Below are 56,085 nucleotides of genomic sequence, written 5' to 3'. Positions count from 1 at the left end.
CTGCGAAGGCGAGATTGTTTGCGTCGCAGCTTTTATGCTGCGCTGCGCCAAATCGTAACGTTCCCTTAAAAAATATCTTGACCCGGAGAAGGCATTCTCTTATCCATCGCCAGAACCGTACTGTACGGTACTAATCCGTACTTCTGGAGTGAATGCCGTGACCACCGATCCAATCACAACACAGGAATTTTCGCCGCGTCAGAACGCTGTTCTGGAGCAGGCTTTGAAATTGCTTGTCGAGGGTGGGGATAAAGCGCTGACCACATCCGGTCTGGCACGCGCGGCCAACTGTTCCAAGGAAAGCCTCTATAAGTGGTTTGGCGACCGTGATGGTCTGCTGGCTGCAATGATCACCTTTCAGCAGAGCAAGGTCCGCACCATCGAGCGTACCGGCGAACGCCTCAGCGTCGAGCAGTTGAAAGAACATCTTGACGTTTTTGCCCATGATTTGCTGGACGTTCTGGCAGGCGATGTTTCGCTGGCGCTGAACCGTCTGGCGGTCGGGCAGAGCAGCCGTGACGGCTCCAAGCTTGGCACGTTGCTTCTGGAGCGCGGCCGTCGCCAGATCGACCGTCGCGCCAAGGCTCTGCTGGAGACGGGGCGTCGCTCCGGCCTGCTTCGCATCGATGACGTCGAAGAGGCTTATCGCATGTTTTACGGTCTTATCGTCTCGGATCTGCATGTTCGCATGCTGCTGGGCGAGGCACCGGAAAAGGATTTCGCACCACGGGCAAGAAAGGCCGTTACGGCATTTCTGACGCTCTATGGTGTGCAGAAATAATCACGCGGCTGCGGGGCAGGGCTGCCTTCCCGCACCGTCTCAACCTGATTAGCATAGAGAAGGAACTGATATGCGCGTTTATTACGATCGTGATGCCGATCTCAACCTCATCAAGGCGAAGAATGTCGCCATCGTCGGTTACGGCTCGCAGGGCCGCGCCCATGCGCTCAACCTCAAGGATAGCGGCCAGAAGAATATCGTTATCGCGCTGAAGGCCGGTTCGCCGACCATCAAGAAGGCAGAAGCTGACGGCTTCAAGGTCATGACCGTTGCAGAGGCTGCAAAGTGGGCAGACCTGTTGATGATGGCAACGCCGGACGAACTGCAGGCCGACATCTACAAGGCAGAAATTGCTGGCAACATCCGTGACGGCGCAGCGATTGCTTTCGCACACGGCCTCAACGTTCACTTCGGCCTCATCGAGCCAAAGGACACGCTTGACGTTGTCATGATCGCACCAAAGGGCCCAGGCCACACGGTTCGCGGCGAATACCAGAAGGGCGGCGGCGTGCCTTGCCTCGTTGCTGTTCACCAGAATGCTTCCGGCAACGCTCTTGAAGTTGCTCTGTCCTACGCTTGTGGCGTTGGTGGCGGCCGTTCCGGCATCATCGAAACCAACTTCCGCGAAGAGTGCGAAACCGACCTGTTCGGCGAGCAGGTTGTTCTGTGCGGCGGTCTGGTTGAACTGATCCGCGCTGGTTTCGAAACGCTGACCGAAGCCGGTTACGCACCTGAAATGGCTTACTTCGAGTGCTTGCACGAAGTGAAGCTCATCGTAGACCTGATCTACGAAGGTGGCATTGCCAACATGAACTACTCCATCTCCAACACTGCGGAGTGGGGCGAATACGTGACCGGTCCTCGCATCATCACTGCTGAAACAAAGGCTGAAATGAAGCGCGTCCTCAAGGACATCCAAACCGGCAAGTTCACGTCTGATTGGATGCAGGAATACAAGGCTGGTGGCGCACGCTTCAAGGGCATCCGCCGCATGAACGATGTTCACCAGATCGAAGAAGTTGGCGCAAAGCTGCGCGGCATGATGCCATGGATCGGCAAGAACAAGCTGGTCGACAAGGCTGTTAACTAAGCCATTTGCTTAGGTTGAATTGATAAAGGCCGGGGCGAAAGCTCCGGCCTTTTTCGTTGTGTGGCTTACTGTCTTGCGTCAACGTTCACCACTCTTCATTTCTGTACTTGTTACAGGAATCCAGCGTCGCGCGTCTGCGCGACGGAAGAGTCTTTTCATCCCAAAGACTTGGGATGACTGGACCCCTGTGACGAGCACAGGGGTGAGGGAGGTAGTGGCTAGTCACTGCTTCCTTTATTGTGAAACCCGGTAAAAACTGGTCTGATAAACCCCGATAAAACAGACAGGGCAGCCTTATGCGCGACGCAGATGTGTCTCTAACAAAAGAAGATTTGGATGCCATCCGCAGGCTGGAAGAGTGTCTGTGGATCGGTGGGAGCCGTTTTGACAACGCGTTGATGGACAAGGTGTTTGCTGCCGACTTTTTTGAATTCGGCCGCTCAGGCAGGACCTATGCGCGTGCGGAGATGTTTTTTGATCCGCATTCTGCTGAAGTGATTGATGCGACCATTCCGCTACCAGAATTCCATGCGCGTCATCTGTCTGCGGATGTCGTGCAGGTGACTTACGTCAGCGAAGTCAGATATGGTGAGAACATCGAGCGCGCCAACCGATCGTCAATCTGGAGCCGGGAGGGTGCCGGTTGGCAGTTGCGTTTTCATCAGGGCACGCCAATCCCGGATTGAAGGAATGAGCGGGCAGGTGGCCGCTCATCCAGTTTTTCATCTGGTGCAGCGGACCACACTCAGGCCGATGGTGGAATGACACCCTTTGTCAGGATGAAGCAGCCGTAAAAACGGGTTTCACCCGTGGTGATCACGCAATATGCATCTTTGGCTTCTTCGTAGAACTTGAAGCGCTCAATGCCATACATAGGGGCAGATTTGCCTTCGGCGGCATCAACTTCTTTCTGCACTTCGGCCTGCACAGGCTCCAACTGGTCCGGTGCGCCCATCACTTCCATGCGGCCGACGGATGGCTGCAAGGGGGTGTCCAGCGGCAGAACCGAAAGGATTGCCTTCATGGCGCGGGCAGCGGAAATGTTTTCCATGCGCAAGACCTGACCGACTACGGTGTGTTGTGCCACGCTGTCGGACGGGAAGTTGGTGTCGGAAATGACCAGCGTATCGCCATGACCCATGGCGCGCAGCGCGTGCAGTACGTCGGCATTGAGCGCCGGGTCGATATTCTTGAGCATTCTATCCTCCTCGAAAAATGCAAATCAGTTGCCGTGCAATCGACCCGTAAATTACCGTTTCGTCAATGCGTGATTGGCCATTGTTTGGCTGATGGGGGCAGGTAAGTGCACCGTTCAACTGCTGACAGTTGGGAATTGTTAAGTCTTAAAGGGAGTTGTAATGGAGTGTGCGGCTGCATTTGGGAGTGCGTCGTAGAGTCGAAAAATAGTACCAAAATTCGATAAGTCAGCATTGCTGACCTTTCGAGTTTTCTATAAAGATAAAAGCACAAAAAACGAAACAAGAGGAAACGTACCCATGCTTGATTGGGAACATATTTTCGCCACGCGCTCTTCGCGCATGAAGGCGTCGGAAATCCGTGAGCTGCTGAAACTGCTCGAGCAGCCGGATATCATCTCGTTTGCAGGCGGCATTCCCGACCCTGCATTGTTCCCAGATCAGGAATTCAAGCAGGCATATTCCGATATTTTTTCCGGTGCACAGGTAAATTCTGCCCTGCAATATTCCGTCAGCGAAGGCTACAAGCCGCTGCGCGAATGGATCGTTGCCGACATGGCGAAGATCGGCATTGAATGCTCCGTGGACAATGTTTTCATCACCTCCGGTTCGCAGCAGGCGCTCGATTATCTCGGCAAGCTGTTCCTGTCGCCGAAGGATACTGCGCTGGTGACATGGCCAACCTATCTTGGCGCTCTCTCGGCCTTCAACGCCTATGAGCCGACCTATGACCAGTTGAACCCGGGCGGCAACCGCACACCGGAAACCTACCGTGAAAACGCCACCAAGGCCGGTGGTTCGGTGAAATTTGCCTATCTGTCTGCCGACTTCTCCAACCCGACCGGTGAAACCGTCAGCCTTGCAGACCGCAAGAAGCTGCTGGAACTGGCCGATGAGTTGGATATCGCCGTTCTCGAAGACGCTGCCTATCAGAACCTGCGTTTTGACGGCGAAGGAATTGCACCGATCCTGGCACTCGATATTGAGCGCAGCGGCGGCATTGAAAATACCCGTACCATCTACAGCGGCAGCTTCTCCAAGACGCTGGCACCAGGCCTGCGCGTTGGTTTCGTTGTTGCCTCCATGCCGGTCATCCGCAAGCTGGTTCTGATGAAGCAGGCTGCTGACCTGCATTCCTCGACCATCAACCAGATGGCCATTGAACATGTTGCTTCGCGCGGTTTCGACAAGCAGGTCGCCAAGATCAAGGCAACCTACAGCGCCCGTCGTGATGCCATGTTGGCAGCCCTTGAAAAATACATGCCGAAGACCGCTCGCTGGACAAAACCGGAAGGTGGCATGTTCATCTGGGTAACACTGCCAGAAGGCATCGACGGTGCTGAATTGCTGGCCAAGTCGCTGTCGAGCGAGCGCGTTGCTTTCGTGCCGGGCAAGGCATTTTTTGCTGATGGTTCGGGCAGCAACACGCTGCGCATCAGCTTCTCCTGCGCCAACGAGCAGATGATCGACGAGGGCATCAAGCGCCTTGGTCGTCTGGTTGCCGGTGCAGAAGCGACAACCAGCGCGACGATGCCAATCATCTGATTGGTTGTTGATGGGTGAGGGTAGCGGGAACAGTATCCCGCTGCCTTTCATCTGCGGTTTCAAGCCTCATTTTGCCGGATGTCCGCGTTTGCCGGCAATTGTTTTTCTTCGTCATTGTCAGTTTCCGCGGCAGCACCTGCCTGTGCCTGCATGAATGAATGACGGACCATCTGACGCCCGTTTCCCAAGGAAATTCTTCGTGACCCAAACACATGCCTTTCATCAGGTCGATGTCTTTTCCTCACAGCCATTCAAGGGAAATCCGCTGGCGGTGGTCTGCGATGCCGATAATCTCTCGGACGCGCAAATGGCGGCCTTTGCAAACTGGACCAACCTCAGCGAAACGACGTTTCTGCTGAAACCGACAGTTGATGGTGCTGATTACCGCGTGCGGATTTTTACGCCAGTTGGTGAGTTGCCCTTTGCCGGTCATCCAACACTTGGCTCCTGCCATGTCTGGCTTGCCCATCATGGCAAAACCGGAATGGAGGACGTTGTGCAGGAGTGTGGGGCAGGGCTGGTGCGTATCCGCATCAGTGACGGCAGGCCGGCATTTGCCGCACCGCCTTTGCGCAAATCCGGGACTGTCGATGCCGCAACACTTGCGACGGTAGCAGCGGCCCTTGGCGTGGCATCCAGCGCCATTGTCGACGCAAACTGGACGGACAATGGTCCGGGCTGGCTGTCATTGCTGTTGAAAACCAGAGCGGATGTTTTGAATATTCGGCCGGATTACGCGGCACTTGGACATTTTCAAGTCGGTGTGGTCGCGCCATGCACCCATGAGGACGGTGTCGAAACCGATTTTGAGCTGCGGGCATTTTGCGACAACTGCGAAGACCCTGTCACCGGCAGTCTCAATGCCGGTGTTGCCCAGTGGCTGATGGACAAAGGTGTTGCGCCACAACGCTATGTCGCAAGTCAGGGCACGGTGCTTGGTCGTGCCGGGCGCGTCTATGTCGAGAAGCTGGATGACGACATCTGGATCGCTGGTGAGGTGACCGGCGTTATCGAAGGTAGTGTTGTCATATGAGGTATATTGACAGGCCTGAAAAATGGACTGTCACATACATGTTATAGATATGTGTTTTAGCGGGGCCACCTCATAACAGGAATGGACCCATGAAAACCCTTCTTTCCGCTTTCACTGCTCTCGTTTCGTTTGGCATGATTGTTGGCAGCGCCAACGCTGCTGATCTGGTGCTCTACACCAGCCAGCCAAATGAGGATGCGCAGGCTACCGTCGATGGCTTCAAGGCTGCCAATCCCGGCCTCGACGTCGAGTGGGTTCGCGACGGAACGCCAAAGATCATGGCAAAGCTGATGGCGGAAATCGAAGCCGGCAATCCGGTTGCCGACGTTCTGCTGATTGCCGACACGGTAACCCTGGAGCGCATGAAGCAGGCTGGCCAGTTGATGGCCTACAAGTCGCCGGAAGCCGCCAATCTCGACGCTTCGCTGTATGACGCCGATGGTTATTACTACTCCACCAAGCTGATCACCACCGGCATCATGTACAACACTGCCGCTGCGATGAAGCCAACCAGCTGGAAGGATCTCGAAAAGCCGGAAGCCAAGGGCATGGTGACTATGCCAAGCCCGCTGACCTCGGGTGCTGCTCTCATTCACGCGCAGACGCTGGCTGGCGTCGACAGCCTTGGCTGGGACTACTACAAGGCGCTCAAGGAAAATGGTGCGGTTGCCGCTGGTGGTAACGGTGGTGTGCTGAAGTCTGTGGCCTCTGGCGAAAAGGCTTATGGCGTTGTGGTTGACTACATGCCAATCCGTGAAAAGGCCAAGGGCGCACCGATTGAATTCATCTTCCCTGAAGAAGGTGTTTCGGCCGTGACCGAGCCGGTTGGCATTCTGTCCACAACAAAGCATGCTGACGCTGCCAAGAAGTTCGTTGATTACGTTCTGTCCAAGGACGGACAGGAAGGCTTCCTGAAGCTTGGTTACATTCCAGCACGCAACGACGTTGCTCTGCCAGAAGGTTTCCCGGCCCGCGACAAGATCAAGGTTCTGCCAATCAATGCTCCGGAAGCTCTCAAGAACTCCGAGAAAGACCTGAAGACCTTCTCCGACATCTTCGGTTCGAACGGCTAAATCACATTATGTCCGTTTTGAATGCATCAGAAAACAGCCAGCCGCGCTGGCTGTTTCCCTTTGTGATGTGGGTGGTTTTCGTCCTCAGCGCCCTGCCGCTGGGGCGTCTTGCCTATACCGGAATTCTATCGTCACTGAATGGTGACTTATGGCCATTGCTGACTGATCCTGCCCTGTGGCGCGCGGTGTTGAACAGTCTGGTCACCTCATTTCTTGGCATGATCATTTCCGTTGTCATTGGCGGCGGTTTCGCCTTGGCACTGACGCTATGCGACGTGCGCGGCAAGGCTGCCATGAGCTTCCTGTTCATGTTGCCAATGATGATCCCACCACAGGTAACGGCCCTGTCGTGGATTGGCATGACGGGCCCATCGAGCACGTTGTTGAAGGCCATTGGCCTCGCGCCAGCTCTGGGTTCACCACAACCGCTTTATTCGATTGGCGGCATTGCATTGCTGCTTGGCGTACAACACGCCCCACTGGTCTATCTGTCCCTCAGGGCCGGCCTGCTGGCACTGCCACAGGATGGTATCGAGGCTGCCCGCCTGTCGGGCGCCACCTCATGGCGCGTGCTGAAAGACGTTATTCTTCCTTTGTCGACACCGGGGCTGATTGCCGGTGCGGCCATCGCTTTTGTCTCTGGCGTTGGCAATTTCGGCATTCCGGCCATTCTCGGCATCCCGGCCTCGATTTTCACGCTGCCGACGCTGATCTACAGCCGCTTTGCCAGCTTCGGCACCAGCACATTTGGCGACATCGCCATGTTGTCGGGCATGATTGCCATTATTTCGGTGGCCGGTCTTGCGGTGCAGGAAAGAGCCATGAAGGGCCGCGATTACCGTATCATCGGTCTGTCGGGCAAGGTCGCGACCTTCCGGCTACACTCCTGGCGTTTGCCGCTCGAAGTGTTGTTGTGGCTTGCCATCTTCTTCATTCTGGTTGCGCCGCTGGCAGCCCTTGTCGCAAGCTCGCTTGCACCGGCCTATGGTGTGCCACTCAGCTTCAAGACAGCAACCTTGCATGCCTATGAGGAAATCCTGTTCCGGCAGGCCTCGACGCGTACTGCCTTCCTGAATTCGATGTTCCTCGCCAGTGTTACGGCAGCAGGTCTCCTATTGGTGACATTGCTGACCGCATACTTTCTGGTACGGGCAAAAAGCCGCTTCATGTTCATCCTGTCGGCGCTGGTGGATATTCCCTATGCCTTGCCGGGCATCGTTATTGCCGTGGCCTTCATCCTGCTTCTGGCCGCACCGTTGCCCTTTGTTGGCGTGACGCTTTACGGAACGATCTGGATTATTCTGCTGGCCTATTTCTCGTCGTTCTTTGCCGTCAGCCTCAAGCCAATGGTTGGTGCCTTCTCGCAATTCGATCCTGCGTTGGAAGAGGCAGCCCGGTTGGCTGGGGCGGGGTTCTGGCGCCGGTTGAAGGATATCATCCTGCCGCTGGTGGCCCCGGCGGCTGGGGCGTCGATTATTCTGGTCTTTCTGATCGCCTGTAATGAGCTGACGGTGTCTGCGCTGCTGTGGTCCGCCGGCACCCAGACGCTTGGGGTGGTTATCTACAATCTTGATGATAGCGGCAGTTTCGATCTTGCCTCTGCACTGTCCGTTCTTGTTGTGGCCATGGTGATCATTCTCATGCTGCTTCTGGAACTGCTTGGGCGCAAATTGCCGAAGGGAGTTGTACCGTGGCAAAACTGATCCTCAACCGTTTGTCCAAGGACTTCGGCACTGGCAAACCTGCGGTGGACGATGTCTCGCTGACCATTCGTGATGGCGGTTTTCTGGCGCTGCTGGGGCCTTCCGGTTGCGGCAAGACAACGGTGCTGCGCATGATTGCCGGTTTCGAGCAGCCAAGCGATGGTTCCATTCTGCTGGGCGAGCGTGTGTTGGCCGACGCCGGTAGCATGGTGCCACCAGAACGCCGCAACATGGCGATGGTGTTTCAGTCCTACGCGCTGTGGCCGCATATGACGGTGGCTGACAATGCTGGTTATCCGCTAAAGGTGCGCGGCATCTCCGGTGAGCGGTATCGCAGCAAGGTGGCTGCCGCACTGGCGGCGGTGCGACTGGAAAATTACGCCAATCGTCGCCCGTCAGAACTCTCCGGTGGCCAGCGCCAGCGTGTGGCACTGGCACGGTGCCTGGTGACCGAGCCGGATGTGGTGTTGCTGGATGAGCCCTTGGCCAATCTCGACCGGCATCTGCGTCAGGAGATGGAAGAGACCTTCCGTGAGTTCCATATCAGTTCCGGTGCCACGATGATCTACGTCACCCATGACCAGTCCGAGGCCATGGCGCTGGCAACCGATGTGGCGGTGATGTCTCAAGGCAAGCTGTTGCAGGTGGCACCACCAGCGGAGCTTTATGCCCGTCCGGAAGGGCGGTTGGTCGGTTCACTGGTCGGGCAGGGAGCGATCGTCTCACTGGCTTTGCCGGAGCAGGACAGTCGCGAACTGGACTGGGGCGTTCTGGCACCGGCTTTCGCCAGGGAAAAAGGCTCGTCTCCAACCGGTGATATCTTAGTTCGCCCGCAGGATGTGGTGCAGGACGCAGACGGTATCCGTTGCCGTGTTACGTCATCTCTTTATGAAGGGGAGCGTTATGCGCTGCGCCTGAAACTGCCAGATGGCCAGAGCCTGCGTGCTTATAGTCGCGATGCTGCAAATGTTGGTGATTTTATTCCGGTTGCCATCAGAGCCGCCTGGCGGCTGTAGCAGAAAAAAGCCTGACGGCAACAGTCTGTCAGGCTTTAGCTGACCGCCAGATTACGACCCTGACGTTTGGCGCTGTACATGTTGGCATCGGCCACCTGCAACATGCGAGATGGGTCAAAACCGGTTTCGCAATAGGCGACACCGAAGCTGGCGCTCAGCCCGATATCGTGGCCATCTGTGGTCGTGACCTTCAGGTTGGCGATGGCGACGCGGATTTTTTCCGCCGCCTCGGTAATGTCTTGCCGTTTGAGGAAGGGCAGGAACATTGCAAATTCCTCGCCACCGATACGGCCAGCAATGTCGTCATCTGCACTCATGCGCGACACCAACTGGCCTACACGGCGTAGCGCTGCATCGCCAGTGGCATGACCATAGGTATCGTTGAGTGTCTTGAAGTAATCGAGATCGAAAAACAGCAGGCCGCCGCTTTTTTGTCCCAGGCTTGCCTTTTCCAGTTCGCCCATGAAGGTGGCGCGGTTGAGAAGGCCGGTCAGCGGATCAAGACGCGATGACATCCGCAATTGCTCATAGGCAACGGCCAACTCGTCGCGCGCTTCTGCCGCTTCCTTGCGGGCCAGACGCAGTCTTGCAGTATTCCAGTAGTGAAGGGCCGACATGGGGATTGCGCTTGCAAGCGGGCAGATGATCGTCATGATCAGTCCAGCGCCCGCAAGCTTGCCTCCCATCATGGGAACGAATGTCACAGATATCAGCAGGGTCACGCCTAATGCGAATATTCCCGTGGCCAGAGCCTTGAGTGTGATAATCCGAAAATCAATCATTGATCTTTTGGTTCCATTCGATCCGGGACTAACCATGCCGCAGTTTTAAATTGTCTGAACGGAACCGTTAAATTGCGACGTTTTCGTATTTAATTGGTGCATTATCCACTAGCATGGTTTTTGACCCCTCTTCTGACGGCTCAAATCCTCATCGCCAATGGAATGCATGTTCTCTTGCCCGCCGAACAGCTAAGGTTCTAAGTTGCTGTTGTTGCATAAACGGGAATGATTCATGTCGCTCAGGCTTGCCACTTTCAACATCGAAAACCTGCTCACCCGCTTTGATTTTACAGGCTTTCGCAACCAGACCCGCCGCGACAGGGCGATGCAGCTTTTCGAAATCCGTGACGAGGCGACCTATCAGGCCTTGGAAAGCGCGCGTCTGGTATCTTCCACCGACGATACCCGCCAGCTTTCGGCGCTGGCGATAGCTGATGCGGATGCTGACATCCTCTGCCTGCAGGAAGTGGACAACATGGCGGCCTTGCAGGCCTTCGAATATGGCTATCTGTTTCGTATGGTCGGTAACGGCTATCGCCAGAAATATCTGGTGGAGGGCAATGACAGCCGCGGCATCGATGTCGCCGTCATCATGCGCGAAGAAACCCGCGACGGGCAACGCATCGAACTGGTGGATATCAAAAGCCATGCGGCACTGACGTACCGCGACCTGCATCTCTTTAACGCCGATATCGCTGTCACCAACCAGCCAGATGACAAGATCTTCAAACGCGACTGCCTGGAACTCGACCTGCGTATCGGCGGCAAACCCTTCACGCTTTACGTAGTGCATCTGAAATCGATGACCAATTCTCGCGAATCGACGGATGCGCGACTTGGCACCATGGCCATCCGGCAGGCCGAGTTGAAAGCCGTGCGCCATATTATTGAAAGCCGCTTTGGCGCAGGCAAGGCGCGCGACATGAATTTCGCCATTTGTGGCGACATGAACGACTATCAGGAAAAGGTGCTGATCGACGGTGACCGGCGCAAGGGCTACACCTTTACGCCCGTCAACGAGGATGAAAGCGCATTGAATGTGCTGAGTGCCGATGGTTTTGCCATCAATCCGATGCTGCGCCGTGATGTGATGGACCGGTGGACGCTGTATCATTCGCGCGGACCACAGGAACAGCATCTGTGCCAGCTTGATTACATCTGGCTATCACCGCGCCTTGCCAGCCTCAACCCAAACCAGGTGCCGGACATTATTCGCAATGGCCAGCCGTATCGCACCATTTTTCCGCCAGGGCAGGCGGTGGACCGTTATCCGCGCACTGGCTGGGACAGGCCCAAGGCTTCTGACCACTGCCCTGTCGTGATGACCCTGGATCTGGAGTGATGAACCAGCGCGGCGTGCGGGTTGGTAATCGAGATTATTTGCGGACGAGCGTGGCTGAGGCGGTGCCGTTGCCGCTGTAATTGGCTTGCGCGGAGTTTTTGCCGTTCAGAATCATGGTGATGGAGTAACCGGAGCCAAAGCTCAGCTTGTTACCGGAAATCTTCGTGCCGCCGATGCGCTGCGGATTGCCCTGGAAATAATAGGCGACAACCTTGTTATTCTTGATGCGCACCGTGCCGGATGATTTTCCACCCCATTTGCCAGACCATGTGCCGTCAAATGTGGTTTCAGCCGCCGAAACCGGCAGCGCAACAAGTGCAGAGATAAATGCGGTAACAAGAATACGGCGAGATATCATTGAGTGCCTCATTGTGTTGGAAGGGCGAAACCAGCGTTGATGTGCGTGCTGGTAATCCCGACCTAACAGTCGCCGTAGCGGGTAGCGTCACCCAAATGAGGGAGCGGCATAGGTATTTTTAGCAGTCGTGAATTTGGGAGTTTCGCAAAATCAAGGAATTGAACAGCGTCGCCCGCGCACTCGAGGCGCGACGCAATTCTTTGAATTTTAAGAGAAAAACTGGTGCCCCCGACAAGGTTCGAACTCGTGACCCCCTGATTACAAATCAGGTGCTCTACCAACTGAGCTACAAGGGCAATCCAGTGCGTGTGGAATTACCAGATTCTTTTTCTGTGTAAAGCGAAAATTGAAAATAAGCATGCCGAACATGCATTTTTTTGTTCGCAAACCAGAAATGGGGGATTTGTCAGGGTAAAATCTCACTCCTCGTGCAGATAATAAAGCTTGTGGACGATCAACCACTTACCGTCGATTTGTAGCAGTGAGAGATAATTGGTGAAGTTCGCACCTGCAAAACTATCGCGCAGTTTGACGGACGCGGTCTCGCCAGCGGTATCAATGCCCAGAATCTCATAATCCGGCTCTTGGTCCGGTGACGGAGAATCAACTGATTTGATTTGGTCGATGAAATCACTGAGCGACAGCCACTCTATGCCGCCCTGATAATTGCCGACAATAGCGGCTCGCGGATCGAAAATTTCCCGTAACCTGTCCTCATCGGCAAAGGTCATCGCGTTTACGTAATCAACGACAGTCTCAGAAATGGAACCGGGCATCGTTTTGGCCTCGCGTTTATGTTTCTTCCATTCGTATGTCTTGGTCAGTCAACTTGAGTTGGAATGCACCATACACCTGAAAGGATGGTTTCGCCATAACCCGCTGATTTCTGGGCTTTTCACGAGCTGCGTATCTATCACGGTTCGGTTTCCACAGTTTTGTCGGCATTGTTGGCAAGATGGACATGCGCCTGACAAAATTGCGGTTAAAGCGTGTTTTCCGCTTTGAAATGTCATGGCTGATGGTGGGCTTATCACCACGGGCATGGCAGGTTTGTCGTGAAAACTGACATCAAGGACTGCCGTCGGGCGTGAAAATTGCGTATGGTCTGCTTCATGCGGGTGGATCGTCGCCCTTGGTGTGAATGCGTAAAACAGGTGCTGTGTTGATCGATCCCTATGTTTTGCTTGGTGTGGCGCGTGATGCGGATGAGGCAGCGATCAAGGCTGCCTATCGCAAGCTGGCAAAAAACGCGCATCCGGATAGTGGCGGCGATACCGAGCAATTCTCCAGCCTGCAAAAAGCCTATGATCTTTTGAAGGACCCGGTGCGCCGAAAGGTGTTCGATGACACCGGTTATGATCCCCAGCTGGCAGACCCGAAGGATCTCAAAGGTTTGCTGATGCTGGAAACACTGGTCAACGAGTTCATTCTGGATGAGCGCGAGCCGGGCAGTTTCGATCCTGTTGCGGCCATGCGCCGCAAGTTGACGGACGATATTCTCAAAAGCCGTTTCCACATTCTCGAGCTTGAGCGTCATCGCACCCGCGTGCGCAAACATATGGACCGGCTGGGCAAAAAGCCGGAAACCGATGTGCTCGGCTCGATGCTGCGTTCTCGCAGCCAATCCATCGCCGAGGCCATTCGTAATGCCGAAGCGCAGATCGAGGCCATTGAGCAGGCCTATACCATGCTGGAAGGCTATTCCTACGAGATCGAGATGATGGAACGCGTCGTGACGCTGAAGGCAGAGGCGGCGGAATAAACCGCCTGCCGATTGTCTGTCATTGGATTACGGTCCATTGACCAGCGCCAGAATGAGTTGGTGCACCCGGCCACCGGGTGACATTTCCTCCCGGTCGAAATCACTGCTGCGACGACGCTGTTCGTTGGACAGTTCACCGAGCCGCTTTTGCAGCACTTCCCGAACCTTCTGGCATTTGGGGTCGTTTTCGGCTCTCAGGCCTACACTGTAAGCCTCGATTTTCTGGACCATGTCGAGAATGTGTTCGCCATGAACGCGTTCATGCGTCTCGACGCCGCGGATAAAGGTTTGCCAGCTGTCTGCCATTGCCCCAGACAGTTTTGTAGCGGGTTTGGGCCAGCTGTAGATGATGGTGAGATTGGGCCGGGCGGAGGCCAGCACACAGGCACCATCCGGCAGTGGCCGGTAATCCCGGCGCCAGGTCAGTTTGAAGGTGGTATAGGCGATGGCCTGGCCGGAGCCTGCCTCGGGTCCGCGAGCGCCGATCGACTGGTACAGCTCCATGCCGGTTGAACCGCGCACCGTATAGGGTTTGATCTGTTCTGCCGGGCGCCAGTTGTTGGCATGAGCGGCAGCGGGCAAAGCCAGCAATGCCAGAAGGGCAGGGATGGCGGTTTTTTTCATGTCGCGGATCTTGATCACTCGGGGTTCCATATCAGCAACCCACGCACCGACCGCAGGTTTCGTCGAAAGATGTATCGCCAGCCTATCGCGAGGCCGATGTTTGCAAAGCGCGCAGAATATCCATGGCCTCGTTTGCCCTGTCGTGCGGCACGAACACATGGTCATGATGTAAGGCGGCCACCATATTGCAGGCAATGCCTTTGTCAGCCAGTGCAGTGGATACCGCGGCGGTCAAACCGACACCTTCAAGAGACGAATATACCTCAAGAGTAATTCGAGACATTGGCGGCTGGGTCATTGGCAGGTCCAGCGATATAGCTTTGTCGAGCGGCATGATGAGGCTGATCCCCTCAGCTTCACGGAAAGTGGCCAGCGCGTCGACGATAATCTGTTGGTCTGTGCCGGACGGGGGCAGTGCGCAGAAAATATAGGTCTCTGTATCAAGCGTCGGCGTCATGCCCGCAATCATCCCGGCACGATCCTGAACGACTGCTCCTGTCGATGTATCCGGCGGCAAATTTGTAATCTCCAGCAAATCAAGATGAACCGACGATGGCCTGTCTGTTGTTGATTATCAAGCAACATCAAAGTCGCGTCGATTAGCGGGGCGGCATTCTAAACGAAAAAAGCCCCTGCTTTTCAGCAGAGGCTTTTCGCTGGAGCTGACAAGGGGGATCAGTCGTCCAGCTTGTCGTAATCCAGTTTAGGAGCGGCTTCGAGCGCTTCCTTTGTTGTGTCGACATAGGCCTTCCATGTGCCATTGTCGTTTTGGACAGCAACCGAGGCCGGATCGAGCACCACATAGCTCTTGTCGATGCCAAGGAAGCCACCGACGCTGGCGACAAGGCCAATCACCGACTTGCCGTCACCAATCACCACATCTTCAATCTCGCCAATGTCGTCACCGGCTGCGTTGTAGATATCCAGGCCTTCCAGCTGGGAGGCGGTCAGATCGGTTTTCTGCACGTTGACGAATTTCAGCGGACCATTTGGCGTCATGCCCATTGTGATGCCGGGGCCGGCCAGAGTGGCGTCAGCGCCAGCAGCTGCAGGGGCGGCAGCGGACGGTGCAGCCGGGGTTGTCGCTGTCTGTGCAAAGGCAACAGAGGAGGTGAGGACTGCAGCAGCAGCCAGTGCGAAAACCTTGTTTTTCATGATGTTTCTTCCCTTTCAGTATCGAACGCTATGTTCGGGGAAGTAACGGATAGGCATTGTTTTGGTTCCAGCAAAAAATGTAGATTAGAACGTCAGCATGATCTGAAATACGCTATGAGAGGATTGAGATCATGACGCGGTTCCCGAGGGTACAGGTGACAATCATGTCGGATAAAAACAGAACCATGTGCACGACAAGGGTGATCCATCTGCTTTGATCGACGAGAGGATCGAACAGTTGGGTGACTGGCGTGGTGCAAAGCTTGCGAAAATTCGCGCACTGATAAAACAGGCGGTGCCCGAGGTAATCGAAGAATGGAAATGGCGCGGCGTGCCTGTTTGGGAACATGCCGGCATTATCTGCACCGGCGAGACCTACAAAAATGTGGTCAAGATGACCTTTGCCCATGGTGCGTCAGTCGCGGACCCCGCCAGGCTGTTTAATTCCAGCCTTGAGGGCAATACGCGCCGCGCAATCGATTTTCATGAGGATGATGTGATCGATGAAGAGGCTTTGAGGGCGCTCATTCGTGCGGCCGCAGAGAGAAATGTCTCTCATAAATCAAAATCATCCCGCTCTACAAAAAAAGCGGGATCATCATAAGGCGTCCAGAAAAACTTATGTACGCGACGGGAACGTGCCGGAGAGTTTCTGCTGCACCAGATCAACACTGCCACGGACATGCAGCATCAGAGGTTTGCCGCCGGAGATTGCCAGCGCCATGGCGATAATAGACACGTCCTCTTCGAATGCACCGACGTAAAGCACCTGTGCCGGATTGACGTAGACGGTTTGATTGTGGGTGTTTTTAAAACCGATCATCATATGAGGCATGTCTCCTTTTTGCTTTGGGTGGAGATATGCCAGCAAGGGGTTGATGCAGGTTTAACGCATAATAGCAAAATACGACTTATGCGACTGCTGGGCACGTAGGCGCCAAATGCTCGGCAAAATTGGCAAATAGAAGGTGAATATCTGCGGCTAATTCTCGGCAACAGCCTTGTCGCTATCCCATTTGCTGTCGATGAATTTCAGCACATCGATGATTGAGGTCTTCCAGACGGTCCAGACGTGATCGCCGTCAGTGATACGCAATTCCGATGTGCGATTGTCAGCCTGTAATGTTTCATGCAGGGCAACGGCGCCGCGCCAGAAAAAAAAGCCGTCATCGTCGCCAACCGTGAGATAAGTGGCCGGCAAGTCCTGTCCTTCCACGACATGTTGCGCGACCAGAGTGAATAGGTTCTTTTCATTGAACAACCGCGCGTCGAATGGCGTACCAAAAGCGCCGGAGAAATGATCGCCGGTTGATGGCAGGACGATGCCGCTGGTGATCGTCGTGCGGTCAACCCGATGGAAAAAGGCGCTGTCCTGAATGAGTTTCAGTTCGGCGGGCGTTTTATCGAGATCTTCGGCTGGTACGTTTTGCCAGATTGCGCCGGACATGCTGGCGACAGCTGTGAAAAGATCTTCGTGGTCATAGGCTAGACGCAGCGCGCCAAACCCACCCATAGACAGGCCAGCTATGGCGCGACCCTGCTTGTCCTGACGAACAGGAAGCGTCTTTTCCACATGCGAGTGAAGGTCGCCCGTTATGGCTGTCTCGTAATCACCCGGTCCGCCAACTGCTGATGAGTCGACATACCAGCTGTTCTTTGCGCCCGGCATGACCACGACCAGCGGACGGATGGTGCCTGAGGCAATCATGCCATCCAGTGTTTTCTGGATGTTGCCGAGATCGCGCCAGCTGTTCTGGTCTCCATCATGGCCGTGCAACAGATACAGCACCGGCCAGCCGTTTTCCGGTGGTTCGCCGTCCGGTTGGTAGATGTTGACTGAAAGATCGGCGTCGAGTGCCTTGCTGCTGAAGGTGGCGTCTTCGATCTGCCCGGCAAAGGCAGATCCGCAGGACAGGAAAAGGCAAAGGGTTGCCAGATTTTTTCGCGTCATACCGTCTCTCCCTTGCGGGTTCGCGGGTTCCCAACAAAGTTCAGCAACGTTTACGGGTAGGTTGGGTTCCTACGCTGCATGTTTGTGGTTAACGCCCCGGTTTACCGGTCTTGCCTTTTGTGCGGCCCTTGCGCTGTTTTTCGTCCACGGCATCTTCATAGGAACCTACGCCGGGTTTGGCACGAGTGATTGGGCGAGGGTCGTCAGTGCGTTTTTCCGGCTGGCCTTCGAGAAGGGGTGAGAAACGCTTGCCGCCCTCACTTGCCGGTTTTTCGGGAACGTCACCACGCACTGGCTTTTCAGTTCGGCCGACAGTCATTTCGTCGAGCGTGTTCTTGCGGAACAACGGCTTGGCGGTGTCCGTGCCCGGTCCCATGTCATCCAGCGATGGTTTCTGGAACAGGGATTCACGGGTGGCCTGCGCGGCGCGTCTGATGCCTTCCTGCGCCTTGGATTCCTCCTTGGCGATAGGGTCGTCCATTGCCGCCAGTTCGACAGCCTTGAGGCGCTTGATTTCGTCGCGCAGACGGGCGGCCTTTTCGAAGTCGAGATCGGCTGCTGCGTCGCGCATCTGTTTTTCCAGCGCGTTGAGATGTGCCTGCAAGTTGGCGCCAACCAGATGGCCGCCATCGGCAAAGCCTTTGCCGGAAACGCCAGAAATATCAGCCCTTACGTGATCTTTCTCATAAACTGAATCAAGAATATCGGAGATGCGCGCCTTGACCGATTCCGGCGTAATGCCGTGTTCGGTATTGTAGGCCATCTGCTTTTCACGGCGGCGGCTGGTTTCTTCCATCGCGCGTTTCATCGAACCGGTGATGTTATCCGCATAGAGGATAACCTTGCCATCAACGTTACGGGCGGCACGGCCGATGGTCTGAATGAGCGATGTTTCCGAACGCAGGAAACCTTCCTTGTCGGCGTCGAGAATGGCGACAAAACCGCATTCTGGAATGTCGAGACCTTCGCGCAGCAGGTTGATACCAACCAGCACGTCAAAGGCACCAAGACGCAGATCACGGATGATTTCGATACGCTCCAGCGTGTCGATGTCCGAGTGCATGTAGCGCACGCGTACGCCTTGCTCGTGCAGATATTCGGTCAGGTCTTCCGCCATGCGTTTGGTCAAAACCGTCACCAGCGTGCGGTATCCGGCCTGCGCAGTCTCGCGGATTTCACCCAAGACATCGTCAACCTGCGTGCGGGCAGAACGAACCTCGACCGGCGGATCGATAAGGCCGGTGGGGCGAATGACCTGTTCGGCAAAAACGCCGCCGGACTCTTCCATTTCCCAGGAGCCAGGTGTTGCCGACACGGCGATGGTTGGTGGGCGCATGGCGTCCCATTCCTCGAACCGCAGCGGACGGTTGTCCATGCAGGAGGGCAGGCGGAAGCCATATTCCGCCAGCGTTGCCTTGCGACGGAAGTCGCCTCGGTACATGCCGCCGATCTGGCTGACGGAGACGTGGCTTTCGTCGATGAATAGCAGCGCGTTGTCAGGGATATATTCAAACAGCGTCGGTGGTGGCTCACCGGGATTACGGCCGGTGAGGTAACGGGAATAGTTTTCGATACCGGCGCAGGAGCCGGTGGCCTCCAGCATTTCGATATCGTAACGGGTGCGCTGTTCCAGACGCTGCGCTTCGAGCAGACGGCCAGCCTTTTCCAGTTCGGCAAGGCGGCCCTTCAGCTCTTCCTTGATCGACTTGATGGCGCCATTCAGCGTCGGGCGCGGCGTGACATAGTGCGAGTTGGCGTAAATCTTCACCGATTGCAGATCGCCGGTTTTCTGACCGGTCAATGGGTCGAATTCGGTAATGGTTTCGATTTCATCGCCCCACATAGAAATGCGCCAAGCAGCATCTTCCAAGTGGGCCGGGAAGATTTCAATCGTGTCACCGCGCACACGGAAGGAACCACGCACGAAGTTGATGTCCTGCCGTTTATATTGCTGTGCCACGAGGTCGGCCAGAAGCTGACGCTGGTCCAACTTGTCGCCCACCTGCATCTGGAAAGTCATGGCAGTGTAGGTTTCCACCGAGCCAATACCGTAAATGCAGGAGACCGAAGCGACGATGATACAGTCATCACGCTCCAGAATGGCGCGGGTGGCGGAGTGGCGCATACGGTCGATCTGTTCGTTGATCGACGATTCCTTTTCGATGAAGGTATCCGAGCGCGGCACATAGGCTTCCGGCTGGTAATAATCGTAATAGGAAACGAAATATTCCACCGCATTGTCGGGGAAGAAGTTCTTGAACTCGGAATAAAGCTGTGCGGCCAGCGTCTTGTTCGGGGCAAGAATAACCGCAGGGCGCTGGGTTGCCTCAATCACCTTGGCCATGGTGAAGGTTTTGCCCGAACCGGTCACGCCGAGAAGAACCTGCGAGCGTTCTCCCGAATTGATGCCTTCGACCAGATCGGCAATGGCGGTTGGCTGATCACCGGCAGGTTCGAAATCCGATTGCATGCGGATCGTAATGCCGCCTTCGGATTTAGCCGGGCGAGCAGGACGATGCGGGGTCCACAATTTGCCATCCTTGAACAGCGGATTACCGCTTTCAATCAGCTTCGACAGCGCATCCACCGTGGCCGTGACCGCACCGGTGGCGAGGTTTTCTGCTTCTTCAAGGCTGACATCGAGACCGGCAACCGGGTTCAGACCGGCAGCTGCACGGGTCTTGGGGTCGTTGGATGCGCCAATCGACACACCGCGCGATGTCTTTTGAGATGTGGCCTTGTTGCCTTTTGCAGTCTTAGCCGCTTCATCGATTGCAGCCTTGCGGGCTTCGATCTCGATCTTCTTGCGGTGCTTGCCCGCCTTGGAGGCAATCTCACGTTGGGTTTCAACCGAGGATGCTTCGGCTTCGGCTTCAAGCTGCTTTACCCAATCGGCCACGCTGCCGGAAAGCGGTGCACCTTCAAAAGGTGCCTGCGGCATTTCAGCAAAGCCATCGGAGCGCGAGGTCTGGTCGGTGGGTTTTTTCGGAGATTTGGCCATGCCCGGAATATGGAGAGAGTCCGCCCAAAAAGGAAGGGGCGGCAATGAAAAAATGAGTACAAAAAGGAAACGTCGCCCCGCATGGAACCGAACGAATGCTGGCGTGTTTTATCCTCCGTTTTCATTGCCGGGCGGCAGGTGAAAGAATGGAGCCGATACCTTCTACATCAGGGCATCTGCTTCGCAAAAAAGCCCAGTACACTTTTTGGCCAGATGCTGTAAGCAAGTGGCCAAATTCCGAAGATGTTCTGTTTTTCGGTTCCGGTTTCCCTCACAATCTCCAAAGGTCGATCATGCCTTTCTCTATCAGCCCTGCCCACATCTGGCCCGTCCTGATGCTCATTGCCTCAAATGTCTTCATGACCTTTGCCTGGTACGGGCATCTCAAGCACAAGGGCAGCGCCCTGTTTCTGGCGATTATGGCCAGCTGGGGCATCGCGTTTTTTGAATATTGTCTGGCGGTCCCTGCCAATCGTATTGGCTCTGAGGTCTATTCGACAGCGCAGCTCAAGACGATGCAGGAAGTCATCACGCTGATCGTATTTGCCGGCTTCTCGATCTTCTGGCTGAAGGAAAGCCTGACCATCAACCACGTTATCGGTTTTGCACTGATTGCGCTGGGTGCGTCATTTATCTTCAGAACCTGACATCGTGCATTTACGGATCTGGGCTGGCTTAATATCTGGCCCAGATTTTTCGAAGCGGCGCGCCGAGGCGTTCGGCAAGCTGCTGATCCTGCTCGTGCGTTGTGTCATCCATAGTGGGATTGAGCGCCTCGAGCGCAAAACGCCCAAAGCCAGCGGGCCAGACATAGTCCAACCCATTCAAATTCACGGTCGTGCTACAGCAGGGAGCTTCGGCGGAAAGATTTTTGAATTCGCTGGCAAAGGCCGTGTCCATGGCTTCGCCCCACCAGCCCTCGACATCCGCCTTGCAGTTGGGGCATTTTACACCCGACCAGTTCTCGCCGGGATCATAAAAGCGCACATCGTCCTCGAAGTGGCCCGAGACATTCTCGGCCAGCGGCGCCATGGCTTTCAACAGTGACACAGCTTGCCCTGACTGTTCGTCCGATGGCTGCCAGTTGGGATCAAGCGGCACGTAGCGTAAAATTGTTTCGGACATTTTTCCTCCTCCGGTCGGGCGGCGTCGGTCTCCGCAGCAATGGCTAGTTTTCGTGGGAGTCGATCCAGGAAAGTCTGATTCATTATTCACATATTGATTCCGCTGAACCAAATATCACGTTGATAGATAGAGGTAATTTGCCGCGGCATATCAATGTGACTGGCGTTTTTGTTCTATTGCTGCTCATATCCTGGCATTCAGTTATGAAGGCGGTATGATGAAAACCAGACCTGCAATGTCAGATGATGCCGAGGGCATGGCAGCCGTGCAAAACGAAATTTTCGCAGCCGGTTTGCGCAAGACGCCCACCGACAAGACTACTATTCTGGCCGCCTATATCGATCCGGAAGACCGCATCCAGTGCGTAGTGGCGGAAGGGGACGATGGGCGTATTCTCGGGTTTCAATCGCTGCGTCTTGCGAAGGTGGGCAACCCTTGGGACGTGGCTGAAGGTTGGGGCATAATCGGTACCCATGTCAGCCCGCTTGCCGCGCGCAGAGGTGTCGGATCTGCCTTGTTCAGGGATACGCTGCGTGCCGCGAGAGAATTTGGCTTGCGCAGCATCGATGCCAGCATTGGCGCGGACAATATGTTGGGGCAGGCCTATTATGAGGCCATGGGTTTTCAGACATACCGCACGCCGGATGGGCTGGTTTGTAAAGCATTCTATCTCTAGGGGCAGAAGAGGCCGGGATGGCGCCCGGCCACTGTTTTCCTATTCTTCTTCTCAAGCGATTTTGGTTTTACCGACTTTCTGAACTGCGAAATCCAGCACCAGCATCACCAGCAGGCTTAACCCTACTAGCGGGTAAAGAATGCCGCCAATCGCCAGCATCGCAATCAGGCCACGCATGACCCGCTTTTCTTGTGGCATCGGCGGAATGCCAAGCGAACCCTTGGGGCGACGTTTCCACCACATGACACCACCGGAGACCGCCAGCAGCACGGTGGCGAGGCAGGCCAAGGTCAGCACGATCTGGTTTGCCAGACCAAATTGCTGGCCCATATGGGTGTTGATGCTCCATTCGAGAGCCTTGCCCATCGGACCGTAATCCGCATAACCCATGTCGATCAGTGCTTCGCCACTATATTGGTCGAGGTGGATGACACGCTGTTTGGACAGGTCGTCGGGATAGATCGAACCGCTATAGACACCGGATGGATTGGTCGGCAGGGCCACGGCGTAACCCGGTGTCAGGCCAAGCTGCTCGAAACGGGCAATGGCTCCGTTTATGCCAATCGTATCGCTCATTGTTGGCGTCTGTTGCGTGGCAGGCATGGTGGCGTGGCCAGCATGACCTTCATGGCCGCTATCGCCCTGTCCATGGTCATGACCCTGTGAGAGCGGTATCTGTGCCTGCTCCAGCGACCATGAGGTTTTCGAGATATCATCAAGCTTCTGCTTCGACATGGGCACATCAACGCGCACACCGGATGGATAACCGAAATTGCTGCCATTGGCCCATTCATTGACCTTGCCGCCCCACACACCCGACCATGGCATGCCCGTGGCCGCCAGAAACACGATGAAGAAGCCGACAAAAATTCCGGTTACGGCATGGGTGTCGCGCCAGAATACCCGTTTTTTCGGTGTGCCGCGGACAGTGAGTACGCCGCCGGTCTGGTTGCGTGGCCACCACAGATAGATGCCGGTTGCCACCAGCAGCATGGACCAGCCTGCGGCGATTTCAATGAAATAACGGGCGTAGGTGCCGAAGTATTTCAGGCTGTGCAGATACCGCACGGTCCACATGACGGTGCCGCGATCAGGCAGCGAACCCAACACCTCGCCTGTGTAGGTGTTGACGTAAACGGCCCGTTTTCCCTGTGACGTGTTGACGGTAATTTCCGTCGATGCAGCGGGGTTGTCAGGTGTGGTGTATTTTACCGCCGTGCCAGGAACCGCAGCCAGAGCGGCCGCGACAATGTCGGATGGATTGGCTTTTGGCGCATTCTGCGAGATGTCGATGCGCTTGAGATCGGAATGAATGACATTGTCGATCTCGTCCTTGAACAGATAGAGCGCGCCAGTGATGGCAAGCGTGATCATGAAAGGCAGTATGAACAGGCCGGCATAAAAATGCCAGCGCCAGACGGCGCGATAGAGATTGATCGAAGAGGATTGCGCAGGCGCGCGCGGCCTCTCGAAAGAGGTGGTAACGGACATGGATGTCTCCGCAAAATGAAAGGATGACCGGCAGGGCCGGTGTGTTGTTCTTTCAGGCTTGCGTGGAAACGGGTGGTCCGCGAGGCTGCGATTCCCGATTGGGCGGCGTGGCCGGCTGGTCAGCCTGCGGCTGCACATAGGTAATATCCACCTTTGGCAGAAGGGCTGTTGCCAGTTCGTTTGGTGTGACCAGAAGGGCGGCGGCAGAAACCGATGCCAGGCGACAGAGCGTGCCACAGCAATTATTGGCAGTTTTGCCGGCCGGGTCCTGTTTTTCTGCCGTGCCAGCTGGAGAATGGCTGGAGCAGATAATCTCATCTGCGGCCAGCGCCATGGTAGCCATGTTGCCATGGGCAACGCCATTGGCCAGCCCCTGCAGCAAAAACAGCAGCAGCGCCAGCATGGCGACAGCGCCAGCCGAACTGCGATCCTGCATGATTTTGCGAATGAGCTTCATCGCACCTGACTGGCACAGTTTTTTTGACTTGTCACTGTGACGCTCTGTCCCGTGATCTGCCTTCTTAGACAGTTCTGGTGGGGTGCGGCGGCGCAACTCATGCGCCGCCGGTTGCTTGGTCATTGTCTGTTCATACGGATCGTGGGAAAGGGCAGACCCTCGTCATCGACTGGACTGCAGGAAATTTCCCGAAACCCGTTCCTCAGATAGAACTGCCGTGCATTTTGATTGGCGGCGTAAACATCGAGAGAAAGTCCGCCTTTCAATGTGATCGCATGTGAGAGCAATGCCTTGCCTATGCCATTGCCCTGGTGGGACGTAGACACGAACAGGCCGCCAATAAAGTTATCAATAAGCCCGATGAACCCGATAGGTTCATCCTTCATACACGCCACCCATGTATCGGCTTGTGGCAGATAAATTTCCTCGATCAACTTACGCTGCTGTCGCAGCCGTTGTTCCCCCAGAAATGCATGGGCAGTCATCGATGCTTCAAACCAGATGGACGAAAGCAACTGTTGATCCGAAGGCCCGTAAGCTCGGATGGTAATGTCTATGTTCGACATGATTTTTCCGTAGTGAGTATGCGTAAAAACAGGCCGGCTCAGATTTGAACCAGCTGTGAAACCGCCTGAAGCGGTGCTCATCTAGCTTCTGCGCATAAAACTCCTTCTACAGATTGCCCCAAAAACTACCTTGTCTTGATTTCGATGGCAAGCCCATGATGATAAGGACGCCTTGGATTACAAATTATCCATGTCTGAAAAAGGCCGCAGTTTCGCTCGATTGCCGCCCGCTTTGCTTGAGAGCCTGTCACTTCCCGAATGTTGGCAGGAGTGGCAGATATGGTTTCCTACTCTCCGACGATGGCTGCGATCCGTTTTGGTTACGGCCTGTCACCTCACGAAGAACACGGCGAGCGGCTGGATGATCTGCTTGGTCAACTGGCCGATGGCAGTCGGTCAGAACCGATGTTTCCCAGAGGTGGCATAGATGAAGCGCGGCAACGCGCCGATGACCTTGCCGAAGGGTTGAAGGAAATCCGTGCCATCAACAACGGTGGTGAGCGGGATCGTGAAGGGCGAAAGCTTTTGCAACAAAAGGCCAATCAGGCCTTCCAGCGCGATGCCGTGGCTCGGGTGACACAGGCGGTGTTTTCGCCCTACGGTTTTTACGAGCGCCTGTCCGGCTTCTGGTTCGACCATTTTTCCGTCAATGCCTATAAAACCTTGCCAATGCGGTTGCTGACGCCGCTTTATGAGAGCGAAGCCATTCGCCCGCATCTGGCCGGCTCCTTCCGTGATCTGTTGCAGGCGGCAATCCTTCACCCAGCCATGTTGATCTACCTCGATCAAGACCGGTCAGCTGGCCCGGATTCAGCCGCGGCGCAGAACCGCAGACGCGGGCTCAATGAAAATCTCGGTCGAGAATTGCTGGAACTGCACACGATGGGTGCGGGCAGCGGCTACACCCAGACGGATGTCAGATCCGCCGCACTGGTGCTGACCGGTATGACTGTCAATGACCAGTATGAGATGCTGTTTCGCCCGCGTCTGGCAGAGCCGGGGCAGATCGATGTGCTCGGCGTTTCCTATGGTGGCCGCAAACGGTCGGTCGATGATTGCCTGTCGATGCTGGATGATCTCGCCGCGCGACATGAAACTGCTGAACATATCTGTCGCAAACTGGTAGTGCATTTCATCGCCGATGAGCCACCAACCGACATGATCAAGGCCATGGTCGATGCCTGGCGGGCGAGCGATGGCAATCTGGCCAAGGTTTATGAGGTGATGGTGTCGCAGCCACGGGCGTGGAGCGACCCCGGCCGCAAGATGAAGCTGCCGTTCGATTATGTGGTGTCCGGTTTACGCGCGCTTGGCATAGACCGCAAAAGTTGGCGTGATATAATGTCTCCCGACGGTGACTCTGCCGATATGGCTGACAATACCACTGCTCCGGCGATGTCGAATGCTGCGCAAAATCCGGGATCTGCATCTGGGACGGATAGCGGACCGGATATGTCTGGCGACATGGCAAAACCTGCGCCTTTGGCGAAGAGTGAGGCGGTGCCGGGCGCCACCGGCAATGTCCGCAAACCCGGACTTGCCCGTAGCATGACGATTGCTGCCCTGAAGCGTATGGGCCAGCCGGTGTGGCAGCCGCCAAGTCCGGCTGGATTTGAAGAGGGGGTAACGACCTGGCTTTCCCCCAGTCAGATTAGCGAACGCATTTTATGGGCGCGAAAAGCCGCCAACAGTCTTGGCCGCAATATCGAGCCGAAAACTCTTTTGCAAAATGCGCTGGCAGATATGGCGCGAGACGACACGATTAAAGTTGTGCAGCAGGCCCCAAACCGGGCCAGCGGCATAACGCTTGTTCTTTCATCACCGGAATTCAACAGGAGATAGATTATGACTTTCTCTGAAGACATGCTTTTGAGCCGCCGCAGTTTTCTGGCAACGGCCTGCTGTGCCGCTGCCGTGCCGGCTTTTTCGCCGGTCAGTTTTGCAGCCATGCCGGGCGACAACCGTTTCGTGACCATTGTATTGCGTGGTGCGATGGACGGGCTGGACATGGTGCAGCCATTTGGTGATCCGCTGTTTGCCGCCATGCGACCGAGTTTGGCGATGACACCCGATAGCGGACTGCTGGATCTCGATGGATTCTTTGGCCTGAACCCGGCGGCCGAAGCGCTGATGCCGCTGTGGCAGGGCAAGGAACTTGCCTTCGTGCATGCGGTTTCGACGCCATATCGTGATGCGCGTAGCCATTTTGACGGACAGGACATGCTGGAAAGCGGTGGCCAGGCCGTGCATGACGAACGATCCGGCTGGCTGAACCGCGCGCTGTCGACCATTCCGCGCTCTGCCGACCGCAAGGCCATCGACATCAACACTTCAATGGAGCTGATCCTGTCCGGACCCAATGAGGTCGATGTCTGGTCATCGGTGTCCGACATTACCATGCCGGAAGACGAGATCGGTTTTCTGAAGCGGCTTTATGCCAATGATCCCGATTTTTCGCGTGTTCTTGGCGAAGCGCTGAAAACCGACATGTCGGCCGACATGCTGTTTGAAGATGAAAAACGCGGACAGGGTATTCGGGATGTTGCCAATCTGACGGCAGGTCTGCTGCGTGAGGATTATCGCATTGCCAGTTTCTCGATTGATGGCTGGGATACCCATGCGGGACAGAAGGCCCAATTTGCCCGCACGGTGAAAGACCTGATGATTGCCATCAACACGCTGAAAGACCAGTTGGGTGATGATGTCTGGAAAAAGACGGTTGTCCTTGCCGTGACCGAGTTTGGCCGCACGGTGCGTGAAAACGGGACTGGCGGCACCGACCATGGCACTGGCAGTGTGGCGCTGGTGGCTGGCGGCGACATTGCCGGTGGGCAGGTGCTTGGCAAATGGCCGGGCCTTGATGAAAGCAATCTGCTTGATGACCGTGATCTGATGCCAACCGGTGATGTGCGCGAGGTGGCGGCGGCAATGTTGCAGCGACAATTCGGTGTCAACGTGAATGATCTGACCGCGGGCATTTTTCCTGGCCTGAGCTTCGACAGGGCCTCACCGTATCTGCGAATGTGATCGGTCTCCTGTCGACCTATGAAGCAAGGGGCTTTCGCTAGTCGAAGGCCACTTTCGGAACATGCCTTAATCCACTCTGGCGCAAGTTTGGCTGCGTAAAGCACTTGTATTTGCTGGTGTCCAGATGGAGCGTTGATAGGCATGAATATACAGGTGCATGATAGCCTTGCGAATAATCCGGTAGCACCGGCCAAGGGCCGTCTTTTATCTGTTGTGCGCCCTTCGCGGTCGACAAACCTGATCGTCTGTTTCAACGGTTACGGCAACAAGGCCTACTCCAATCCGGGCGTACCATTTGACACCAATCTCGATGGTTACACGGTCATTCCGCAGTACCATGCGCATGTCATTTGGTTCGTTGAGGAAAAGACCTCTTGGTATCTCGAGCATGAAGACGAGATCCTCGATCGGCTGATCAAATATGTTGTCGAGAACGGCATTACCCACGTCAAGTTCGTCGGGTGCAGTGCTGGTGCCTATGCTTCGCTTCGATTCGGTATTCTGCTGGACAAGCGACTGGCGATGATTGGCAACAATGCGATGCTGGTATCATTTGCGGTAAATCCGCAGACCGGTTTCCGTCCTGAGCTTCTTGCCAAGGTCAAACAGTCTATCGCGACGCATAATTGGAACCCGAATTCTTACGGCACCGATCCGATCCTGTTGCCGCAGGCCTATTACGACGCCTATGCCCATCGCAAGATCGATATTTCGCAGCTGTTGGCACTACACAGGCCACGCAACCTTGCGGCCGTTGTTATGCATGATGCGCGCAACCCGATCGAAATGGTGTTCAGTGGCGATATCTTCACCGCCAATTATGTTCTGAACTTCCCGCAGAGCTTTGGTCTTGACCATGGCTCCGGTTGCGCCCGCCTGTGGCGCGAGTTCCTCTGGGAACCGTTTGACAAGGTCGCGCCATTTGGCAAGGCGATGTCAGGCGAAGCAATGCGATTGCTCTGAAAAACAAAACCCTTCCGGTCTGGCTTAGACGGAAGGGTTTTTTCATGCCTGCAACATTCCCTTGGGGGGAATGCGATTATGCTTCGGCAGGGACCGGAGTCGGCTGGCCGTCATCATCAAGCGCAACCATGATGAAGGTTGCCGCAGTGACCTTTTCCAGCTTGTTATAGCGCGAACGGTGTGCCCAGGCCTCAATGCTGAGCGTAATGGATGTGCGGCCGACGCGAACGATGTCGGTATAGATGCTCAGCGTGTCACCGATCTTGACCGGCAGCTCAAAGGCCATTTCCTTCACCGATGCGGTGACGACGCGACAGCGAGCACGTTCAGCAGCGCGAATGCCGCTTGCCAAGTCCATTTGTGACATAACCCAGCCACCGAAAATATCTCCGGCCGGATTGGCATCGGCTGGCATGGCGAGAGTGCGAAGTGTCAACTCTCCGGTTGGCTTGGGGGTGTCGGTCATTGCTTTGCTGTCTCCATTCGGCTGGTTATTTTTGCGATTCCGCAAGTCGGTGAAGTTTATGGGATATGTTGGCCACCTGCAATCAATGCCGCACTGGACAATCCGTATTTGCAACCGTTAAGCCGTGCGTCTGGACAAAGCAATTTACGCGATTGGAATGATGATGGATGTGAGAGATTCGAACGGCGCGATCCTGCAGGACGGCGACAATGTTACGCTGATCAAGGACCTGAAGGTCAAGGGCACCTCTGAAACGCTGAAGCGTGGCACAATGATCAAGGGTATCCAGCTAACCGACAATCCGGACGAGGTGAATTGCCGCCATGCCAAGATCAAGGGGCTGGTGCTGCGCACCGAGTTTTTGAAAAAGGCCTGATTGTCTTTTCTGACGATGGGTTTGAAAACAAAAGTCGCGCATCGGGTTCCGCTGCGCGACTTTTTTTATCAGCTATGCGTTGGCGGGGCAGACGTCAAATCCAGATGTCGTTGACGGCGGTGCGCTCTCCACCGCTTTCACCGGTGTTGAGAACACCACGCGGTTCGATGAGCAACAGTTTCACTTCATTTTCCGCGAAAGGTTTATGTTCGACGCCCTTCGGCACGACATACATCTCGCCAGCCTTCAAAGTGACGGCGCCGTCACGAAAATCGATGCGCAATACACCCTCCATCACGATAAAGGTCTCGTCGGTCTGTGCGTGTTCATGCCAGATGAAGTCACCGAGAATACGCACGATCTTGAACTGGTAATCGTTCATCTCAGCGACAACGCGTGGCTGCCAGTGCTCGGTCAGCAGCGGGAATTTTTCGTCAAAACGCACGGGTGTATAGGTTTTCTGCATGTCAGGCATCCTGTTGGAAAGTCCTGAGCATTAGGCGTGATGAAAACCGACGTCTTGAACGATCGTGCAGCGTTTTAGCCGGTTATCTCGTTGTCACCTGTCGGTGATGTAGCAGGCCCAGCCAGCGGGCCGGGCTGATACCAAAGGCTTTTGAGAACTGCCGTGTCATGTGGCTCTGGTCGGCAAAACCCGAGGAAAAGGCGGTGTCTGCCAATGTCTGTCCGGTGCGTAGTGCGGTTTTGACCGCAACGAGGCGGCGCATCGTCAGGTAACGATAGGGACTTGTGCCAAAGAGGGTGCGGAAATCGCGCGACAGGCTCCAGCGGTCGCGTCCGCACAGTTGCTCCAGATATTCCATCGTCGCTGTTTGCGGTAGCTCATGCAGATATTGCCGTGCCATTTCAGCGGAATGGTAGTCGATCAGTTTTTTTCCGCTGGCCGGTGCCGTGCCCGCTGCGGCCTCCAGGGCGTGCGCAAGATCATAAAGGGCGTCATCATATTCGAAGGTCTCGATACGGTCCTCTACGCTGCGCAGAATACGGTCGGTGGCCGCAAACAGTCGTCGGTCGTCGGAAATGCCACCATGCACATAGGGCAGGGGGCGGCCGCGCAACACAGACTGGATAGCGGCCGGTTCGATATAGGCAATGCGGTAATGAAAACCGTCCTCGGCGCCAGCCTGCCCGTCATGTTTTTCGTCCGGATGCAGGACCATGGTGCCGCCGGGACGACTGTTGCGCAGAGCGCCACGGTAATTGAAGCTTTGGATGCCGGAGAGGGTTCGCCCTATGGCGTATGTATCGTGGCGGTGCATTTCATAACCGCGCGCCGCAAAGAAGGCTTCGATGCGTTCCATGCCGACGGGATCGTTGGCGTGGCTGATCCAGCCGTTTTTCCTCTTTTCACCCTGCGCAAGCACAGAGCCGTGGCCGACATCCTTCATGGCCAGAGGACCTTTCCCGAATGTGTTTTCGGATATTCGGGAAAGGAAGATGTCATGTCGGCGATCTCGAAACGCGTGAGTTACTTACGAGATGTCGCGCCAGCCAGGAACTGCTGCGTTGCGTAAAGTGCGATGGCGGCTGCGTTGGAAACGTTCAGCGACTTGATTTCGCCCGGCATATCCAGTCGTGCCAGTGCGCTGACGGTTTCGCGGGTCTTCTGGCGAAGGCCTTTGCCTTCCGCGCCCAGAACAAGAGCGACCTTTTCGCCGCTGAATGTCTGTTCGATCGGGGCTGGACCTTCCGAATCAAGACCAACCGAGAAAAAGCCGAGCTTGTGCAGTTCACCCAGCGCATCGGCCAGATTGGTGATCTGGATATAGGGGATCATTTCCAGCGCGCCGGAGGCAGATTTCGCCATGACGCCCGATTCTGTGGGGCTGTGACGCATGGTGGTGATGATGGCGCCAGCCTTGAAGGCAACGGCAGAGCGCATGATGGCACCGACATTGTGCGGGTCTGTGACCTGATCCAGCACCAGAATAAGCGGGCTGTCCTTCAGGGCAGACAATTTACGCACTGGCAGCGGCCGGGTTTCCAGCATCACGCCCTGATGGATGGCTTCTGGTCCCAGAACCTTGTCGATATCCTGCGGCGATACCATTTCCACCGGGAACTTCTGTTCTTCGGCGGTGCCGATTTCCAGACGTGCCAGCGCATTTTGCGTGACCGACAGCTTGATAATCTGCCGCTCCGGGTTGGAAAGTGCCGCGCGGACTGTGTGCAGGCCATACAGATAGACCTGATCGGCATTCAGCTGCGGTGGCTTCCAATCATCAGCGCCCTGGCGCTTGCGTTTCTGGAAGGCGGGGGTGGGAATCTCACCCCGTTCGCGTTTTGCATCGCGTACGGCACGACGCAGGTTAGCGTAGTGCGTGTCACGGGTGGATTTGTCATTTTGATCGTCATTGCTCATAGCGCCTTATATCTCCGGCGATCTCATCACACCAGCCCCCGCGCTATCCACAGCCTGTGTAAGGCAATTGAATTTTTTTCGAAAAATTCGTGACAGGGCGTGTTGACAGATGAAGATCGGGCAGTCATATACCCGGCCACAGACGACGAACGGCGACGCGCCGGACACGGAAATCTGGACTAAAGCTTGGTAGCTTGATCCTCGCAGAATACTGGAGGAATGCCCGAGTGGTTAAAGGGGACGGACTGTAAATCCGTTGGCTCAGCCTACGTTGGTTCAAATCCAACTTCCTCCACCATTCTGCACGGATCGAAATCACCGCCGCGGGTATAGCTCAATGGTAGAGCAGCAGCCTTCCAAGCTGAATACGCGGGTTCGATTCCCGCTACCCGCTCCAATCAATTCAATCACTTACATATTTTATTGTTTCGCTCGTGTCACTGCGTGTCAGTCCACGCGGTTCAATTGTGGCTGCGTTTATTTCCGATTCGACGGCGGAAAAATTCGTCACACTTGGCAAGCTCCGTAAAAAAGCAGAGCGATTCAGACCGTTTTTTCAACAAGAAAATCGCCGTTTTTTTGCGAGTAGCGTGGGCCTAAGAAGGTCGCCAATCAGTCGCCGTCCAGATCGGCAATTTCGCCGTGAGACGCGATCAGGATGGGTGACGCCATGTCGCCGCTTTCATCGTCAACCATCACCTTGTAGGCCGCCACGCCAACGTGACGCGGAGCCATCGCGGCAGCGATTTTTTCCGCTGCTACTGGGTTGGACGCTGTCCGCATTTCACCGGGCACGATGCCGCCACGGTTCTTCTTGAACGTCATTACAATGATTTTTTCAGCCTGAGCCATGATGTCCCTCAAATCTGTTCTATAAATGTTCTCATTTGGAGCAAGAGTCAATCTGGCGTTTCGATCGACCGAAACAAAAGAGGCTGGAACCACAGGCGCAGTTGTTTTCACGTTCAAGAGATCAGGCGCTAGCCGCCGTCACCTATTCTTGAGGCGCGCGGGATCGTGATTCCGGGGTAACGGCAGAAGAGGATTTACTGCTGTCGCAACCAAGTTTGCAGGCCGGTTGTCTCGATTTGAGTGGTTACAGATGACGTGAGGTCGGTTCGCTTTGAGTTCAGCTTTGGCTGAGGCGCATTCTGCCTACAAAGACAGAAATGAGTGCCATGACAACCAGTGCCGGCCAGAGGGTGCACAGGCTGATGCCAATCCAGTGAGCGAAACGCGGCTTTGTATTGTCGCGCAGGATTTCAATGCCGGTATAGGCAATGAAAATGGCTGCAATCAGCACATAGGCGGTGATCAGGACTGGTGTGTGCATGAACTCTTTCATGGTTTTTGCAGCCGCGCCAGCACGATACGGGCGCGGAAGCAGGTAGCTTATGGTGAACGAGATGTTAATTCAACACCAGAATGGGCTGTTGTAATGCCCCATTTGGGTGATGTGCATCGCATTCCTACGGTACGGAACCGTAAGAGCAAAAGCCGATCACAAGCTATGAAAGAGAATTTGAAAACCGGGAGGGGCGGAGCGGTTTATCGCCGCGTGCTTTCGGTGCTGCTGTCTTTATCGAAAGGAAGCAGGTCCGTTTGATGTCGGCTTGTCCTGTCTTTCCGAATCCGCCTGAACCCAGCGGAAGAAAAGATAGAGAGGCGCAATAATCAAAGTAAGGGTAACGATAGCGTCGATAAACATATGGTACATCCCATGCAAGGCACCTCATCATGAGGTGTTCTGGGGCCATATTGTCCAAGATCTGTTGAGGCTTGCTGAACAAGTTCAGTTAACGACTTATTCGTTTGCTGTTAAAATGCGGAACAAAAATTGACGAAATGCACGTCGCGCCCCGTTTTGTTTCGAAACCACAGCCATATATGACTGAGACATGTTTCCGGCAAACCAGTTGTTTACTGTTTGGTTTGCCGAAAACGAGGCATTTATTGCTGGTTACTGGCCAAGATATGGCTGGACGTAAGGCCAGACTTCGACGCCGCCATGATAGAGCATGTTGAGGGCAACATAGATAATGACCATCAGGCCGAGATAGGAAATCCAGCGGTAGCGGTGCAAAAGCTTCGCAACGAAGTTTGCGGCCAGACCCATCAGGGCGATGGAAACGACGAGGCCGATCACCAGAACCGTCAGGTGTTCCTGTGCCGCACCAGCCACAGCCAACACATTGTCCAGCGACATGGAAACGTCGGCAATGACGATCTGCATGGCTGCCTGGAAGAACGTCTTGTGTCCCTTGGTCAGGTCGGCTTCATCGTCCGTGACCTCGTCTTCCATCGAACCGTTCTGCTCGCGCAGTTCGACCCACATCTTCCAACATACCCAAGCCAGCAACAGACCGCCGACGAGACGAAGGCCAACAATGTCGAGGAGTTGTACGGTTACGGCGGCAAAACCGATACGCAGCACGGTTGCGGCGATAATGCCGATCAGAATGGCTTTACGGCGCAGATGTGCGGGAAGGCCGGCTGCAGCAAGGCCGATAACGATAGCGTTGTCGCCGGCGAGCACGAGATCGATGGCGATAACCTGAATGAATGCCGTAAATCCGGCGGCGGTGAAAATTTCCATGGATATATCCTGAAGCGGATGATGGGGCGGCGCAGGAGAAAGCGTCTAACAATGTCAGTGAAGGCAGGAAATGTGATTTCGGGCTTGGCCCGTCGCCTTTCTCCCCAAGGCGATTAACAGGCGTCATATGACATCGGAAACTTGCCGTAAACCATATCTTGCATGGCAAATCACAATAAAGTCATTTTGTGGCAGGGAATCATCTGGCCGGTCGGGGGGCACTAAAGTCGCCGCTCCCTTGTGCTTGCACCGCGCACTCTTCTTCTTATATAGGGCCCTTAACGGCACGTAAGCACGCTTATATCGCGCATTGAGGGTCGAACGGTATTTCTGTTTGACAATTAAGTCTTGCGCATTCGCTTACAAAGCCTTAAACGGCGACACCAAACCGGTTCGCCGGGGAAACTACTTCACGTTCACAGGAAGCAATTCACATGGCAAAGAGCAAGTTTGAGCGGAACAAGCCACACGTTAACATTGGCACGATCGGTCACGTTGACCACGGCAAGACATCGTTGACGGCCGCAATCACCAAGTACTTCGGCGAGTTCAAGGCGTATGACCAAATCGACGCTGCTCCTGAAGAAAAGGCTCGTGGTATCACCATTTCGACAGCCCACGTTGAGTATGAGACGCCTAACCGTCACTACGCACACGTTGACTGCCCCGGCCACGCCGACTACGTGAAGAACATGATCACCGGTGCTGCCCAGATGGACGGCGCGATCCTGGTTTGCTCGGCTGCTGACGGCCCAATGCCACAGACCCGCGAGCACATCCTGCTTGCTCGTCAGGTTGGCGTTCCTGCTCTGGTCGTGTTCCTCAACAAGGTTGACCAGGTCGACGACGAAGAACTGCTCGAGCTCGTAGAAATGGAAGTTCGTGAACTTCTTTCTTCCTACGACTTCCCAGGCGACGACGTTCCTGTTGTTAAGGGTTCGGCTCTTGCTGCTCTTAACGATTCTGACAAGAAGATCGGTGAAGACGCTATTCGTGAGCTGATGGCTCAGGTTGACGCCTACATCCCAACACCAGAGCGTCCAATCGACCAGCCGTTCCTGATGCCAATCGAAGACGTGTTCTCGATCTCTGGCCGTGGTACTGTTGTTACCGGTCGCGTTGAGCGCGGTATCGTCAAGGTTGGTGAAGAAGTTGAAATCGTCGGCATCAAGGCGACGTCTAAGACGACTGTTACCGGCGTTGAAATGTTCCGCAAGCTGCTCGATCAGGGCCAGGCTGGCGACAACATCGGTGCACTGGTTCGCGGTGTTACCCGTGACGGTGTTGAGCGTGGTCAGATCCTTTGCAAGCCAGGTTCTGTTAAGCCTCACAAGAAGTTCATGGCAGAAGCCTACATCCTGACAAAGGAAGAAGGCGGCCGTCATACACCGTTCTTCACGAACTACCGTCCTCAGTTCTACTTCCGTACAACTGACGTTACCGGTATCGTTTCGCTGCCAGAAGGCACGGAAATGGTTATGCCAGGCGACAACGTTACCGTTGAAGTCGAACTGATCGTTCCAATCGCGATGGAAGAAAAGCTGCGCTTCGCTATCCGCGAAGGCGGCCGTACCGTCGGCGCTGGTATCGTTGCCTCGATCATCGAATAATTCTTTCCCGTAAGGGATGGATTGAGAGCCCCGCTGGAAACAGCGGGGCTTTTCTGTTTTGGGCATAACAGGGGAGCCGCACGATGCAATTTGTCGAAATCAGCGCATTTGCACCAACGGAGCGTGATGCGGTAACGGCGCTTATCGTCAAGATCCAGCAAGACGAGTTTGGTATTGCGATCACGGCGCAAGACCAGCCTGATCTCAGTGATATCCCTGGCTTCTATCAGTCCGGTGCGGGCGGTTTCTGGGTGGCGAAGCTCGACGGCGACATCGTCGGTACGATTGCCCTCAAGGATATTGGTGAGGGGCAGGGCGCCCTGCGCAAGATGTTCGTGGCGGAGCAGGCGCGCGGCAGGGAATTGGGTGTTGCGGCGAAGCTGCTCGGTCACCTGCTTGAGGAGGCAAGGCGCAGCGGCATTACACAAATCTACCTCGGCACGACGGACAAGTTTCTGGCCGCGCATCGATTCTATGAAAAGAATGGCTTTGCCGAAGTGGAAAAAGAGACGCTGCCAAAGCGCTTCCCTGTGATGGCTGTTGATACAAAGTTCTATTGCATCTCCTTGAAATGATGTGTCTACCCGTGGTGACACGGGGTTTTGGGGTGCGAATCATTTGCTGGGAATGCTGAAGACTGTGATTCTGGCCGGGTTTCTGGTGGGGCCGGCCTTTGCGTCGCCAGTTGGTGCGCAAAGTTGCCCGGATCGACCAGCCTGCAAGGGCTGTGGTTGTAAAGGTGGTCCGGGTTATCGCGGGCCAGACGGCAGATGCGTTGGTTTCAAGGTGCTTCACAAGGTGTGCGGCAATCCACTGGGAACGCGGTGCACATTTGAAAATGCGCCGGGCACTGGAGAGAACCGGGAATGCGCCCTGAAATCGGAACGAAAAAATAAGGGCTAGAGAGTTTTCCCGTTACTCTTTGCAGGAAAAAGAAAAAACACCCTTGCCATTCGTTTCAGGGCGTCTTAAAGAGCCGCATACCGATTACGGAGATGGAAACATCCACGGTTGGTCGGAGTGAAGGGGTATAGCTCAGTTGGTAGAGCGGCGGTCTCCAAAACCGCAGGTCATCGGTTCAAGCCCGGTTGCCCCTGCCATTTTCCAGCAATGACAAGCGCGTTTAATTTGCGGCATGTTGGCTGGAAGGGCCGGATGGGATTTCCGGTGGAGTTCATTGAATGTCGATTTCCTCTTGTTAAATTGAGAATCGGCGTTTATGTAGGGTAAAACAGACACGCGGTGCGTGGGGCTGATTTATCGGCTTTACGTGCCGTAATTGCGTGGGCAGTCAATGGCATCCAAAACCAATCCATTTGCGTTTCTTCAGCAGGTTCGCTCGGAAGCGTCAAAAATTACCTGGCCATCGCGCCGCGAGACCATGATTTCGACGGCCATGGTGCTCGTCATGGTTATTGTGGCTGCGCTTTTCTTTTTCGCAGCTGACCAACTCATCGGCTGGTTGCTTCGCCTTGTGCTGAGCGTCGGTCAGTAACGGATTTCCGGAGATAAAGATGGTAGCGCGCTGGTATATCGTTCACGCATATTCAAATTTTGAAAAGAAGGTCGCTGAGTCGATCGAGGAGAAGGCTCGCCAGAAGGGGCTTGAGCATCTCTTTGAAAAGATTCTCGTTCCGACTGAAAAGGTTGTTGAGGTTCGTCGCGGTCGCAAGGTCGATAGCGAACGCAAGTTCTTCCCAGGTTACGTGATGGTTCGCGCAAACCTGACGGATGAAGCGTACCACCTCATCAAGAATACCCCGAAGGTTACGGGTTTCCTGGGTTCGGACAACAAGCCTGTTCCTATTCCTGATTCTGAAGCTGATCGTATTCTCGGTCAGGTTCAGGAGGGTGTAGAGCGTCCGAAGTCTTCGATCTCTTATGAGATTGGTGAGCAGGTTCGCGTCTCCGACGGTCCGTTCGCATCGTTTAACGGTGTTGTTCAAGATGTCGACGAAGAGCGTTCGCGCCTCAAGGTGGAAGTTTCGATTTTCGGCCGCGCTACGCCGGTCGAGCTGGAATACAGTCAGGTCGAGAAGGTCTGATTGGAAGAGCGAAAGCTCTAATCGCGTGGAAGACCTGCTGGCTCTAGCCGGGTCAGCATCGTACCACGCAACCGCAGCCGCCGGAGTTTCCGGCATATGAGCCGGGCAACCGGTTCGATTTGAAAGGCAGAGAGATATGGCTAAGAAAGTTGCAGGCCAGCTCAAGCTTCAGGTCAAGGCAGGATCGGCTAACCCGTCCCCGCCAATTGGTCCTGCGCTTGGTCAGCGTGGCATTAACATTATGGAATTCTGCAAGGCGTTCAACGCTGCTACGCAGGAAATGGAAAAGGGTATGCCGATTCCGGTCGTCATCACCTACTACCAGGACAAGTCCTTCACATTCGTGATGAAGCAGCCTCCTGTAACTTACTTCCTCAAGAAGGAAGCTAAGATTCAATCCGGTTCCAAGACACCGGGTAAGGGCGCAAAGGCTGGTTCCATCACCAAGGCTCAGGTCAAGACGATCGCAGAAGCCAAGATGAAGGATCTCAATGCTGCCGATATCGAAGGCGCAATGGCAATGGTTGAGGGCTCTGCCCGCGCCATGGGCCTGGAAGTGGTAGGTTGATCATGGCAAAGCTTGCAAAGCGCGTACAGAAGACACGCGAAGGCGTTGATGCTAACAAGCTCTACGTCCTCACCGACGCCATCTCGATGGTTAAGGAACGGGCTGTAGCCAAGTTCGACGAGACCGTTGAAGTTGCGATGAACCTCGGCGTTGACCCACGTCACGCTGACCAGATGGTTCGTGGCGTTGTCAACTTGCCCAACGGCACAGGCCGTGACGTTCGCGTTGCTGTTTTTGCTCGTGGTGCCAAGGCTGATGAAGCCAAGGCTGCTGGCGCTGACATCGTTGGTGCAGAAGACCTGCTCGAAATCGTTCAGGGCGGCAAGATCGACTTCGATCGTTGCATTGCCACTCCGGACATGATGCCGCTGGTCGGTCGCCTCGGTAAGGTTCTCGGCCCACGTGGCATGATGCCTAACCCGAAGGTTGGTACGGTTACGATGGATGTTGCTGGTGCCGTTAAGGCTTCCAAGGGCGGCGCTGTCGAGTTCCGTGTTGAGAAGGCTGGTATCGTCCATGCTGGTATCGGCAAGGCTTCCTTCGACGCCAAGGCTCTTGAAGAAAACATCAAGGCATTTGCTGACGCGGTCATCAAGGCCAAGCCTGCTGGTGCAAAGGGTAACTACGTCAAGCGCGTAGCGATCTCCTCGACCATGGGTCCTGGCGTTCGCATCGACCCATCGTCGGTTACTGCATAATTTCGACAATCCCCGCATGGGGTTGTTACACAAGAATTTCCGGCCTCACCGGCCGGAAGTTTCCGGAGAAATCCGGAATTCCTGTCCGAGATTGTAGGTGGCCTTTTTCCTTTTCAGGAATTTGGCCTTAATCACGTTAACCTACATGAGACGGGTACGAGCCCGATTTTCGCATCCCTGTGGTGCTTAATAATCTGGTTTGAACCTGGTGTGCCTTGTGCCTTCAGCCTTCGGGTGAGAGAGCAGGGGGACAGGATCCTCGAGCGTCACTCGGGACTTTGATTTATCAAGGTTTCTTGGGGCAAAGGCAAACCCGATGGGGCCTGCATGATTGCGGTCCTGTCAACTGGAGACAGACAGTGGAAAGAGCGGAAAAACGCGAATTCGTCACGGAGCTGAACGAAGTCTTTAAGGCTTCCGGTTCGGTTGTCGTGGCCCACTATGCTGGCGTCACCGTTGCGCAGATGAACGACTTCCGTTCAAAAATGCGTGCTGCGGGCGGCACAGTTAAAGTCGCGAAGAACCGTCTGGCCAAGATCGCTCTTCAGGGTACGGAGTCAGAAGAGATCACTGGTCTTTTCAAAGGACAGACGCTGATTGCATACAGCACTGATCCAATGATCGCTCCGAAAGTCGTCATGGACTTCGCAAAGACTAACGACAAGCTCGTTATTCTCGGCGGCGCCATGGGTGCAACCGCGCTCAACGCGGACGCAGTAAAGTCGCTTGCGACCCTGCCTTCGCTGGACGAGCTGCGCGCAAAGCTGCTGGGCCTTCTCAATGCCCCGGCAACTCGCGTCGCTACGGTTGTTGCAGCACCGGCAAGCCAGCTTGCCCGCGTGTTCTCGGCTTACTCAAAGAAGGACGAAGCCGCTTAAGGCGGTTTTTCGCTGTAAATATTCAAACCGGTTCAAACCGAATTAAAGGAACTAAAAAATGGCTGATCTCGCAAAGATCGTTGACGACCTCTCCGCATTGACCGTTCTGGAAGCTGCAGAACTGTCTAAGCTTCTCGAAGAAAAGTGGGGCGTTTCCGCTGCTGCTCCTGTAGCAGTTGCTGCTGCTGGCGGCGGTGCTGCTGCTGCTGCTCCTGAAGAAGAAAAGACAGAATTCGACGTTATCCTGGTTGACGCTGGCGCCAACAAGATCAACGTCATCAAGGAAGTCCGCGCTATCACAGGTCTCGGCCTGAAGGAAGCTAAGGACCTCGTTGAAGGTGCTCCTAAGGCTGTTAAGGAAGCTGTTTCCAAGGCAGAAGCTGCTGACCTCAAGAAGAAACTTGAGGATGCTGGCGCCAAGGTTGACGTTAAGTAATATCGGTACTACTTACGGGAGATGGCAAAAGCCGTCTCCCGTTTGCTGTTCCGCTGAAACCAATTACCCAAAAGCCGCGTGAAAATGGCTTTTGGGTAATGGGTTCTTCAAGAGAATAGTTTCGAACCGCGCTGTACAGGCAATCCGGCCTTACCGTTCGGGACGTGAAACGAGATTGATTATACCCATTAATTGACGGGATCGACTGGCCAGCGAACCCCGTCCGTTGCAGGCCCGGATGCAATTATTAAAGGAGCGACGATGGCTCAGACCCTTTCGTTTAACGGTCGCAGGCGCGTACGCAAGTTTTTCGGCAAAATTCCAGAAGTAGCGGAAATGCCAAACCTCATTGAGGTTCAGAAGGCTTCGTATGACCAATTTCTCATGGTTGACGAGCCTAAGGGCGGTCGTCCCGACGAGGGATTGAATGCTGTTTTCAAGTCTGTATTCCCAATCACAGACTTCTCAGGCGCATCCATGCTTGAATTCGTATCCTACGAATTCGAACAGCCAAAATTCGACACTGAAGAGTGCCGTCAGCGCGACCTGACCTACGCAGCGCCACTGAAAGTGACGCTGCGCCTCATCGTGTTTGATATTGACGAGGATACAGGCGCGAAGTCCATCAAGGACATCAAGGAACAGTCGGTTTACATGGGCGACATGCCGCTCATGACCAACAACGGTACGTTTATCGTGAACGGTACCGAGCGCGTTATCGTGTCTCAGATGCACCGTTCGCCGGGCGTATTCTTCGATCACGACAAGGGCAAGAGCCACTCTTCCGGCAAGCTGTTGTTCGCTGCTCGCGTTATTCCTTACCGCGGTTCCTGGCTCGACATCGAATTCGATGCCAAGGATGTCGTTTACGCGCGTATCGACCGTCGCCGCAAGCTGCCTGTTACCTCGCTGCTGATGGCGCTCGGTATGGACGGCGAAGAAATTCTGTCGACGTTCTACACAAGCTCTGATTACAAGCGTGCAGGCGATGGCTGGCGTATTCCGTTCCAGCCTGAAGTGCTGAAGAACGCCAAGGTCATCACCGAAATGGTTGATGCCGACACCGGCGAAGTTGTTGTTGAAGCCGGCAAGAAGCTGACCCCGCGTCTGCTGCGTCAGCTGTCCGAGAAGGGCCTCAAGGCTCTCAAGGCAACCGACGAAGACCTGTACGGTAACTTCCTGGCCGAAGACATCGTTAACTACGCAACGGGTGAAATCTACCTCGAAGCTGGTGATGAAATCGACGAGAAGACCCTCGGCGTTATTCTGAACGCTGGCCTGGAAGAAATCGCGGTTCTCAACATCGACCACGTCAATGTTGGCGCCTACATCCGCAACACGCTTTCTGCCGACAAGAACGAGAACCGTCAGGACGCTCTGTTCGATATCTACCGCGTCATGCGTCCGGGCGAGCCGCCGACCATGGATTCGGCTGAAGCGATGTTCAACTCGCTGTTCTTCGATGCTGAGCGTTACGATCTTTCCGCAGTTGGCCGCGTGAAGATGAACATGCGTCTCGACCTCGATGCAGAAGACACCGTGCGTACACTGCGCAAGGAAGACATCCTGGCCGTGGTCAAGATGCTGGTCGAACTGCGTGACGGCAAGGGCGAAATCGACGACATCGACAACCTCGGCAACCGCCGTGTTCGTTCGGTCGGTGAGTTGATGGAGAACCAGTACCGTCTGGGTCTGCTGCGCATGGAACGTGCGATCAAGGAACGTATGTCCTCGATCGAAATCGACACCGTGATGCCGCAGGATCTCATCAACGCAAAGCCAGCCGCTGCTGCCGTTCGCGAGTTCTTCGGTTCTTCGCAGCTGTCGAAGTTCATGGACCAGGTGAACCCGCTTTCGGAAATCACCCACAAGCGCCGCCTTTCGGCTCTTGGACCTGGTGGTCTGACCCGCGAGCGCGCAGGCTTTGAAGTCCGTGACGTTCACCCGACCCACTACGGTCGTATTTGCCCGATTGAAACGCCGGAAGGCCCGAACATCGGTCTGATCAACTCGCTGGCCACCTTTGCCCGCGTCAACAAGTACGGCTTCATCGAAAGCCCGTACCGCAAGATCGTTGACGGCAAGGTGACAACAGACGTGATCTACCTCTCCGCTATGGAAGAGGCCAAGTATTACGTTGCACAGGCTAACTCGTCGCTTGAAACTGATGGTTCGTTCTCGGAAGAGTTCGTTGTTTGCCGTCACTCGGGCGAAGTTATGCTGGCGCCACGCGACAACATCAACCTGATGGACGTTTCGCCGAAGCAGCTCGTTTCGGTCGCTGCGGCTCTCATCCCGTTCCTGGAAAACGACGACGCCAACCGCGCTCTGATGGGCTCGAACATGCAGCGTCAGGCCGTTCCGCTCGTCCGTGCCGAGGCTCCGTTCGTCGGAACCGGTATGGAGCCGATCGTTGCCCGTGACTCCGGCGCTGCTATCGCAGCTCGTCGTGGCGGTGTAGTCGATCAGGTCGACGCGACCCGTATCGTTATCCGTGCAACGGAAGATCTCGATGCTGGTAAGTCCGGCGTTGACATCTATCGTCTGCAGAAGTTCCAGCGTTCGAACCAGAACACCTGCATCAACCAGCGTCCGCTGGTGACTGTCGGTGACGTTCTGAACAAGGGTGACATCATTGCTGACGGTCCATCGACCGATCTCGGTGACCTGGCACTTGGCCGCAACGCGCTCGTCGCGTTCATGCCTTGGAACGGCTACAACTACGAAGACTCCATCCTGATGTCCGAACGCATCGTTTCCGACGACGTGTTCACCTCCATCCACATCGAAGAATTCGAAGTGATGGCCCGCGACACCAAGCTTGGTCCTGAAGAAATCACGCGCGATATTCCGAACGTTTCGGAAGAAGCCCTGAAGAACCTCGACGAAGCCGGTATCGTATACATCGGTGCGGAAGTTCAGCCTGGCGATATCCTGGTTGGCAAGATCACGCCGAAGGGTGAAAGCCCGATGACGCCGGAAGAAAAGCTTCTGCGCGCCATCTTCGGTGAAAAGGCATCTGACGTTCGCGACACCTCCATGCGCATGCCTCCTGGCACATTTGGTACGGTCGTTGAAGTCCGCGTGTTCAACCGTCACGGCGTTGAAAAAGACGAACGTGCAATGGCTATCGAACGCGAAGAAATCGAACGTCTGGCCAAGGACCGTGACGACGAACAGGCTATCCTGGACCGTAACGTCTATGGCCGTCTGATCGACATGTTGCGTGGTCAGGTTTCGATCGCTGGACCGAAGGGCTTCAAGAAGGGCACCGAGCTTTCAAACCTCGTTGTTTCTGAATACCCGCGTTCGCAGTGGTGGATGTTTGCCGTTGAGGACGAGAAGGCCCAGGCCGAACTCGAAGCTCTGCGTGGCCAGTACGACGAATCCAAGTCGCGCCTTGAACAGCGCTTCATGGACAAGGTCGAAAAGGTTCAGCGTGGCGACGAAATGCCTCCAGGCGTCATGAAGATGGTCAAGGTGTTCGTTGCTGTTAAGCGCAAGATCCAGCCAGGCGACAAGATGGCCGGCCGTCACGGTAACAAGGGCGTTGTCTCGCGTATCGTGCCTGTTGAAGATATGCCGTTCCTGGAAGACGGTACGCATGTCGACATCTGCTTGAACCCGCTGGGCGTGCCATCGCGCATGAACGTCGGCCAGATTCTCGAAACGCACCTTGCATGGGCTTGCGCCGGTATGGGCAAGAAAATCGGCGAGATGCTGGATGAGTATCACAAGACGCTTGATATCACTGACCTGAAGCGCGAGCTGACGGAAGTGTATGCTTCTGATGCCAAGGATGAAGTCGCTTACTTCGACGACGAGTCCCTGCTCAGACTTGCCGAGCAGTCCAAGAAGGGCGTTTCGATTGCGACGCCGGTCTTCGACGGTGCGCATGAGCCTGACGTTGCTGAGATGCTGACCAGAGCTGGTCTGCACGACTCTGGCCAGTCGGTTCTCTATGATGGCCGTACAGGTGAGACGTTCGACCGTAAGGTGACCGTCGGCTACATGTACATGATCAAGCTGAACCACCTTGTCGACGACAAGATCCACGCTCGCTCGATCGGTCCATACTCGCTCGTCACCCAGCAGCCGCTCGGTGGTAAGGCGCAGTTCGGCGGACAGCGCTTCGGGGAAATGGAAGTCTGGGCACTGGAAGCTTACGGCGCAGCATACACCTTGCAGGAAATGCTCACCGTCAAGTCGGACGACGTGGCCGGCCGTACCAAGGTTTACGAAGCGATCGTCCGCGGCGACGACACCTTCGAAGCCGGTATTCCTGAGAGCTTCAACGTTCTCGTCAAGGAAATGCGGTCGCTCGGTCTTTCCGTTGAGCTGGAGAACTCCAAGCTCGAGGCCCAGGAAAGCTCCGAACTGCCTGACGCGGCGGAATAAAGATGACCAAGGCAGGCGCCGAAAGCGGCGCCTGCCGGTTTCTTCCAAAAGGGCATTGCCCTTAGGCGGATAGTTTCGCCGCATTTCGCGGTTAATCGTGTTTTAGGCACTGACCAGTTATCCCGGGAACGACTGGTCCAGATGCAAACAGAGGCGACAACAAGCCTCTCAAGGAGACAAGGCATGAACCAAGAGGTCATGAATCTGTTCAATCCTCAGGTGCCAGCGCAGCATTTCGATTCCATCCGGATTTCGATTGCGTCGCCTGAGAAGATCCTCTCCTGGTCCTATGGCGAAATCAAAAAGCCAGAGACCATCAACTATCGTACCTTCAAGCCGGAACGCGACGGTCTTTTCTGCGCGCGTATTTTCGGACCGATCAAGGACTACGAATGCTTGTGCGGCAAGTACAAGCGTATGAAGTACAAGGGCATCATCTGCGAAAAGTGCGGCGTCGAAGTTACGCTGTCGCGCGTTCGCCGTGAGCGCATGGGCCATATCGAACTGGCAGCACCTGTTGCCCACATCTGGTTCCTGAAGTCGCTTCCTTCGCGTATCTCGACATTGCTCGACATGACGCTGAAAGATGTTGAGCGCGTTCTGTACTTCGAAAACTACATCGTGACCGAGCCAGGCCTGACTTCTCTGAAGCAGAACCAGCTTCTGTCCGAAGAAGAGTACATGATTGCCGTCGACGAGTTCGGCGAAGATCAGTTCACCGCCATGATCGGCGCTGAAGCCATCTATGAAATGCTGGCTTCGATGAACCTTGAGAAGATCGCTGGCGATCTGCGCGTTGAGCTTGCCGAAACCACTTCGGACCTCAAGCAGAAGAAGCTGATGAAGCGTCTCAAGATCGTTGAGAACTTCATGGAGTCAGGCAATCGTCCCGAGTGGATGATCATGAAGGTTGTTCCAGTTATTCCTCCGGACCTGCGTCCGCTGGTTCCGCTGGATGGTGGCCGTTTTGCGACCTCCGACCTGAACGATCTGTATCGCCGCGTTATCAACCGTAACAACCGTCTGAAGCGCCTGATCGAGCTTCGTGCGCCGGGTATCATTATCCGTAACGAAAAGCGCATGTTGCAGGAATCTGTCGATGCGTTGTTCGACAACGGTCGTCGCGGTCGCGTCATCACCGGTGCCAACAAGCGTCCGCTGAAGTCGCTGTCCGACATGCTCAAGGGCAAGCAGGGCCGCTTCCGTCAGAACCTTCTCGGTAAGCGCGTCGACTATTCCGGTCGTTCGGTTATCGTGACCGGTCCTGAACTGAAGCTGCACCAGTGCGGCCTGCCGAAGAAGATGGCGCTCGAGCTGTTCAAGCCGTTCATCTACGCCCGTCTCGACGCAAAGGGTTACTCCTCGACCGTCAAGCAGGCCAAGAAGCTGGTTGAAAAGGAAAAGCCAGAAGTTTGGGATATCCTCGACGAGGTTATCCGCGAGCATCCGGTTCTCCTGAACCGCGCACCGACGCTGCACCGTCTGGGTATCCAGGCCTTCGAACCAATGCTGGTTGAAGGCAAGGCCATTCAGCTGCACCCGCTCGTCTGCACGGCCTTCAACGCCGACTTCGACGGTGACCAGATGGCTGTTCACGTTCCGCTTTCTCTGGAAGCGCAGCTTGAAGCCCGCGTTCTCATGATGTCGACCAACAACATTCTGCATCCGGCAAACGGTCACCCGATTATCGTTCCTTCGCAGGACATGGTTCTCGGCCTGTACTACCTGTCGATCATGAACCAGAACGAGCCTGGCGAAGGCATGGCCTTCTCCGACATCGGCGAACTGCATCACGCCCTTGAAAACAAGGTTGTGACGCTGCACTCGAAAATTCGCGGTCGCTTCAAGACCGTTGATGCCGATGGCAAGCCGGTTTCGAAGATCCATGAAACAACGCCTGGCCGTATGTTGATTGGTGAATTGCTGCCGAAGAATGTCAACGTGCCATTCGACACCTGCAACCAGGAAATGACCAAGAAGAACATCTCCAAGATGATCGACACGGTCTACCGTCATTGCGGTCAGAAGGACACGGTCATTTTCTGCGACCGCATCATGCAGCTCGGCTTCTCCCATGCTTGCCGCGCCGGCATTTCGTTCGGCAAGGACGACATGGTTATCCCGGACACCAAGGTGAAAATCGTTGGTGAAACGGAAGCCTTGGTGAAGGAATACGAACAGCAGTACAATGATGGTCTCATCACCCAGGGCGAAAAGTACAACAAGGTTGTTGACGCTTGGGGCAAGGCTACCGAAAAGGTCGCCGAAGAGATGATGGCTCGCATTAAGGCTGTGGAGTTCGATCCGGAAACCGGTCGCCAGAAGCCAATGAACTCGATCTATATGATGTCGCACTCCGGCGCCCGTGGGTCGCCAAGCCAGATGCGTCAGCTCGGTGGTATGCGCGGTCTGATGGCCAAGCCTTCGGGCGAAATCATCGAAACGCCGATCATTTCGAACTTTAAGGAAGGCCTGACCGTGAACGAGTACTTCAACTCGACACACGGTGCCCGTAAGGGTCTTGCAGATACGGCCTTGAAGACGGCTAACTCCGGTTACCTGACACGTCGTCTCGTTGACGTCGCGCAGGACTGCATCGTCAACTCCAACGATTGCGGCACCGACAAGGGCCTGACAATGACTGCCATCGTCGATGCCGGTCAGATTGTTGCCTCGCTCGGCGCACGTATTCTTGGTCGTACGGCTCTCGACGACATCGACAACCCGGTCACTGGCGAGAACATCGTCAAGGCTGGCAAGCTGATCGACGAAGCTGAAGTGGCAATCATCGAAAAGGCTGGCATCCAGTCCGTTCGTATCCGTTCGGCTCTGACCTGCGAAATCCAGGTAGGCGTTTGCGGCGTTTGCTACGGTCGTGACCTTGCACGCGGTACTCCGGTTAACATGGGCGAAGCAGTGGGCGTTATCGCTGCTCAGTCCATCGGTGAGCCGGGCACCCAGCTGACCATGCGTACGTTCCACCTTGGTGGTACTGCGAACGTGGTTGACCAGTCGTTCCTTGAAGCATCGTACGAAGGTACGATCCAGATCAAGAACCGCAATATGCTGCGCAACTCTGAAGGCGTCCTCATCGCGATGGGCCGTAACATGGCCATCACCATTCTCGATGAGCGTGGCGTTGAGCGTTCTTCGCAGCGCGTTGCATACGGTTCGAAGATTTTCGTGGATGACGGTGACAAGGTTAAGCGCGGTCAGCGTTTCGCCGAGTGGGACCCATACACACGCCCAATGATGACGGAAGTCGAAGGTACTGTTCAGTTCGAAGACCTGGTCGATGGTCTCTCGGTTCTGGAAGCAACCGACGAATCCACCGGTATCACCAAGCGTCAGGTTATTGACTGGCGTTCGACACCTCGCGGTTCGGACCTCAAGCCTGCCATCGTTATCAAGGATGCTTCCGGCAACATTGCCAAGCTTTCTCGTGGTGGTGAAGCCCGCTTCCTGCTGTCGGTTGACGCAATTCTGTCCGTAGAACCGGGCACGAAGGTTTCCCAGGGTGATGTGCTTGCACGTTCGCCAATGGAAAGCGCCAAGACCAAGGACATCACGGGTGGTCTGCCACGCGTTGCTGAACTGTTCGAAGCCCGTCGTCCAAAGGACCACGCTATCATCGCCGAAATCGATGGTACGATCCGTCTGGGCCGCGACTACAAGAACAAGCGTCGCGTCATCATCGAGCCTGCTGAAGATGGTGTAGAGCCAGTCGAATATCTGATCCCGAAGGGCAAGCCCTTCCACCTTCAGGAAGGCGACTACATCGAAAAGGGTGACTACATCCTCGACGGTAACCCAGCTCCGCACGACATTCTGGCGATCAAGGGTGTAGAGGCTCTGGCTTCCTACCTCGTGAACGAAATCCAGGAAGTCTATCGTCTGCAGGGCGTTGTCATCAACGACAAGCACATCGAAGTGATCGTTCGCCAGATGCTGCAGAAGGTTGAAATCACGGATGCTGGTGACAGCCAGTACATCGTGGGTGACAATGTCGACCGCATCGAAATGGACGACATGAATGATCGTCTGATCGAGGAAGGCAAGAAGCCTGCCTACGGCGAACCAGTTCTTCTGGGTATCACCAAGGCATCGCTGCAGACGCCGTCCTTCATCTCGGCTGCTTCGTTCCAGGAAACCACAAAGGTTCTCACGGAAGCTGCAATCGCCGGCAAGATGGACACGCTTCAGGGTCTGAAGGAAAACGTTATCGTCGGTCGCCTTATCCCGGCCGGTACGGGCGGTACCATGACCCAGATCCGCCGCATCGCGACGACACGCGACGAGCTGATCATCGAAGAGCGCAAGAAGTCCACTGGTTCGGACTCCGCAACGCAGATGTTGCGCGACATGACCAAGGACGAAACGGTTCCTGCCGGCGAGTAATTCGCTCCGGTGTCGTGCATCATTTCGGTGCACGATACCTGCTTCGGATCGATGGTCTAATGGGTGCCAATTTGCCGCACCCTCCAGAATTGATAAACCTAAACGCCCGAAGCAATTCGGGCGTTTTTGTGTTTGGTGGCCTCTTGCCGTTGATCCATCGCAAAGGACCAGTTTTTATTTATTCTAATTTTAATCCGTTCACAGGACGCAGATCTTCCCAACCAGGAGCCCGCAAGGGCAGGGGATTTGCTTCCCAACTGAAGGGCCGGCCCTGTTGCTTAAAACCAGGAAGGCAGGGTCGGCGAACGGAGGCTGTTATGAGGAAATTTCTATACACATTGGCTGCCGGAGTTTTGGCAACCACGGCCGTTTATGCGGCGGACCCGGTTCCGGCCGAGTTGCGGCAAAGCGCACTTGAGATATTCAGGCCGCTGCCCTCAACCATTCCAGCGGTCAAGGACAACCCGATCACGGCCGAGAAGATAGCGCTCGGCAAGGCACTGTTCTTTGATCCGCGCATGTCGGCTTCGGGGGTGTTTTCATGCAACTCATGCCACAATGTCGGAACCGGCGGTGACGATAATCTCGAGACGTCGATCGGCCACGGGTGGCAGAAGGGACCGCGCAATTCACCGACCGTGTTCAACGCGGTGTTCAACGTTGCCCAGTTCTGGGATGGCCGTGCGGATGACCTGAAGGCGCAGGCGAAAGGCCCGGTGCAGGCCGGTGTGGAGATGGCCAACACGCCAGTGAAGGTGGTCGCGACGCTCAATTCGATGCCGCAATATGTCGCGTGGTTCAAGGCGGCATTCCCCGGTGAGGACGACCCGGTTACCTTCGATAATTTCGCCAAGGCGATTGAAGCCTTTGAAGCCACGCTGATCACGCCGGCACCCTTCGATGCCTATCTGAATGGGGATGAGAACGCACTGACGCTGGAGGCAAGACAGGGCCTGCAGCTGTTCATGGACAAGGGCTGTGCCTCGTGCCACAGCGGCATCAATGTCGGCGGGGAAGGGTACTATCCATTCGGTCTGGTGGAGAAGCCAGGTGGCGATGTTTTGCCTGAAAATGACAAAGGTCGCTTTGCGGTGACAAACACGGCTGACGACTCATATGTGTTCCGTGCTGCACCACTTCGCAATGTGGCGCTGACCGCGCCTTACTTCCATTCGGGCAAGGTCTGGGACCTGAAGCAGGCGGTGGCGGTGATGGGCACTGCGCAGCTGGGCGAGGAGCTGAATGATCAGGATGTCGATCTGATCGTGGCGTTTCTGGGATCGCTGACCGGCAAGGCTCCCGACATCATCTATCCGATCTTGCCGGCTGAAACGGCCACTACACCGAAGCCAACGGCCAATATCAACAACTGATACGATCTGTTTACTGTTTAAAAAAGAAAACCGCCTGGTGACAGGCGGTTTGTCTGTTTTGGCTATAAGGGTTATGCGAAGCGGATAATGGCGACTTCGCCTTCCAGCGCACCCTGATAGGCCGAGGCATGCGGCTCTTCGTCGGGGATCTCCGTCAGCATGCCGATCTGGTCGAGGTCGGCCTCGAGGAAACCTTCCTCCGAAAGTGCATTCAGCGTGTCGCGGACGGCTGTGTCATCATCGGGTGCACGTAGGATCACGTGGATGTCGATGCCTTCGTCGCCATCCCGTTCATAAGCCTTGCCTATGACGATGAATACCATGGGGTCAACCGATCCGTTGTCGTTATCATTATGGGGGAGGGTCATGGTGTTCTCCTTGCTCCTGAAGGCCGTTTTTTTGCTGTGTGCTGACGAACAGCCACGGTGATGGTGTCACAAAGCGTCGCTTGAAGAATCAATAGACGGCTTTGGTATAAAGCCCAATACGGAATACGTGTTTTGGCCGATATATTGATGAAACAGATTAACAGCAGCGGTAAATATGCTAAACGAAAGCCCGAGAAGGCCGGTGCTGCGGGACAAAATGTGGATTCACCCTTGACGAAGTAGGGGTAAAACAGTAGTACGCCGCCCATCGGAACCTGTATGAGGTTTGGCCGTTCGGAATGACTCGTTCCGGATATCTGCTCAAACTGGGTCCAACGCACGTTGAAGACACGAATGCTGCACGCACGACGTAGCGATACGTCCTCTGCCTTTGTGGTCCATCCGATCATTCGGATTGGGCCACGTTTTGCGCATGAAGTATAGCGTGTGCCACCGCCGGAAACGGCATAACGTCGGCCCGAGAGGGCGATAGATACTAAGGGATGGTTGTATGCCTACCGTAAACCAGCTTATCCGCAAGCCACGCCAGGCACAGGTAAAGCGTAATAAGGTTCCTGCTCTGCAGGAAAACCCACAGAAGCGCGGCGTTTGCACACGCGTTTACACGACGACCCCTAAAAAGCCTAACTCGGCTCTTCGTAAGGTTGCCAAGATCCGTCTGACGAATGGCTTCGAAGTCATCGGCTACATTCCTGGTGAAGGCCACAACCTTCAGGAACACTCTGTAGTCATGATCCGCGGCGGCCGCGTAAAGGACTTGCCAGGTGTTCGTTACCACATCATCCGCGGCGTTCTCGATACGCAGGGTGTAAAGAACCGTAAGCAGCGCCGCTCCAAGTATGGTGCGAAGCGTCCGAAGTAATTCGGCAATTAACAAATTCGGCGCTGCGCGAGGTTCTCCGCGTGGTTGAGCGTCAATAACATTTGAGAGACAAACAGTATGTCCCGTCGCCATAGTGCAGAAAAGCGTGAGATCAACCCGGATCCAAAGTTCGGCGATCTGATCGTCACCAAGTTCATGAATGCTATCATGCTTCATGGCAAGAAGTCCGTTGCTGAAAGCATCGTTTACGGCGCATTCGACGCCGTTCAGGGCAAGACGAAGCAGGAGCCGCTCGGCGTGTTCCATTCGGCCCTCGATAACGTTGCTCCGCACGTTGAAGTTCGTTCTCGCCGCGTTGGTGGTGCGACATACCAGGTTCCTGTTGATGTTCGTCCTGAGCGTCGTCAGGCCCTCGCAATCCGCTGGCTGATCGCTGCTGCTCGTAAGCGCAACGAAACAACCATGGTCGATCGCCTGTCCGGCGAACTCATGGATGCTGCGAACAACCGCGGTTCGGCTGTCAAGAAGCGTGAAGACACGCACAAGATGGCTGACGCTAACCGCGCATTCTCGCATTACCGTTGGTAATCTAACCGATCCGAAAGGCAGTCCGTTATGGCTCGCGAATATAAAATCGAAGACTACCGCAATTTCGGTATCATGGCGCACATCGACGCCGGCAAGACGACCACAACCGAGCGTATTCTTTACTACACCGGTAAGTCGCACAAGATCGGCGAAGTTCATGATGGCGCTGCCACGATGGACTGGATGGAACAGGAGCAGGAGCGTGGTATCACCATCACTTCTGCTGCTACCACGACCTTCTGGAAGGGTCGCGATGGCAAGATGCGTCGTTTCAACATCATCGACACCCCCGGCCACGTTGACTTCACGATTGAAGTTGAGCGTTCGCTGCGTGTACTCGACGGTGCTATTGCTCTGCTCGACGCCAACGCTGGTGTAGAGCCGCAGACTGAAACCGTATGGCGTCAGGCTGAGAAGTACAACGTTCCGCGTATGATCTTCTGCAACAAGATGGACAAGACCGGTGCTGACTTCTACCGCTCGGTAGAAATGATCAAGACCCGTCTCGGCGCGACAGCTGTTGTCATGCAGTTGCCAATCGGTGCAGAAACCGAATTCAAGGGCGTGATCGATCTCATCGAAATGAACGCTCTCGTATGGCGCGACGAATCGCTCGGCGCACAGTGGGACGTTGTTGAGATCCCAGAAGATATGAAGGCTAAGGCTGAAGAATATCGCGAGAAGCTGATCGAGACTGTTGTCGAGATCGACGAAGAAGCAATGGAAGCTTACCTCGAAGGTAACTACCCAGACAACGACAAGATTCGTGCTCTCGTTCGTCGCGGCACCATCGACGTGAAGTTCCACCCAATGTTCTGCGGTACTGCGTTCAAGAACAAGGGCGTTCAGCCGCTTCTCGACGCTGTTGTTGAATACCTGCCTTCTCCGCTGGACATTCCTGCGATCAAGGGCATCGACTTCAAGACCGAAGCTGAAATCGAGCGTCACGCTGATGATTCCGAGCCGCTTTCCATGCTCGCGTTCAAGATCATGAACGACCCATTCGTTGGTTCGCTCACCTTCGCACGTATCTACTCGGGCAAGCTCGAAAAGGGCACATCTGTAATCAACACGGTCAAGGACAAGCGTGAGCGCGTCGGCCGTATGCTTCAGATGCACTCCAACAGCCGTGAAGACATCGAAGAAGCCTTTGCTGGCGACATCGTTGCTCTGGCTGGCCTCAAGGAAACCACAACGGGCGACACGCTTTGCGATCCGTTGAAGCCGGTTATCCTTGAGCGCATGGAATTCCCTGAGCCGGTTATCCAGATCGCGATCGAACCGAAGACCAAGGGCGACCAGGAAAAGATGGGCCTCGCGCTCAACCGCCTGGCTGCTGAAGATCCTTCGTTCCGCGTCAAGACTGACGAAGAATCCGGTCAGACAATCATCGCTGGCATGGGCGAACTTCACCTCGACATTCTCGTTGACCGTATGCGTCGCGAGTTCAAGGTTGAAGCGACCGTTGGTGCTCCGCAGGTTGCTTACCGTGAAACGATCACGAAGCTGCACGAAGAAGATTACACACACAAGAAGCAGTCCGGTGGTACCGGTCAGTTCGCTCGTGTGAAGATCATCTTCGAACCGAACCCAGAAGGCGAAGACTTCAAGTTCGAGTCCAAGATCGTTGGTGGTGCTGTTCCTAAGGAATACATCCCAGGCGTTCAGAAGGGTATCGAAAGCGTTCTGTCTTCCGGTCCTCTGGCTGGCTTCCCGATGCTGGGTGTCAAGGCAACTCTCATCGATGGTGCATACCACGATGTTGACTCGTCTGTTCTGGCGTTCGAAATCGCATCGCGTGCTTGCTTCCGTGAAGCAGCAAAGAAGGCTGGTGCACAGCTTCTCGAGCCGATGATGAAGGTCGAAGTTGTTACCCCAGAAGATTACGTCGGTGACGTTATCGGCGATCTGAACTCGCGTCGCGGTCAGATCCAGGGTCAGGAATCGCGTGGCATCACGATCGTGATCAGCGCGCATGTTCCTCTTGCGAACATGTTCAAGTACGTCGACAACCTTCGCTCCATGTCGCAGGGTCGCGCACAGTACTCGATGACGTTCGATCACTATTCGCCTGTTCCAAGCAACGTAGCTGCTGAAATCCAGGCAAAGTATTCCGGTCAGAAGTGACCGGAATACCCACACAAAAATTTTAAGGTTTATTCCCTTTCAGGGATAAGAATGGAGAGCCAATAATGGCAAAGAGCAAGTTTGAGCGCAATAAGCCTCACGTTAACATCGGCACGATCGGTCACGTTGACCACGGCAAGACATCGTTGACGGCCGCAATCACCAAGTACTTCGGCGAGTTCAAGGCGTATGACCAAATCGACGCTGCTCCTGAAGAAAAGGCTCGTGGTATCACCATTTCGACAGCCCACGTTGAGTATGAGACGCCTAACCGTCACTACGCACACGTTGACTGCCCCGGCCACGCCGACTACGTGAAGAACATGATCACCGGTGCTGCCCAGATGGACGGCGCGATCCTGGTTTGCTCGGCTGCTGACGGCCCAATGCCACAGACCCGCGAGCACATCCTGCTTGCTCGTCAGGTTGGCGTTCCTGCTCTGGTCGTGTTCCTCAACAAGGTTGACCAGGTCGACGACGAAGAACTGCTCGAGCTCGTAGAAATGGAAGTTCGTGAACTTCTTTCTTCCTACGACTTCCCAGGCGACGACGTTCCTGTTGTTAAGGGTTCGGCTCTTGCTGCTCTTAACGATTCTGACAAGAAGATCGGTGAAGACGCTATTCGTGAGCTGATGGCTCAGGTTGACGCCTACATCCCAACACCAGAGCGTCCAATCGACCAGCCGTTCCTGATGCCAATCGAAGACGTGTTCTCGATCTCTGGCCGTGGTACTGTTGTTACCGGTCGCGTTGAGCGCGGTATCGTCAAGGTTGGTGAAGAAGTTGAAATCGTCGGCATCAAGGCGACGTCTAAGACGACTGTTACCGGCGTTGAAATGTTCCGCAAGCTGCTCGATCAGGGCCAGGCTGGCGACAACATCGGTGCACTGGTTCGCGGTGTTACCCGTGACGGTGTTGAGCGTGGTCAGATCCTTTGCAAGCCAGGTTCTGTTAAGCCTCACAAGAAGTTCATGGCAGAAGCCTACATCCTGACGAAGGAAGAAGGCGGCCGTCATACACCGTTCTTCACGAACTACCGCCCTCAGTTCTACTTCCGTACAACTGACGTTACTGGTATCGTTTCGCTGCCAGAAGGCACGGAAATGGTTATGCCAGGCGACAACGTTACCGTTGAAGTCGAACTGATCGTTCCAATCGCGATGGAAGAAAAGCTGCGCTTCGCTATCCGCGAAGGCGGCCGTACCGTCGGCGCTGG

General features: G+C 55.2%; 54 protein-coding genes and 4 tRNA genes. 35 read left to right on the top strand and 23 right to left on the bottom strand.

Annotation, left to right across the window (positions count from 1 at the left end):
- Positions 1–157 precede the first annotated feature (157 nt).
- The 3 genes from HGO37_RS01285 (at position 158) to HGO37_RS01275 (ending at position 2,557) form a co-directional block, all read left to right on the top strand.
- Complete coding sequence (locus HGO37_RS01285; protein WP_192488587.1) at positions 158–781, top strand: TetR/AcrR family transcriptional regulator; 624 nt, start codon at positions 158–160, stop codon at positions 779–781.
- A 70-nt stretch (positions 782–851) separates the two neighbouring features.
- Positions 852–1,871 (top strand): ketol-acid reductoisomerase, encoded by a 1,020-nt coding sequence (gene ilvC / locus HGO37_RS01280; protein ID WP_250981812.1) that lies wholly within the window; start codon positions 852–854, stop codon positions 1,869–1,871.
- 296 nt (positions 1,872–2,167) lie between these two features.
- Positions 2,168–2,557: a nuclear transport factor 2 family protein gene (locus HGO37_RS01275; protein WP_250981811.1), complete on the top strand. Its 390-nt coding sequence runs from the start codon at positions 2,168–2,170 to the stop codon at positions 2,555–2,557.
- A 59-nt stretch (positions 2,558–2,616) separates the two neighbouring features.
- Here HGO37_RS01275 and HGO37_RS01270 read toward each other — a convergent pair whose 3' ends face one another.
- Complete coding sequence (locus HGO37_RS01270) at positions 2,617–3,069, bottom strand: RbsD/FucU family protein (protein WP_250981810.1); 453 nt, start codon at positions 3,067–3,069, stop codon at positions 2,617–2,619.
- Positions 3,070–3,367: 298 nt separating this feature from the next.
- Here HGO37_RS01270 and HGO37_RS01265 point away from each other — a divergent pair, with 298 nt between their 5' ends.
- The 5 genes from HGO37_RS01265 (at position 3,368) to HGO37_RS01245 (ending at position 9,437) form a co-directional block, all read left to right on the top strand.
- On the top strand, positions 3,368–4,612 hold the full coding sequence (locus tag HGO37_RS01265; RefSeq protein WP_192488591.1) for an aminotransferase-like domain-containing protein: 1,245 nt from the start codon (positions 3,368–3,370) through the stop codon (positions 4,610–4,612).
- A 199-nt stretch (positions 4,613–4,811) separates the two neighbouring features.
- Positions 4,812–5,645, top strand: coding sequence for a PhzF family phenazine biosynthesis protein (locus HGO37_RS01260; RefSeq protein WP_250981809.1), 834 nt, complete (start codon positions 4,812–4,814; stop codon positions 5,643–5,645).
- A gap of 89 nt (positions 5,646–5,734) precedes the next feature.
- On the top strand, positions 5,735–6,718 hold the full coding sequence (locus tag HGO37_RS01255) for an ABC transporter substrate-binding protein (protein ID WP_250981808.1): 984 nt from the start codon (positions 5,735–5,737) through the stop codon (positions 6,716–6,718).
- 8 nt (positions 6,719–6,726) lie between these two features.
- On the top strand, positions 6,727–8,421 hold the full coding sequence (locus tag HGO37_RS01250) for an ABC transporter permease (RefSeq protein WP_250981807.1): 1,695 nt from the start codon (positions 6,727–6,729) through the stop codon (positions 8,419–8,421).
- Complete coding sequence (locus tag HGO37_RS01245; RefSeq protein ID WP_250981806.1) at positions 8,409–9,437, top strand: ABC transporter ATP-binding protein; 1,029 nt, start codon at positions 8,409–8,411, stop codon at positions 9,435–9,437. The genes HGO37_RS01250 and HGO37_RS01245 overlap by 13 nt, the downstream gene beginning before the upstream one ends.
- Before the next feature lie 35 nt (positions 9,438–9,472).
- On the opposite strand, the gene HGO37_RS01240 is transcribed toward HGO37_RS01245, so the two are convergent.
- Positions 9,473–10,219 (bottom strand): GGDEF domain-containing protein, encoded by a 747-nt coding sequence (locus HGO37_RS01240; RefSeq protein ID WP_250981805.1) that lies wholly within the window; start codon positions 10,217–10,219, stop codon positions 9,473–9,475.
- A gap of 232 nt (positions 10,220–10,451) precedes the next feature.
- Here HGO37_RS01240 and HGO37_RS01235 point away from each other — a divergent pair, with 232 nt between their 5' ends.
- The gene (locus HGO37_RS01235; protein WP_250981804.1) at positions 10,452–11,561 is read left to right on the top strand and encodes an endonuclease/exonuclease/phosphatase family protein; all 1,110 of its coding nucleotides are present in this window, start codon (positions 10,452–10,454) and stop codon (positions 11,559–11,561) included.
- A gap of 34 nt (positions 11,562–11,595) precedes the next feature.
- Here the strand turns inward: HGO37_RS01235 and HGO37_RS01230 are convergent, their stop codons facing one another.
- The 3 genes from HGO37_RS01230 to HGO37_RS01220 all read right to left on the bottom strand — a co-directional run bounded on the left by HGO37_RS01230 (position 11,596) and on the right by HGO37_RS01220 (position 12,695).
- Positions 11,596–11,919, bottom strand: a complete 324-nt coding sequence (locus HGO37_RS01230; protein WP_250981803.1) for a hypothetical protein — start codon at positions 11,917–11,919, stop codon at positions 11,596–11,598.
- 220 nt (positions 11,920–12,139) lie between these two features.
- Positions 12,140–12,215, bottom strand: a tRNA-Thr gene (locus tag HGO37_RS01225).
- A 123-nt stretch (positions 12,216–12,338) separates the two neighbouring features.
- Positions 12,339–12,695 carry a nuclear transport factor 2 family protein gene (locus HGO37_RS01220; protein WP_250981802.1) on the bottom strand — a complete coding sequence of 119 codons (357 nt, stop codon included), beginning with the start codon at positions 12,693–12,695 and terminating at the stop codon, positions 12,339–12,341.
- Between the two features lie 365 nt (positions 12,696–13,060).
- Here HGO37_RS01220 and HGO37_RS01215 point away from each other — a divergent pair, with 365 nt between their 5' ends.
- Complete coding sequence (locus tag HGO37_RS01215; protein ID WP_192488599.1) at positions 13,061–13,681, top strand: J domain-containing protein; 621 nt, start codon at positions 13,061–13,063, stop codon at positions 13,679–13,681.
- A gap of 27 nt (positions 13,682–13,708) precedes the next feature.
- Here HGO37_RS01215 and HGO37_RS01210 read toward each other — a convergent pair whose 3' ends face one another.
- The 3 genes from HGO37_RS01210 to HGO37_RS01200 form a co-directional block, all read right to left on the bottom strand.
- Positions 13,709–14,305, bottom strand: coding sequence for a DUF922 domain-containing Zn-dependent protease (locus HGO37_RS01210; protein ID WP_250982379.1), 597 nt, complete (start codon positions 14,303–14,305; stop codon positions 13,709–13,711).
- An 82-nt stretch (positions 14,306–14,387) separates the two neighbouring features.
- Complete coding sequence (locus HGO37_RS01205; protein WP_250981801.1) at positions 14,388–14,822, bottom strand: ACT domain-containing protein; 435 nt, start codon at positions 14,820–14,822, stop codon at positions 14,388–14,390.
- Between the two features lie 158 nt (positions 14,823–14,980).
- Positions 14,981–15,460 carry a PRC-barrel domain-containing protein gene (locus tag HGO37_RS01200; RefSeq protein ID WP_192488600.1) on the bottom strand — a complete coding sequence of 160 codons (480 nt, stop codon included), beginning with the start codon at positions 15,458–15,460 and terminating at the stop codon, positions 14,981–14,983.
- A gap of 187 nt (positions 15,461–15,647) precedes the next feature.
- On the opposite strand from HGO37_RS01200, the gene HGO37_RS01195 reads away from it, so the two are divergent.
- Entirely contained in the window at positions 15,648–16,064 is a 417-nt protein-coding gene (locus HGO37_RS01195; RefSeq protein ID WP_250981800.1) for a DUF1801 domain-containing protein, read from the top strand.
- A 15-nt stretch (positions 16,065–16,079) separates the two neighbouring features.
- On the opposite strand, the gene HGO37_RS01190 is transcribed toward HGO37_RS01195, so the two are convergent.
- The 3 genes from HGO37_RS01190 to uvrB all read right to left on the bottom strand — a co-directional run bounded on the left by HGO37_RS01190 (position 16,080) and on the right by uvrB (position 20,412).
- Positions 16,080–16,286: a hypothetical protein gene (locus tag HGO37_RS01190; protein WP_250981799.1), complete on the bottom strand. Its 207-nt coding sequence runs from the start codon at positions 16,284–16,286 to the stop codon at positions 16,080–16,082.
- 156 nt (positions 16,287–16,442) lie between these two features.
- On the bottom strand, positions 16,443–17,411 hold the full coding sequence (locus HGO37_RS01185) for an alpha/beta hydrolase (protein ID WP_250981798.1): 969 nt from the start codon (positions 17,409–17,411) through the stop codon (positions 16,443–16,445).
- 88 nt (positions 17,412–17,499) lie between these two features.
- Positions 17,500–20,412: an excinuclease ABC subunit UvrB gene (uvrB, locus tag HGO37_RS01180; protein WP_250981797.1), complete on the bottom strand. Its 2,913-nt coding sequence runs from the start codon at positions 20,410–20,412 to the stop codon at positions 17,500–17,502.
- 293 nt (positions 20,413–20,705) lie between these two features.
- Between uvrB and HGO37_RS01175 the strand changes: the two genes are divergently transcribed.
- Positions 20,706–21,059, top strand: a complete 354-nt coding sequence (locus HGO37_RS01175; RefSeq protein ID WP_250981796.1) for a DMT family protein — start codon at positions 20,706–20,708, stop codon at positions 21,057–21,059.
- 28 nt (positions 21,060–21,087) lie between these two features.
- Here the strand turns inward: HGO37_RS01175 and HGO37_RS01170 are convergent, their stop codons facing one another.
- Positions 21,088–21,537 (bottom strand): hypothetical protein, encoded by a 450-nt coding sequence (locus HGO37_RS01170; RefSeq protein WP_250981795.1) that lies wholly within the window; start codon positions 21,535–21,537, stop codon positions 21,088–21,090.
- A gap of 217 nt (positions 21,538–21,754) precedes the next feature.
- Between HGO37_RS01170 and HGO37_RS01165 the strand changes: the two genes are divergently transcribed.
- Entirely contained in the window at positions 21,755–22,213 is a 459-nt protein-coding gene (locus HGO37_RS01165) for a GNAT family N-acetyltransferase (protein WP_250982378.1), read from the top strand.
- Between the two features lie 51 nt (positions 22,214–22,264).
- Here the strand turns inward: HGO37_RS01165 and HGO37_RS01160 are convergent, their stop codons facing one another.
- The 3 genes from HGO37_RS01160 to HGO37_RS01150 are packed head-to-tail and all read right to left on the bottom strand — an operon-like array spanning position 22,265 to position 24,808.
- Complete coding sequence (locus tag HGO37_RS01160) at positions 22,265–23,704, bottom strand: PepSY-associated TM helix domain-containing protein (protein WP_250981794.1); 1,440 nt, start codon at positions 23,702–23,704, stop codon at positions 22,265–22,267.
- A gap of 52 nt (positions 23,705–23,756) precedes the next feature.
- Positions 23,757–24,284: a DUF2946 family protein gene (locus HGO37_RS01155; RefSeq protein ID WP_250981793.1), complete on the bottom strand. Its 528-nt coding sequence runs from the start codon at positions 24,282–24,284 to the stop codon at positions 23,757–23,759.
- Positions 24,281–24,808, bottom strand: coding sequence for a GNAT family N-acetyltransferase (locus tag HGO37_RS01150; protein ID WP_352230530.1), 528 nt, complete (start codon positions 24,806–24,808; stop codon positions 24,281–24,283). Before HGO37_RS01150 ends, HGO37_RS01155 begins: the two co-directional genes overlap by 4 nt.
- A gap of 198 nt (positions 24,809–25,006) precedes the next feature.
- Between HGO37_RS01150 and HGO37_RS01145 the strand changes: the two genes are divergently transcribed.
- The 3 genes from HGO37_RS01145 to HGO37_RS01135 all read left to right on the top strand — a co-directional run bounded on the left by HGO37_RS01145 (position 25,007) and on the right by HGO37_RS01135 (position 28,717).
- Positions 25,007–26,569, top strand: coding sequence for a DUF1800 domain-containing protein (locus HGO37_RS01145; RefSeq protein ID WP_250981792.1), 1,563 nt, complete (start codon positions 25,007–25,009; stop codon positions 26,567–26,569).
- Positions 26,570–26,572: 3 nt separating this feature from the next.
- On the top strand, positions 26,573–27,754 hold the full coding sequence (locus HGO37_RS01140; protein ID WP_250981791.1) for a DUF1501 domain-containing protein: 1,182 nt from the start codon (positions 26,573–26,575) through the stop codon (positions 27,752–27,754).
- 141 nt (positions 27,755–27,895) lie between these two features.
- A complete protein-coding gene (locus HGO37_RS01135; RefSeq protein WP_250981790.1) occupies positions 27,896–28,717 on the top strand; it encodes a hypothetical protein in 822 nt (273 codons plus the stop codon).
- 76 nt (positions 28,718–28,793) lie between these two features.
- On the opposite strand, the gene HGO37_RS01130 is transcribed toward HGO37_RS01135, so the two are convergent.
- Positions 28,794–29,183: an acyl-CoA thioesterase gene (locus HGO37_RS01130; protein ID WP_250981789.1), complete on the bottom strand. Its 390-nt coding sequence runs from the start codon at positions 29,181–29,183 to the stop codon at positions 28,794–28,796.
- Between the two features lie 163 nt (positions 29,184–29,346).
- Here HGO37_RS01130 and HGO37_RS01125 point away from each other — a divergent pair, with 163 nt between their 5' ends.
- Positions 29,347–29,559 (top strand): alkylphosphonate utilization protein, encoded by a 213-nt coding sequence (locus HGO37_RS01125; RefSeq protein ID WP_192488613.1) that lies wholly within the window; start codon positions 29,347–29,349, stop codon positions 29,557–29,559.
- A gap of 94 nt (positions 29,560–29,653) precedes the next feature.
- Here the strand turns inward: HGO37_RS01125 and HGO37_RS01120 are convergent, their stop codons facing one another.
- From HGO37_RS01120 to rlmB, 3 genes are all read right to left on the bottom strand, one after another.
- Positions 29,654–30,025 (bottom strand): cupin domain-containing protein, encoded by a 372-nt coding sequence (locus tag HGO37_RS01120; RefSeq protein WP_250981788.1) that lies wholly within the window; start codon positions 30,023–30,025, stop codon positions 29,654–29,656.
- An 82-nt stretch (positions 30,026–30,107) separates the two neighbouring features.
- Positions 30,108–30,968: a helix-turn-helix domain-containing protein gene (locus tag HGO37_RS01115; RefSeq protein ID WP_250981787.1), complete on the bottom strand. Its 861-nt coding sequence runs from the start codon at positions 30,966–30,968 to the stop codon at positions 30,108–30,110.
- A gap of 80 nt (positions 30,969–31,048) precedes the next feature.
- Entirely contained in the window at positions 31,049–31,942 is an 894-nt protein-coding gene (rlmB, locus tag HGO37_RS01110; RefSeq protein ID WP_250981786.1) for a 23S rRNA (guanosine(2251)-2'-O)-methyltransferase RlmB, read from the bottom strand.
- A 213-nt stretch (positions 31,943–32,155) separates the two neighbouring features.
- Between rlmB and HGO37_RS01105 the strand changes: the two genes are divergently transcribed.
- Together HGO37_RS01105 and HGO37_RS01100 are read left to right on the top strand one after the other, a co-directional pair.
- Positions 32,156–32,240 (top strand) — tRNA-Tyr (locus tag HGO37_RS01105).
- Positions 32,241–32,265: 25 nt separating this feature from the next.
- Positions 32,266–32,339, top strand: a tRNA-Gly gene (locus HGO37_RS01100).
- 215 nt (positions 32,340–32,554) lie between these two features.
- On the opposite strand, the gene HGO37_RS01095 is transcribed toward HGO37_RS01100, so the two are convergent.
- From HGO37_RS01095 to HGO37_RS01085, 3 genes are all read right to left on the bottom strand, one after another.
- Positions 32,555–32,794: a hypothetical protein gene (locus tag HGO37_RS01095; RefSeq protein WP_250981785.1), complete on the bottom strand. Its 240-nt coding sequence runs from the start codon at positions 32,792–32,794 to the stop codon at positions 32,555–32,557.
- A gap of 277 nt (positions 32,795–33,071) precedes the next feature.
- A complete protein-coding gene (locus HGO37_RS01090; protein ID WP_250981784.1) occupies positions 33,072–33,275 on the bottom strand; it encodes a hypothetical protein in 204 nt (67 codons plus the stop codon).
- Between the two features lie 627 nt (positions 33,276–33,902).
- Complete coding sequence (locus HGO37_RS01085; protein WP_250981783.1) at positions 33,903–34,538, bottom strand: TerC family protein; 636 nt, start codon at positions 34,536–34,538, stop codon at positions 33,903–33,905.
- 434 nt (positions 34,539–34,972) lie between these two features.
- On the opposite strand from HGO37_RS01085, the gene tuf (HGO37_RS01080) reads away from it, so the two are divergent.
- From tuf (HGO37_RS01080) to HGO37_RS01025, 12 genes are all read left to right on the top strand, one after another.
- The gene (tuf, locus tag HGO37_RS01080) at positions 34,973–36,148 is read left to right on the top strand and encodes an elongation factor Tu (RefSeq protein ID WP_192488619.1); all 1,176 of its coding nucleotides are present in this window, start codon (positions 34,973–34,975) and stop codon (positions 36,146–36,148) included.
- 83 nt (positions 36,149–36,231) lie between these two features.
- Complete coding sequence (locus HGO37_RS01075) at positions 36,232–36,723, top strand: GNAT family N-acetyltransferase (RefSeq protein WP_250981782.1); 492 nt, start codon at positions 36,232–36,234, stop codon at positions 36,721–36,723.
- A 449-nt stretch (positions 36,724–37,172) separates the two neighbouring features.
- Positions 37,173–37,248, top strand: a tRNA-Trp gene (locus tag HGO37_RS01070).
- Positions 37,249–37,442: 194 nt separating this feature from the next.
- Positions 37,443–37,643, top strand: a complete 201-nt coding sequence (secE, locus tag HGO37_RS01065; RefSeq protein ID WP_192488620.1) for a preprotein translocase subunit SecE — start codon at positions 37,443–37,445, stop codon at positions 37,641–37,643.
- A gap of 19 nt (positions 37,644–37,662) precedes the next feature.
- A complete protein-coding gene (gene nusG, locus HGO37_RS01060) occupies positions 37,663–38,193 on the top strand; it encodes a transcription termination/antitermination protein NusG (RefSeq protein WP_250981781.1) in 531 nt (176 codons plus the stop codon).
- A 136-nt stretch (positions 38,194–38,329) separates the two neighbouring features.
- Positions 38,330–38,761 carry a 50S ribosomal protein L11 gene (gene rplK / locus HGO37_RS01055; protein ID WP_138790887.1) on the top strand — a complete coding sequence of 144 codons (432 nt, stop codon included), beginning with the start codon at positions 38,330–38,332 and terminating at the stop codon, positions 38,759–38,761.
- Positions 38,762–38,763: 2 nt separating this feature from the next.
- The gene (gene rplA / locus HGO37_RS01050) at positions 38,764–39,459 is read left to right on the top strand and encodes a 50S ribosomal protein L1 (RefSeq protein ID WP_192488622.1); all 696 of its coding nucleotides are present in this window, start codon (positions 38,764–38,766) and stop codon (positions 39,457–39,459) included.
- Between the two features lie 359 nt (positions 39,460–39,818).
- Positions 39,819–40,337: a 50S ribosomal protein L10 gene (gene rplJ, locus HGO37_RS01045; protein WP_250981780.1), complete on the top strand. Its 519-nt coding sequence runs from the start codon at positions 39,819–39,821 to the stop codon at positions 40,335–40,337.
- A gap of 58 nt (positions 40,338–40,395) precedes the next feature.
- Entirely contained in the window at positions 40,396–40,773 is a 378-nt protein-coding gene (gene rplL / locus HGO37_RS01040) for a 50S ribosomal protein L7/L12 (protein WP_192488624.1), read from the top strand.
- 261 nt (positions 40,774–41,034) lie between these two features.
- Complete coding sequence (gene rpoB, locus HGO37_RS01035) at positions 41,035–45,171, top strand: DNA-directed RNA polymerase subunit beta (RefSeq protein ID WP_250981779.1); 4,137 nt, start codon at positions 41,035–41,037, stop codon at positions 45,169–45,171.
- Positions 45,172–45,354: 183 nt separating this feature from the next.
- Positions 45,355–49,569: a DNA-directed RNA polymerase subunit beta' gene (rpoC, locus tag HGO37_RS01030; protein ID WP_192488626.1), complete on the top strand. Its 4,215-nt coding sequence runs from the start codon at positions 45,355–45,357 to the stop codon at positions 49,567–49,569.
- A gap of 317 nt (positions 49,570–49,886) precedes the next feature.
- Positions 49,887–50,942, top strand: a complete 1,056-nt coding sequence (locus HGO37_RS01025) for a cytochrome-c peroxidase (RefSeq protein ID WP_250981778.1) — start codon at positions 49,887–49,889, stop codon at positions 50,940–50,942.
- A 71-nt stretch (positions 50,943–51,013) separates the two neighbouring features.
- Here HGO37_RS01025 and HGO37_RS01020 read toward each other — a convergent pair whose 3' ends face one another.
- The gene (locus HGO37_RS01020; RefSeq protein ID WP_192488628.1) at positions 51,014–51,310 is read right to left on the bottom strand and encodes a transcriptional regulator; all 297 of its coding nucleotides are present in this window, start codon (positions 51,308–51,310) and stop codon (positions 51,014–51,016) included.
- A 511-nt stretch (positions 51,311–51,821) separates the two neighbouring features.
- Here HGO37_RS01020 and rpsL point away from each other — a divergent pair.
- The 4 genes from rpsL to tuf (HGO37_RS01000) form a co-directional block, all read left to right on the top strand.
- Positions 51,822–52,193, top strand: coding sequence for a 30S ribosomal protein S12 (gene rpsL, locus HGO37_RS01015; protein WP_003507760.1), 372 nt, complete (start codon positions 51,822–51,824; stop codon positions 52,191–52,193).
- A 78-nt stretch (positions 52,194–52,271) separates the two neighbouring features.
- Complete coding sequence (gene rpsG / locus HGO37_RS01010) at positions 52,272–52,742, top strand: 30S ribosomal protein S7 (protein WP_192488629.1); 471 nt, start codon at positions 52,272–52,274, stop codon at positions 52,740–52,742.
- Between the two features lie 27 nt (positions 52,743–52,769).
- Positions 52,770–54,869 carry an elongation factor G gene (gene fusA, locus HGO37_RS01005; protein WP_192488630.1) on the top strand — a complete coding sequence of 700 codons (2,100 nt, stop codon included), beginning with the start codon at positions 52,770–52,772 and terminating at the stop codon, positions 54,867–54,869.
- A gap of 65 nt (positions 54,870–54,934) precedes the next feature.
- A partial coding sequence (gene tuf, locus HGO37_RS01000; RefSeq protein WP_250981777.1) for an elongation factor Tu occupies positions 54,935–56,085 on the top strand: 1,151 nt, incomplete at its 3' end.

The sequence above is a fragment of the Rhizobium sp. CG4 genome, from assembly GCF_023701965.1.
Classification (GTDB): domain Bacteria; phylum Pseudomonadota; class Alphaproteobacteria; order Rhizobiales; family Rhizobiaceae; genus Agrobacterium.
Note: the sequence above shows the minus strand (reverse complement) of the source record. Positions and strands in the feature narration are given on the sequence as shown.

Bases quoted from the DNA above. Each gene is read 5' to 3' on its own strand.
- ilvC (WP_250981812.1), top strand. From the start codon at position 852: ATGCGCGTTTATTACGATCGTGATGCCGATCTCAACCTCATCAAGGCG.
- HGO37_RS01275 (WP_250981811.1), top strand. From the start codon at position 2,168: ATGCGCGACGCAGATGTGTCTCTAACAAAAGAAGATTTGGATGCCATC.
- HGO37_RS01270 (WP_250981810.1), bottom strand. From the start codon at position 3,069: ATGCTCAAGAATATCGACCCGGCGCTCAATGCCGACGTACTGCACGCG.
- HGO37_RS01265 (WP_192488591.1), top strand. From the start codon at position 3,368: ATGCTTGATTGGGAACATATTTTCGCCACGCGCTCTTCGCGCATGAAG.
- HGO37_RS01255 (WP_250981808.1), top strand. From the start codon at position 5,735: ATGAAAACCCTTCTTTCCGCTTTCACTGCTCTCGTTTCGTTTGGCATG.
- HGO37_RS01250 (WP_250981807.1), top strand. From the start codon at position 6,727: ATGTCCGTTTTGAATGCATCAGAAAACAGCCAGCCGCGCTGGCTGTTT.
- HGO37_RS01240 (WP_250981805.1), bottom strand. From the start codon at position 10,219: ATGATTGATTTTCGGATTATCACACTCAAGGCTCTGGCCACGGGAATA.
- HGO37_RS01235 (WP_250981804.1), top strand. From the start codon at position 10,452: ATGTCGCTCAGGCTTGCCACTTTCAACATCGAAAACCTGCTCACCCGC.
- HGO37_RS01230 (WP_250981803.1), bottom strand. From the start codon at position 11,919: ATGATATCTCGCCGTATTCTTGTTACCGCATTTATCTCTGCACTTGTT.
- HGO37_RS01220 (WP_250981802.1), bottom strand. From the start codon at position 12,695: ATGCCCGGTTCCATTTCTGAGACTGTCGTTGATTACGTAAACGCGATG.
- HGO37_RS01215 (WP_192488599.1), top strand. From the start codon at position 13,061: ATGCGTAAAACAGGTGCTGTGTTGATCGATCCCTATGTTTTGCTTGGT.
- HGO37_RS01210 (WP_250982379.1), bottom strand. From the start codon at position 14,305: ATGAAAAAAACCGCCATCCCTGCCCTTCTGGCATTGCTGGCTTTGCCC.
- HGO37_RS01200 (WP_192488600.1), bottom strand. From the start codon at position 15,460: ATGAAAAACAAGGTTTTCGCACTGGCTGCTGCTGCAGTCCTCACCTCC.
- HGO37_RS01190 (WP_250981799.1), bottom strand. From the start codon at position 16,286: ATGATGATCGGTTTTAAAAACACCCACAATCAAACCGTCTACGTCAAT.
- HGO37_RS01185 (WP_250981798.1), bottom strand. From the start codon at position 17,411: ATGACGCGAAAAAATCTGGCAACCCTTTGCCTTTTCCTGTCCTGCGGA.
- uvrB (WP_250981797.1), bottom strand. From the start codon at position 20,412: ATGGCCAAATCTCCGAAAAAACCCACCGACCAGACCTCGCGCTCCGAT.
- HGO37_RS01175 (WP_250981796.1), top strand. From the start codon at position 20,706: ATGCCTTTCTCTATCAGCCCTGCCCACATCTGGCCCGTCCTGATGCTC.
- HGO37_RS01170 (WP_250981795.1), bottom strand. From the start codon at position 21,537: ATGTCCGAAACAATTTTACGCTACGTGCCGCTTGATCCCAACTGGCAG.
- HGO37_RS01165 (WP_250982378.1), top strand. From the start codon at position 21,755: ATGAAAACCAGACCTGCAATGTCAGATGATGCCGAGGGCATGGCAGCC.
- HGO37_RS01160 (WP_250981794.1), bottom strand. From the start codon at position 23,704: ATGTCCGTTACCACCTCTTTCGAGAGGCCGCGCGCGCCTGCGCAATCC.
- HGO37_RS01155 (WP_250981793.1), bottom strand. From the start codon at position 24,284: ATGACCAAGCAACCGGCGGCGCATGAGTTGCGCCGCCGCACCCCACCA.
- HGO37_RS01150 (WP_352230530.1), bottom strand. From the start codon at position 24,808: ATGAGCACCGCTTCAGGCGGTTTCACAGCTGGTTCAAATCTGAGCCGG.
- HGO37_RS01145 (WP_250981792.1), top strand. From the start codon at position 25,007: ATGGTTTCCTACTCTCCGACGATGGCTGCGATCCGTTTTGGTTACGGC.
- HGO37_RS01140 (WP_250981791.1), top strand. From the start codon at position 26,573: ATGACTTTCTCTGAAGACATGCTTTTGAGCCGCCGCAGTTTTCTGGCA.
- HGO37_RS01135 (WP_250981790.1), top strand. From the start codon at position 27,896: ATGAATATACAGGTGCATGATAGCCTTGCGAATAATCCGGTAGCACCG.
- HGO37_RS01130 (WP_250981789.1), bottom strand. From the start codon at position 29,183: ATGACCGACACCCCCAAGCCAACCGGAGAGTTGACACTTCGCACTCTC.
- HGO37_RS01125 (WP_192488613.1), top strand. From the start codon at position 29,347: ATGGATGTGAGAGATTCGAACGGCGCGATCCTGCAGGACGGCGACAAT.
- HGO37_RS01120 (WP_250981788.1), bottom strand. From the start codon at position 30,025: ATGCAGAAAACCTATACACCCGTGCGTTTTGACGAAAAATTCCCGCTG.
- HGO37_RS01115 (WP_250981787.1), bottom strand. From the start codon at position 30,968: ATGAAGGATGTCGGCCACGGCTCTGTGCTTGCGCAGGGTGAAAAGAGG.
- rlmB (WP_250981786.1), bottom strand. From the start codon at position 31,942: ATGAGCAATGACGATCAAAATGACAAATCCACCCGTGACACGCACTAC.
- HGO37_RS01095 (WP_250981785.1), bottom strand. From the start codon at position 32,794: ATGGCTCAGGCTGAAAAAATCATTGTAATGACGTTCAAGAAGAACCGT.
- HGO37_RS01090 (WP_250981784.1), bottom strand. From the start codon at position 33,275: ATGCACACACCAGTCCTGATCACCGCCTATGTGCTGATTGCAGCCATT.
- HGO37_RS01085 (WP_250981783.1), bottom strand. From the start codon at position 34,538: ATGGAAATTTTCACCGCCGCCGGATTTACGGCATTCATTCAGGTTATC.
- tuf (WP_192488619.1), top strand. From the start codon at position 34,973: ATGGCAAAGAGCAAGTTTGAGCGGAACAAGCCACACGTTAACATTGGC.
- HGO37_RS01075 (WP_250981782.1), top strand. From the start codon at position 36,232: ATGCAATTTGTCGAAATCAGCGCATTTGCACCAACGGAGCGTGATGCG.
- secE (WP_192488620.1), top strand. From the start codon at position 37,443: ATGGCATCCAAAACCAATCCATTTGCGTTTCTTCAGCAGGTTCGCTCG.
- nusG (WP_250981781.1), top strand. From the start codon at position 37,663: ATGGTAGCGCGCTGGTATATCGTTCACGCATATTCAAATTTTGAAAAG.
- rplK (WP_138790887.1), top strand. From the start codon at position 38,330: ATGGCTAAGAAAGTTGCAGGCCAGCTCAAGCTTCAGGTCAAGGCAGGA.
- rplA (WP_192488622.1), top strand. From the start codon at position 38,764: ATGGCAAAGCTTGCAAAGCGCGTACAGAAGACACGCGAAGGCGTTGAT.
- rplL (WP_192488624.1), top strand. From the start codon at position 40,396: ATGGCTGATCTCGCAAAGATCGTTGACGACCTCTCCGCATTGACCGTT.
- rpoB (WP_250981779.1), top strand. From the start codon at position 41,035: ATGGCTCAGACCCTTTCGTTTAACGGTCGCAGGCGCGTACGCAAGTTT.
- rpoC (WP_192488626.1), top strand. From the start codon at position 45,355: ATGAACCAAGAGGTCATGAATCTGTTCAATCCTCAGGTGCCAGCGCAG.
- HGO37_RS01025 (WP_250981778.1), top strand. From the start codon at position 49,887: ATGAGGAAATTTCTATACACATTGGCTGCCGGAGTTTTGGCAACCACG.
- HGO37_RS01020 (WP_192488628.1), bottom strand. From the start codon at position 51,310: ATGACCCTCCCCCATAATGATAACGACAACGGATCGGTTGACCCCATG.
- rpsL (WP_003507760.1), top strand. From the start codon at position 51,822: ATGCCTACCGTAAACCAGCTTATCCGCAAGCCACGCCAGGCACAGGTA.
- rpsG (WP_192488629.1), top strand. From the start codon at position 52,272: ATGTCCCGTCGCCATAGTGCAGAAAAGCGTGAGATCAACCCGGATCCA.
- fusA (WP_192488630.1), top strand. From the start codon at position 52,770: ATGGCTCGCGAATATAAAATCGAAGACTACCGCAATTTCGGTATCATG.